The sequence below is a fragment of the Streptomyces sp. XH2 genome (assembly GCF_049725035.1).
Lineage (GTDB): Bacteria > Actinomycetota > Actinomycetes > Streptomycetales > Streptomycetaceae > Streptomyces > Streptomyces roseoverticillatus.
On record NZ_JBMMMZ010000013.1, the window covers coordinates 176317 to 230455 of the forward strand.

General features: G+C 71.7%; 57 protein-coding genes and 3 pseudogenes (2 of these 60 running past the window's edge). 33 read left to right on the forward strand and 27 right to left on the reverse strand.

The features are described 5' to 3' along the window. On the reverse strand, window positions 1-325 hold the 5' end (the start) of the coding sequence (gene coaA / locus ACOTKD_RS26345; RefSeq protein ID WP_424891464.1) for a type I pantothenate kinase. Its footprint begins 668 nt before the window's first position; 325 of the gene's 993 nt are visible here — the first part of the coding sequence; it begins with the start codon at window positions 323-325; its stop codon lies beyond the left edge, outside the window. Between the two features lie 218 nt (window positions 326-543). Here coaA and ACOTKD_RS26350 point away from each other — a divergent pair, with 218 nt between their 5' ends. The 3 genes from ACOTKD_RS26350 (at window position 544) to ACOTKD_RS26360 (ending at window position 3067) form a co-directional block, all read left to right on the forward strand. Further along, window positions 544-783: a hypothetical protein gene (locus ACOTKD_RS26350; protein ID WP_424891465.1), complete on the forward strand. Its 240-nt coding sequence runs from the start codon at window positions 544-546 to the stop codon at window positions 781-783. 71 nt (window positions 784-854) lie between these two features. Further along, window positions 855-2702: a glutamine--fructose-6-phosphate transaminase (isomerizing) gene (gene glmS, locus ACOTKD_RS26355; RefSeq protein WP_424891467.1), complete on the forward strand. Its 1848-nt coding sequence runs from the start codon at window positions 855-857 to the stop codon at window positions 2700-2702. After that, entirely contained in the window at window positions 2699-3067 is a 369-nt protein-coding gene (locus ACOTKD_RS26360; protein ID WP_424891468.1) for a holo-ACP synthase, read from the forward strand. Before glmS ends, ACOTKD_RS26360 begins: the two co-directional genes overlap by 4 nt. Window positions 3068-3081: 14 nt before the next feature. Here ACOTKD_RS26360 and ACOTKD_RS26365 read toward each other — a convergent pair whose 3' ends face one another. After that, complete coding sequence (locus ACOTKD_RS26365; protein ID WP_424891469.1) at window positions 3082-3897, reverse strand: helix-turn-helix transcriptional regulator; 816 nt, start codon at window positions 3895-3897, stop codon at window positions 3082-3084. A gap of 180 nt (window positions 3898-4077) precedes the next feature. Between ACOTKD_RS26365 and ACOTKD_RS26370 the strand changes: the two are divergent. Continuing rightward, a pseudogene (locus tag ACOTKD_RS26370) lies at window positions 4078-4242 on the forward strand (helix-turn-helix domain-containing protein); the annotation flags it as partial. 23 nt (window positions 4243-4265) lie between these two features. Here ACOTKD_RS26370 and ACOTKD_RS26375 read toward each other — a convergent pair. The 4 genes from ACOTKD_RS26375 to ACOTKD_RS26390 form a co-directional block, all read right to left on the reverse strand. Further along, window positions 4266-4652 carry a hypothetical protein gene (locus ACOTKD_RS26375; RefSeq protein ID WP_424891601.1) on the reverse strand — a complete coding sequence of 129 codons (387 nt, stop codon included), beginning with the start codon at window positions 4650-4652 and terminating at the stop codon, window positions 4266-4268. Beyond that, window positions 4652-4876, reverse strand: a complete 225-nt coding sequence (locus ACOTKD_RS26380; RefSeq protein WP_424891470.1) for a hypothetical protein — start codon at window positions 4874-4876, stop codon at window positions 4652-4654. Before ACOTKD_RS26380 ends, ACOTKD_RS26375 begins: the two co-directional genes overlap by 1 nt. A 276-nt stretch (window positions 4877-5152) precedes the next feature. Beyond that, window positions 5153-5695 (reverse strand): hypothetical protein, encoded by a 543-nt coding sequence (locus ACOTKD_RS26385; protein WP_424891471.1) that lies wholly within the window; start codon window positions 5693-5695, stop codon window positions 5153-5155. 70 nt (window positions 5696-5765) lie between these two features. Then, window positions 5766-5999: a chaplin gene (locus ACOTKD_RS26390; protein WP_424891472.1), complete on the reverse strand. Its 234-nt coding sequence runs from the start codon at window positions 5997-5999 to the stop codon at window positions 5766-5768. Between the two features lie 112 nt (window positions 6000-6111). Here ACOTKD_RS26390 and ACOTKD_RS26395 point away from each other — a divergent pair, with 112 nt between their 5' ends. The 3 genes from ACOTKD_RS26395 (at window position 6112) to ACOTKD_RS26405 (ending at window position 9477) form a co-directional block, all read left to right on the forward strand. After that, the gene (locus tag ACOTKD_RS26395; protein ID WP_424891473.1) at window positions 6112-7362 is read left to right on the forward strand and encodes a threonine synthase; all 1251 of its coding nucleotides are present in this window, start codon (window positions 6112-6114) and stop codon (window positions 7360-7362) included. 73 nt (window positions 7363-7435) lie between these two features. After that, window positions 7436-8395 carry a MerR family transcriptional regulator gene (locus ACOTKD_RS26400; RefSeq protein ID WP_424891474.1) on the forward strand — a complete coding sequence of 320 codons (960 nt, stop codon included), beginning with the start codon at window positions 7436-7438 and terminating at the stop codon, window positions 8393-8395. Window positions 8396-8589: 194 nt separating this feature from the next. Beyond that, the gene (locus ACOTKD_RS26405) at window positions 8590-9477 is read left to right on the forward strand and encodes a thermonuclease family protein (RefSeq protein ID WP_424891475.1); all 888 of its coding nucleotides are present in this window, start codon (window positions 8590-8592) and stop codon (window positions 9475-9477) included. Window positions 9478-9604: 127 nt separating this feature from the next. Here ACOTKD_RS26405 and ACOTKD_RS26410 read toward each other — a convergent pair. Then, window positions 9605-9814: pseudogene (locus tag ACOTKD_RS26410) on the reverse strand (SDR family NAD(P)-dependent oxidoreductase); the annotation flags it as partial. Between the two features lie 133 nt (window positions 9815-9947). On the opposite strand from ACOTKD_RS26410, the gene ACOTKD_RS26415 reads away from it, so the two are divergent. Then, entirely contained in the window at window positions 9948-13259 is a 3312-nt protein-coding gene (locus ACOTKD_RS26415) for an NACHT domain-containing protein (RefSeq protein WP_424891476.1), read from the forward strand. Here ACOTKD_RS26415 and ACOTKD_RS26420 read toward each other — a convergent pair. Next, window positions 13243-14700: an NAD(P)H-hydrate dehydratase gene (locus ACOTKD_RS26420; RefSeq protein ID WP_424891477.1), complete on the reverse strand. Its 1458-nt coding sequence runs from the start codon at window positions 14698-14700 to the stop codon at window positions 13243-13245. The two genes, ACOTKD_RS26415 and ACOTKD_RS26420, sit on opposite strands and share 17 nt — an antisense overlap. A gap of 134 nt (window positions 14701-14834) precedes the next feature. Between ACOTKD_RS26420 and alr the strand changes: the two genes are divergently transcribed. From alr to ACOTKD_RS26440, 4 genes are all read left to right on the forward strand, one after another. After that, window positions 14835-16025 (forward strand): alanine racemase, encoded by a 1191-nt coding sequence (gene alr, locus ACOTKD_RS26425; RefSeq protein WP_424891478.1) that lies wholly within the window; start codon window positions 14835-14837, stop codon window positions 16023-16025. A 105-nt stretch (window positions 16026-16130) separates the two neighbouring features. Further along, window positions 16131-17402, forward strand: coding sequence for an alpha/beta fold hydrolase (locus tag ACOTKD_RS26430; RefSeq protein ID WP_424891479.1), 1272 nt, complete (start codon window positions 16131-16133; stop codon window positions 17400-17402). A gap of 108 nt (window positions 17403-17510) precedes the next feature. Continuing rightward, window positions 17511-18053, forward strand: coding sequence for a tRNA (adenosine(37)-N6)-threonylcarbamoyltransferase complex ATPase subunit type 1 TsaE (tsaE, locus tag ACOTKD_RS26435; RefSeq protein ID WP_424891592.1), 543 nt, complete (start codon window positions 17511-17513; stop codon window positions 18051-18053). A 141-nt stretch (window positions 18054-18194) separates the two neighbouring features. Continuing rightward, on the forward strand, window positions 18195-18395 hold the full coding sequence (locus ACOTKD_RS26440; protein ID WP_424891480.1) for a hypothetical protein: 201 nt from the start codon (window positions 18195-18197) through the stop codon (window positions 18393-18395). Between the two features lie 162 nt (window positions 18396-18557). Here the strand turns inward: ACOTKD_RS26440 and ACOTKD_RS26445 are convergent, their stop codons facing one another. Continuing rightward, window positions 18558-19172, reverse strand: coding sequence for a hypothetical protein (locus ACOTKD_RS26445; protein ID WP_424891481.1), 615 nt, complete (start codon window positions 19170-19172; stop codon window positions 18558-18560). Between the two features lie 239 nt (window positions 19173-19411). Between ACOTKD_RS26445 and tsaB the strand changes: the two genes are divergently transcribed. From tsaB to ACOTKD_RS26465, 4 genes are read left to right on the forward strand one after another with little or no spacing between them, the layout of a single operon-like run. Next, window positions 19412-20080, forward strand: coding sequence for a tRNA (adenosine(37)-N6)-threonylcarbamoyltransferase complex dimerization subunit type 1 TsaB (gene tsaB, locus ACOTKD_RS26450; protein ID WP_424891482.1), 669 nt, complete (start codon window positions 19412-19414; stop codon window positions 20078-20080). Between the two features lie 23 nt (window positions 20081-20103). Next, on the forward strand, window positions 20104-20619 hold the full coding sequence (rimI, locus tag ACOTKD_RS26455; RefSeq protein ID WP_424891593.1) for a ribosomal protein S18-alanine N-acetyltransferase: 516 nt from the start codon (window positions 20104-20106) through the stop codon (window positions 20617-20619). Further along, window positions 20603-21736 (forward strand): tRNA (adenosine(37)-N6)-threonylcarbamoyltransferase complex transferase subunit TsaD, encoded by a 1134-nt coding sequence (gene tsaD, locus ACOTKD_RS26460; RefSeq protein ID WP_424891483.1) that lies wholly within the window; start codon window positions 20603-20605, stop codon window positions 21734-21736. The genes rimI and tsaD overlap by 17 nt, the downstream gene beginning before the upstream one ends. A gap of 56 nt (window positions 21737-21792) precedes the next feature. Continuing rightward, on the forward strand, window positions 21793-22347 hold the full coding sequence (locus tag ACOTKD_RS26465; RefSeq protein WP_424891484.1) for a hypothetical protein: 555 nt from the start codon (window positions 21793-21795) through the stop codon (window positions 22345-22347). On the opposite strand, the gene ACOTKD_RS26470 is transcribed toward ACOTKD_RS26465, so the two are convergent. The 6 genes from ACOTKD_RS26470 to ACOTKD_RS26495 are packed head-to-tail and all read right to left on the reverse strand — an operon-like array spanning window position 22328 to window position 26587. Beyond that, entirely contained in the window at window positions 22328-22990 is a 663-nt protein-coding gene (locus ACOTKD_RS26470) for a contact-dependent growth inhibition system immunity protein (RefSeq protein WP_424891485.1), read from the reverse strand. The two genes, ACOTKD_RS26465 and ACOTKD_RS26470, sit on opposite strands and share 20 nt — an antisense overlap. A 13-nt stretch (window positions 22991-23003) precedes the next feature. Then, the gene (locus ACOTKD_RS26475; protein WP_424891486.1) at window positions 23004-23303 is read right to left on the reverse strand and encodes an RNase A-like domain-containing protein; all 300 of its coding nucleotides are present in this window, start codon (window positions 23301-23303) and stop codon (window positions 23004-23006) included. Window positions 23304-23334: 31 nt separating this feature from the next. Further along, window positions 23335-24054, reverse strand: coding sequence for a hypothetical protein (locus ACOTKD_RS26480; protein ID WP_424891487.1), 720 nt, complete (start codon window positions 24052-24054; stop codon window positions 23335-23337). Between the two features lie 6 nt (window positions 24055-24060). Continuing rightward, window positions 24061-25863, reverse strand: coding sequence for an RNase A-like domain-containing protein (locus ACOTKD_RS26485; protein WP_424891488.1), 1803 nt, complete (start codon window positions 25861-25863; stop codon window positions 24061-24063). Continuing rightward, a complete protein-coding gene (locus tag ACOTKD_RS26490) occupies window positions 25863-26165 on the reverse strand; it encodes a WXG100 family type VII secretion target (protein ID WP_424891489.1) in 303 nt (100 codons plus the stop codon). Before ACOTKD_RS26490 ends, ACOTKD_RS26485 begins: the two co-directional genes overlap by 1 nt. 26 nt (window positions 26166-26191) lie before the next feature. Then, a complete protein-coding gene (locus ACOTKD_RS26495; protein WP_424891490.1) occupies window positions 26192-26587 on the reverse strand; it encodes a WXG100 family type VII secretion target in 396 nt (131 codons plus the stop codon). 165 nt (window positions 26588-26752) lie between these two features. Between ACOTKD_RS26495 and ACOTKD_RS26500 the strand changes: the two genes are divergently transcribed. After that, window positions 26753-27118: a hypothetical protein gene (locus ACOTKD_RS26500; RefSeq protein WP_424891491.1), complete on the forward strand. Its 366-nt coding sequence runs from the start codon at window positions 26753-26755 to the stop codon at window positions 27116-27118. A gap of 32 nt (window positions 27119-27150) precedes the next feature. Here ACOTKD_RS26500 and ACOTKD_RS26505 read toward each other — a convergent pair whose 3' ends face one another. Both ACOTKD_RS26505 and ACOTKD_RS26510 read right to left on the reverse strand, forming a co-directional pair. Next, window positions 27151-27306: a hypothetical protein gene (locus ACOTKD_RS26505; protein ID WP_424891492.1), complete on the reverse strand. Its 156-nt coding sequence runs from the start codon at window positions 27304-27306 to the stop codon at window positions 27151-27153. After that, entirely contained in the window at window positions 27303-27521 is a 219-nt protein-coding gene (locus tag ACOTKD_RS26510; protein WP_424891493.1) for a hypothetical protein, read from the reverse strand. Before ACOTKD_RS26510 ends, ACOTKD_RS26505 begins: the two co-directional genes overlap by 4 nt. A gap of 123 nt (window positions 27522-27644) precedes the next feature. Here ACOTKD_RS26510 and ACOTKD_RS26515 point away from each other — a divergent pair, with 123 nt between their 5' ends. The 4 genes from ACOTKD_RS26515 to ACOTKD_RS26530 all read left to right on the forward strand — a co-directional run bounded on the left by ACOTKD_RS26515 (window position 27645) and on the right by ACOTKD_RS26530 (window position 30379). After that, window positions 27645-28421: a helix-turn-helix domain-containing protein gene (locus ACOTKD_RS26515; protein ID WP_424891494.1), complete on the forward strand. Its 777-nt coding sequence runs from the start codon at window positions 27645-27647 to the stop codon at window positions 28419-28421. Then, window positions 28418-28651, forward strand: coding sequence for a DUF397 domain-containing protein (locus ACOTKD_RS26520; RefSeq protein WP_424891495.1), 234 nt, complete (start codon window positions 28418-28420; stop codon window positions 28649-28651). Before ACOTKD_RS26515 ends, ACOTKD_RS26520 begins: the two co-directional genes overlap by 4 nt. 199 nt (window positions 28652-28850) lie before the next feature. Next, on the forward strand, window positions 28851-29744 hold the full coding sequence (locus tag ACOTKD_RS26525) for a hypothetical protein (RefSeq protein ID WP_424891496.1): 894 nt from the start codon (window positions 28851-28853) through the stop codon (window positions 29742-29744). Between the two features lie 56 nt (window positions 29745-29800). After that, the gene (locus ACOTKD_RS26530) at window positions 29801-30379 is read left to right on the forward strand and encodes a Uma2 family endonuclease (protein ID WP_424891497.1); all 579 of its coding nucleotides are present in this window, start codon (window positions 29801-29803) and stop codon (window positions 30377-30379) included. On the opposite strand, the gene ACOTKD_RS26535 is transcribed toward ACOTKD_RS26530, so the two are convergent. The 3 genes from ACOTKD_RS26535 to ACOTKD_RS26545 all read right to left on the reverse strand — a co-directional run bounded on the left by ACOTKD_RS26535 (window position 30360) and on the right by ACOTKD_RS26545 (window position 32503). After that, window positions 30360-30785 carry a hypothetical protein gene (locus tag ACOTKD_RS26535; RefSeq protein ID WP_424891498.1) on the reverse strand — a complete coding sequence of 142 codons (426 nt, stop codon included), beginning with the start codon at window positions 30783-30785 and terminating at the stop codon, window positions 30360-30362. The two genes, ACOTKD_RS26530 and ACOTKD_RS26535, sit on opposite strands and share 20 nt — an antisense overlap. Window positions 30786-30906: 121 nt before the next feature. Continuing rightward, window positions 30907-31221: a hypothetical protein gene (locus ACOTKD_RS26540; protein WP_302861688.1), complete on the reverse strand. Its 315-nt coding sequence runs from the start codon at window positions 31219-31221 to the stop codon at window positions 30907-30909. A gap of 76 nt (window positions 31222-31297) precedes the next feature. Next, window positions 31298-32503 (reverse strand): class I SAM-dependent methyltransferase, encoded by a 1206-nt coding sequence (locus ACOTKD_RS26545; protein WP_424891499.1) that lies wholly within the window; start codon window positions 32501-32503, stop codon window positions 31298-31300. Window positions 32504-32578: 75 nt separating this feature from the next. Here ACOTKD_RS26545 and ACOTKD_RS26550 point away from each other — a divergent pair, with 75 nt between their 5' ends. The 3 genes from ACOTKD_RS26550 (at window position 32579) to groL (ending at window position 35823) form a co-directional block, all read left to right on the forward strand. Next, window positions 32579-33478 carry a polysaccharide deacetylase family protein gene (locus ACOTKD_RS26550; protein ID WP_424891500.1) on the forward strand — a complete coding sequence of 300 codons (900 nt, stop codon included), beginning with the start codon at window positions 32579-32581 and terminating at the stop codon, window positions 33476-33478. 318 nt (window positions 33479-33796) lie between these two features. Further along, the gene (gene groES / locus ACOTKD_RS26555; RefSeq protein ID WP_106681245.1) at window positions 33797-34105 is read left to right on the forward strand and encodes a co-chaperone GroES; all 309 of its coding nucleotides are present in this window, start codon (window positions 33797-33799) and stop codon (window positions 34103-34105) included. A 95-nt stretch (window positions 34106-34200) separates the two neighbouring features. Then, a complete protein-coding gene (groL, locus tag ACOTKD_RS26560) occupies window positions 34201-35823 on the forward strand; it encodes a chaperonin GroEL (protein WP_424891501.1) in 1623 nt (540 codons plus the stop codon). A gap of 98 nt (window positions 35824-35921) precedes the next feature. On the opposite strand, the gene ACOTKD_RS26565 is transcribed toward groL, so the two are convergent. From ACOTKD_RS26565 to ACOTKD_RS26575, 3 genes are all read right to left on the reverse strand, one after another. After that, window positions 35922-36620 (reverse strand): ester cyclase, encoded by a 699-nt coding sequence (locus ACOTKD_RS26565; protein ID WP_424891502.1) that lies wholly within the window; start codon window positions 36618-36620, stop codon window positions 35922-35924. A 76-nt stretch (window positions 36621-36696) separates the two neighbouring features. Continuing rightward, window positions 36697-37470 (reverse strand): SDR family NAD(P)-dependent oxidoreductase, encoded by a 774-nt coding sequence (locus ACOTKD_RS26570; protein WP_424891503.1) that lies wholly within the window; start codon window positions 37468-37470, stop codon window positions 36697-36699. Window positions 37471-37628: 158 nt separating this feature from the next. Beyond that, entirely contained in the window at window positions 37629-38303 is a 675-nt protein-coding gene (locus ACOTKD_RS26575; protein ID WP_424891504.1) for an MOSC domain-containing protein, read from the reverse strand. An 80-nt stretch (window positions 38304-38383) separates the two neighbouring features. Here ACOTKD_RS26575 and ACOTKD_RS26580 point away from each other — a divergent pair, with 80 nt between their 5' ends. Beyond that, on the forward strand, window positions 38384-39295 hold the full coding sequence (locus ACOTKD_RS26580) for a LysR family transcriptional regulator (RefSeq protein ID WP_424891505.1): 912 nt from the start codon (window positions 38384-38386) through the stop codon (window positions 39293-39295). A 129-nt stretch (window positions 39296-39424) separates the two neighbouring features. Here ACOTKD_RS26580 and ACOTKD_RS26585 read toward each other — a convergent pair whose 3' ends face one another. Further along, entirely contained in the window at window positions 39425-39730 is a 306-nt protein-coding gene (locus ACOTKD_RS26585) for a WhiB family transcriptional regulator (protein ID WP_030368345.1), read from the reverse strand. Between the two features lie 400 nt (window positions 39731-40130). Here ACOTKD_RS26585 and ACOTKD_RS26590 point away from each other — a divergent pair, with 400 nt between their 5' ends. From ACOTKD_RS26590 to ACOTKD_RS26605, 4 genes are all read left to right on the forward strand, one after another. Then, the gene (locus ACOTKD_RS26590; protein WP_003948568.1) at window positions 40131-40742 is read left to right on the forward strand and encodes a response regulator transcription factor; all 612 of its coding nucleotides are present in this window, start codon (window positions 40131-40133) and stop codon (window positions 40740-40742) included. A gap of 368 nt (window positions 40743-41110) precedes the next feature. Then, window positions 41111-41713, forward strand: coding sequence for a sigma-70 family RNA polymerase sigma factor (locus ACOTKD_RS26595; RefSeq protein WP_030368344.1), 603 nt, complete (start codon window positions 41111-41113; stop codon window positions 41711-41713). 157 nt (window positions 41714-41870) lie between these two features. After that, complete coding sequence (guaB, locus tag ACOTKD_RS26600; protein WP_424891506.1) at window positions 41871-43373, forward strand: IMP dehydrogenase; 1503 nt, start codon at window positions 41871-41873, stop codon at window positions 43371-43373. A gap of 129 nt (window positions 43374-43502) precedes the next feature. Then, on the forward strand, window positions 43503-44630 hold the full coding sequence (locus ACOTKD_RS26605) for a GuaB3 family IMP dehydrogenase-related protein (RefSeq protein ID WP_030368342.1): 1128 nt from the start codon (window positions 43503-43505) through the stop codon (window positions 44628-44630). Between the two features lie 80 nt (window positions 44631-44710). On the opposite strand, the gene ACOTKD_RS26610 is transcribed toward ACOTKD_RS26605, so the two are convergent. Then, complete coding sequence (locus ACOTKD_RS26610; RefSeq protein WP_424891507.1) at window positions 44711-45304, reverse strand: hypothetical protein; 594 nt, start codon at window positions 45302-45304, stop codon at window positions 44711-44713. Window positions 45305-45466: 162 nt separating this feature from the next. Here ACOTKD_RS26610 and ACOTKD_RS26615 point away from each other — a divergent pair, with 162 nt between their 5' ends. Next, complete coding sequence (locus ACOTKD_RS26615) at window positions 45467-46618, forward strand: rod shape-determining protein (RefSeq protein ID WP_106681712.1); 1152 nt, start codon at window positions 45467-45469, stop codon at window positions 46616-46618. 141 nt (window positions 46619-46759) lie between these two features. On the opposite strand, the gene ACOTKD_RS26620 is transcribed toward ACOTKD_RS26615, so the two are convergent. Continuing rightward, complete coding sequence (locus ACOTKD_RS26620) at window positions 46760-48031, reverse strand: nucleotide sugar dehydrogenase (protein WP_424891508.1); 1272 nt, start codon at window positions 48029-48031, stop codon at window positions 46760-46762. Window positions 48032-48261: 230 nt separating this feature from the next. Here ACOTKD_RS26620 and ACOTKD_RS26625 point away from each other — a divergent pair, with 230 nt between their 5' ends. The 3 genes and pseudogenes from ACOTKD_RS26625 to ACOTKD_RS26635 form a co-directional block, all read left to right on the forward strand. Next, the gene (locus ACOTKD_RS26625) at window positions 48262-49968 is read left to right on the forward strand and encodes a glycerol-3-phosphate dehydrogenase/oxidase (protein ID WP_424891509.1); all 1707 of its coding nucleotides are present in this window, start codon (window positions 48262-48264) and stop codon (window positions 49966-49968) included. A gap of 351 nt (window positions 49969-50319) precedes the next feature. Then, window positions 50320-52269, forward strand: a complete 1950-nt coding sequence (locus ACOTKD_RS26630) for a protein kinase domain-containing protein (protein WP_424891510.1) — start codon at window positions 50320-50322, stop codon at window positions 52267-52269. Window positions 52270-52668: 399 nt separating this feature from the next. Next, window positions 52669-52849 (forward strand): annotated as a pseudogene (locus ACOTKD_RS26635) (hypothetical protein); the annotation flags it as partial. Between the two features lie 133 nt (window positions 52850-52982). Here the strand turns inward: ACOTKD_RS26635 and ACOTKD_RS26640 are convergent. Further along, a protein-coding gene (locus ACOTKD_RS26640) for a (Fe-S)-binding protein (protein ID WP_424891511.1) crosses the window boundary here: on the reverse strand, window positions 52983-54139 show its end. Its footprint extends 1177 nt past the window's final position; only the last 1157 of its 2334 coding nucleotides appear in the window; its start codon lies beyond the right edge, outside the window; its stop codon occupies window positions 52983-52985.

Sequence of the window (54139 nt, forward strand, 5' to 3'; positions counted from 1 at the left end):
TGCCCGCGACCCCTATGACGAAGGGCGTGCCGGGCTGGGAGTGGGAGCCGTGCCCGTCGCCCACGTCGCCCAGGAAGGTGTTCAGCGTGGCGCGCAGCCCGCTGGTGGCCTCCACGTACAGGTGCAGGAGCCGGGACAGCGGCAGGTAGACCTCGCGGACCTCGTCCAGGTCGACGACGTCCCCCAGGCCGCGCAGCCGCTCGACCTCCTCGGCGGTCAGCGGCAGCGGGGTGTCCTCGCGCAGGGCGCTCCACTCGGCGCGGGTCAGGTCCACATACGGGGACGAGTCGGCGCGGCGGCGCTGCTGCTCTGTGGTGGTCGGCACGGGCCCATTGTGCGCGGCCGGGGCGCGGTGCTCACTTCCGGGTGGCGGGAGCGGGCGTTCTCGTGGGGTTTGGGCGCCTCGTACGGGCGGTAACCGGCCCGCCTCGTTGGGTGAACTTTCATCCAACCCTGTACCTACTGACCGGTCAGGCACTACGTTCCGCTCGCAGGCCGCACCGCACCTGCCCCCCACGCGGCCGCATCACGCTAGGGACGGCCGTGTTCGCTCTCCGAAACCACCCCCGCAGCCTCCGCCGGCGCTCCGCCGAGGCCGACCGGGAGGCCCTCGCCGCGCGCGTCTGCGCCGAGCTGGCCGACGACCTGCCCGACGAGGACCTCACCCAGGACCTGGACGACTGCCTCGACCGCTACGAGCTCGGCAGCAAGCCGCGCTGCGAGGAGGTCGAGTACCTGGAGATGGTGCAGGACGCGATCGACAGGATCGAGAGGGGCCGCTGAGGCGCGGCGGGTGACGGTGGTTGCGCCGTTGCCGCCACGCGCGGGGCCGCCCGGGCCGTAACCTGCTCCGCATGTGCGGAATCGTTGGCTATGTGGGAGGGCAGTCCGCCCTCGATGTCGTATTGGCGGGGCTGCGGCGGCTGGAGTACCGCGGCTATGACTCGGCCGGGGTCGCGGTGCTGGCCGACGGCGGGCTCGCCGCAGCGAAGAAGGCGGGCAAGCTCGCCAACCTGGAGAAGGAGCTGTCCGACCGGCCGCTGCCGTCCGGCCCGACCGGCATCGGCCACACCCGCTGGGCCACGCACGGCGCGCCCAACGACGCCAACGCCCACCCCCACCTGGACAACCCGGGCCGCGTCGCCGTCGTCCACAACGGCATCATCGAGAACTTCGCCGCGCTGCGGGCCGAGCTGGCCGAGCGGGGCCACGCGCTCGGCTCGGAGACCGACACCGAGGTCGTCGCCCACCTGCTGTCCGAGTCCTTCTCCTCCTGCGGCGACCTCGCCGAGTCGATGCGGCAGGTCTGCCGCCGCCTGGAGGGCGCGTTCACGCTGGTCGCGGTGCACGCGGACGAGCCCGACGTGGTCGTCGGCGCGCGCCGCAACTCCCCGCTCGTCGTCGGTCTCGGCGACGGCGAGTCCTTCCTCGCCTCCGACGTCGCCGCGTTCATCGAGCACACCCGCGAGGCCGTCGAGCTGGGCCAGGACCAGGTCGTCGAGCTGCGCCGCGACGGCGTGACCGTCACCGGCTTCGACGGGGCGCCCGCGGACGTCCGCCCGTACCACGTCGACTGGGACGCCTCGGCCGCCGAGAAGGGCGGCTACGACTACTTCATGCTCAAGGAGATCGCCGAGCAGCCGAAGGCCGTCGCGGACACCCTGCTGGGCCGGATCGACGCCGCGGGGACGCTGGCGCTGGACGAGGTGCGGATCCCGGCGTCCGTGCTGCGCGAGGCCGACAAGATCGTCATCGTGGCGTGCGGCACGGCGTACCACGCGGGGATGATCGCCAAGTACGCGATCGAGCACTGGACCCGGATCCCCTGCGAGACCGAGCTGGCCAGCGAGTTCCGCTACCGGGACCCGATCCTGGACCAGCGCACGCTGGTGATCGCCATCAGCCAGTCCGGCGAGACGATGGACACCCTGATGGCGCTGCGGCACGCACGGGAGCAGGGCGCGAAGGTCCTCGCCATCTGCAACACCAACGGCTCGACGATCCCGCGCGAGTCGGACGCGGTCCTGTACACGCACGCCGGCCCGGAGGTGGCCGTCGCGTCGACGAAGGCGTTCCTCACACAGCTGGTGGCCTGCTACCTCGTGGCGCTGTACCTGGGGCAGGTGCGCGGCACCAAGTGGGGCGACGAGGTCGTCTCCGTGATCCGCGAGCTGTCGCAGATCGCCGGGCAGGTGGAGGAGGTCCTGAAGACCATGGAGCCGGTCCGCGAACTGGCCCGCTCCCTGGCGGACAAGAACACGGTCCTGTTCCTCGGCCGGCACGTGGGCTATCCCGTGGCCCTGGAGGGCGCGCTGAAGCTCAAGGAGCTCGCGTACATGCACGCGGAGGGCTTCGCGGCGGGCGAGCTCAAGCACGGGCCGATCGCGCTGATCGAGAAGGACCTGCCGGTGGTGGTGGTCGTGCCGTCGCCGCGGGGCAGGTCCGTCCTCCACGACAAGATCGTGTCGAACATCCAGGAGATCCGGGCGCGCGGCGCGCGGACGATCGTGATCGCCGAGCGGGGCGACGAGGCGGTGCGCCCGTACGCCGACCACCTCGTCGAGATCCCGCGGACGCCGGTGCTGCTGCAGCCGCTGGTGGCCACGGTGCCGCTGCAGGTCTTCGCGTGCGAGCTGGCGACGGCCCGCGGCAACGAGGTCGACCAGCCGCGCAACCTCGCGAAGTCGGTGACCGTCGAATGATCGTGGGAGTCGGCATCGACGTCGCCGAGATCGACCGCTTCGACGCCGCCCTGAGGCGTACGCCCGGGATGGCGGCGCGGCTGTTCGTGGAGCGGGAGCTGTACCTGCCGAGCGGGGAGCGGCGCGGCATCGCGTCCCTCGCGGTCCGCTTCGCCGCGAAGGAGGCCCTGGCCAAGGCGCTGGGTGCGCCGGGGAACCTGCTGTGGACGGACGCGGAAGTGACGACGGAGGCGAGCGGTCAGCCGCGGCTGGTGGTGTCGGGGACGGTCGCGGCGCGGGCCGAGGAGCTCGGCGTGACGTCGTGGCACGTGTCGCTGAGCCATGACGCGGGGGTCGCTTCCGCGGTGGTGATCGCGGAGAAGTAGCGGAGAAGCGGCGGTTACGCGCTCAGGCCCGGCAGCTTGCCGGAGGTCTCGTCGTCCGCCGGCAGGCAGACGACGAGGCTGAGCCCCGGCGCGTCGGCGGCGTTGAGCTTCACGTAGTCGAAGGAGAGGCGCCCGAGGCGCGGGTGGTCGAACCCGCGCCGGGCGGGCCGGAAGTCGGCGACGTCGTGGGTGTCCCACCACGTGCGGAACTCCTCGCTCGCGGCGCGCAGTTCGCGGGTGAGCGCCTCGAAGCGCGGGTCCCCGGCGTGCCGGTCGGCGCCCGCGCGGTACTGCTCCAGCAGTGCGCGGGCCTGGGCGTCCCAGTCGGCGAGGAGGGCTCGCGCGCGGGGCTCCAGGAAGGTGAACCGGAGCAGGTTGCGATCGGCGGGCGCCCACGCGGCCGGGTCGCCGAGGAGCCCGGCTTCGGCGCGGTTCCAGGCGGCGAGGTCCCAGGTGGGCGTGACCAGGTACGCCGGGTGGGGGTCGAGCGCGTCGACGAGGCGCTGCAGCCCGGGAGTGGGCGCTGCCCCCGAAGGCGCGTCCGCGGGCGCGGGTGTCTCCTCCGCGAGGGCGAAGAGATGCCGCGTCTCGGCCGGTGAGAGCAGCAGCACGCGCGCGAGGCTGTGCAGCACCTGACGGCTGACGGTGATCTCGCGCGCCTGCTCCAGCCACGTGTACCAGGTGACACTGATCCCGGAGAGCCGCGCGACCTCCTCGCGGCGCAGACCGGGCGTACGGCGGCGGGGGCCGGGGAGGATGCCGGCGTCGCGCGGGGTGACGCGCTCGCGTCGCGACCGGAGGAAGTCGGCGAGGGCGCGGCGGCGGTCCATGGCTCCTCGGGGGTCCTCGGTTCCCCGGCGCGGTCCGGGGCGGCGGCGCCACCAGCATATTCGGCGCGCCAACGGCCCCCGGAACGGGGCTCTCCGTTCACCCGTCCCCCAGCGTAGGGCAGTTGGCCTGTCACAGGGCAGGAGTACGGTTTCCGTGTCACGTCAGAAACGGAGCCGCGTATGCCCCCGCACCTTGACGAACACACCGGCGCACGGATCGCCCGCGCGCGGAAGGTCCGCCGCCTGACCCGGCGCGAGTTGTCGGACCTGGCTCACGTCTCCTACAGCACCCTGACCAAGGCCGAGCAGGGTGCTCTGCCGGCAAGTCCTTCGGTCATCGGGGCGCTGGCCCGTGCGCGACCTGACGATTACTGCGTGACCCAGGAGCGGAGCCGGGCCGCTGTTGCGCGCAGGGTCAGTTCGTTTTCGAGGACGCCGGTGACCAGCGTGGCCATGCCGCCTGTAGGTGGCTTGACCGGCTCGCCGGACTCGCGCATGTAGCGGACGGCCAGAGCGCTGGCGACCAGGCCGTTGTAGTCCGCCAGGGGCCGCAGAGCGACGAACGTCTGGAGCAGGACCGCTGCGCGGACGGGGACCTCGACGTAGAAGGGCTCACCTGCGTGCAATTCGTAGGCGTGCCGGTAGACGGCGGTCGCGAGCGCGCCCCAGTCGTCGATGCCGAGCTCGCGCCCCGATTGCTGCTCGAACTGCTGGAGTGCGTCCTCGATCCAACGGGCGTCGACCCGTAGGAACATCAGCGGCTACCTGCCTCGAAGGTCTCTTCGAACTCGGCCAGAAGCTCGGTCATGTCGTCGACGAGGCCGGAGACGAATGAGTCGCGGACGGGGTCGACCTCGCTCTCGACAAGTCCCGAGACGTACGCCTGCACGGTTACGCCGTTGCGGTCGGCGCGGGCCTTGAGCAACTCGTGCGTACGCGGTTTGACTCTGACGTTCAGCTGCTTCAGTTCAGTCGCCATGGGGGCAGCATAGCAATTGCTAGCGCGTGAGGTGTGGGCTGCTCAGGGCCATGTTGCGGTTGACGCCCGTCCAGCGCCACGCTGGGGCGGGGATGGCGGCCCGGACGAGCTGGGCGGAGAGGGGCTGTACGCGATAGTCGTCCCGGCCTCGTGGCCGCCGTCCCGCCGGGCGCACCACTGCACCGAGGTCGCACGGGCCGAGCTGTGGACCGGCCGTACGGACGCGGCTTTCAGGAACCTGCAGCTTGCCCGGAAGGTGGCGCCGCAGCAGACGCGCTACCACCCGACGGTGCGGGAGACGTTCGCGGGGCTGGAGTCGGCGCGGCGGCGGATGCCCGAGACGTTCAGCAAATACGGGGCCTGGTTGGGTAGGTGACGGGGCGTAGGGGCACGCCTTTGCCGCGCTGGTTGCAGGGTTGCCCGGGGCTGCTGCCGGGGTTGACGGTGAACTCGCCGCGGCGGCCTGACGCGCTGCGGGGCGCGGCTGCGTAGTTTCCAGGCGTGGGAAATCCAGCAACCCGGCAACGGGGGACGCCGGCGCCCGGGTTCGGTGAATGCCGAGCGCATCTGCTTGCCGTTCACGGCCAGGACGACGCCGAGCAGCAGCACCCCGCACGCGGCCTGTTCCGCCTTCAGCCACGCCGGGAACGTGCCGGGCAGAGCGACGATGGCGGCGATCGCCACCGCCATGGCCGCCGAGGACAGGCGCAGCCGGAGGTGCGAGCGGCTGTGGCCGCGGGCCGTCCGGGCGGCGAAGGAGGCCATGAGCAGCGACGCGGCGACGACGATGCCCGCCCGGACCCGGACTGCACCGGTCACGACCCCAGGGCCCCGGGGGACTGCGCCGGGTCATCCGTAAGGGGATCCACCATGGGCATCGGGGCCGGGGCTAGTCGGAGACGCAGACGTTTCCGGAGGCCTCGTTGAGCAGGCCGACGATCTGGATGGGGAAGGAACACAGCGTCACGGGCACGCGGATGGGGATCTGGATCGTGTTGCCCGAGATGACGCCGGGGGACTTGGCGGCGCCGCCGACCGCGACGCTGTCGGCGGTGGCCGCGCCCGAGGCGGCGAGGAGCGTGGCGGTGGCGGCCGCGGTGGCGGCTTTGGCGGAGGGGGTCATGGGAGCTCCCGGGGATGGGGGGTTGTGGCGCGGAAAGTCTCCCGCATAACTCTCCCTTTTTGTCTCATTTGTCGCGTGTGCCGTTCGGACCCCGAACCTAGACTCGCCGCCCATGACGGCAGGAGACTCTCTGGCCACGGTCCAGCGGTCCATGGGCGACCCGTCCCTGGTGCACCCGCTGTGGCCTCCGCTCACGCAGGGCTGCCCCTCGACGAGTACGGCCGAACTGGCCTACCCCGTAGAGGTGGACTACGCCTACGACCAGGCCGACCCCGGCCTCTTCGCCCCCGCGGCAGCCGCCGCCCGCAGCACCGGGCTCGACCGCTGGGCGCCGCTGCTCCCACCCCTCGGAACGCCCGGCCTCGGGGAGGGACACACGCCCCTGGTCCCCGTGGCGGACGGGGTGTACGTCAAGGACGAGTCCCGGAACCCCACCTGGAGCCACAAGGACCGGCTCAACCGCTGCGCGGTCTCCGCCGCCGCGGGCGTCGGCGCGCCCGGCGTCGTCGTCGCCTCGTCGGGCAACCACGGCGCGTCCGCCGCGGCCTACGCGGCCCGCGCCGGGCTGCGGTGCGTCGTGCTGGCACCGGCGGCGTTGCCGGCGGCGGCCGACGCGTTCCTCCACGCCTACGGGGCGGTCGTCCTGCCCGTGCCGCAGGAGGCGCGGTGGCCGCTGATGCGGCGGATCAGCGAACGGCTGGGACTCCATCCGGTCAGCAACCTCACGGTCACCCACACCGGGCACCCCTTCGGCCCCGAGGGCTACAAGACCATCGCCTACGAGATCTTCACCGAGATCGGCGTGCCGGCGGCCGTGTTCGTCCCCACCGGCTACGGCGAGTGCCTCTTCGGGGTCTGGAAGGGCTTCGCCGAACTGCGCCGGCTCGGCCTGAGCGCGACGGTGCCGAGGATGTTCGCCTGCGAGCCGGCGGCCGGCGGGCCGCTGGCCGCCGCGGTGCGGCAGGGGCTGCCGGCGGCGCGCGTGACCTGCGGGCCGACCGACGCCTACTCGATCGCCTGCCCGGTCGGGGGCTACCGCGGGGTACGGGCGGTCCGGGAGAGCGGCGGCGGGGCTCTGCTCGTCACGGACCGGCAGATGCGGGAGGCCCGGGAGGAGCTGGCCCGCCAGGGGATCTGGGCCGAACTGTCCGGCGCGGCCTCCCTCGCCGGCCTGCGCTCCCTGCCGGCCGGGGGCGCCGGCGAGGGGCCCGTCGTCTGCGTCTCCACCTCCAGCGGCTTCAAGGACCGCACGGCCGGCGCCACGGCCTCCGGGGCCTCCGGGGTCTCCGGGGTCTCCGAGGTGATCGAACCGACGTGGGAGGAGGCGTACCGTCGGCTGCGGGCAGCCGGGCTGGAGGGCTGACGCGCCGGGTCCGGCGGACTCCGGGGAATCCGGTGTTGACTCTCCAGCGACCGGAGACTCCAAGGTGAGGGACATGGACGACGACACCTCGTACTCCTCGGGCTCCCTGCACTCGATCGGGGAGCTGGCCCGGCTGACCGGGCTGACGGTCAGGACGATCCGGTTCTGGTCCGACACGGGTGTGGTGCCGCCGACCGACCGCACACCCGCGGGCTACCGCCTCTACGGCCCCGACGCGCTCGCGCGTCTCGGTCTCGTGCGGACGCTGCGCGATCTCGGGGTGGGGCTGCCCGTCATCCGGCAGGTGCTGGAGCGGGAGATCACCGTCGCCGAGGTCGCGGCCGTCCACGCCGAGGCCCTGGACGTGCAGATCCGCACCTTGCGGTTGCGTCAGGCCGTGCTGCGGGCGGTGGCCGGGCGCGGGTCGACACCGGAGGAGATGGAACTCATGCACAAGCTCGCGACCCTGTCGGACCGGGAACGGCGCCGGCTGATCAACGAATTCATCGACAGCGCCTTCGAGGGCCTGGACGTCGACCCCGACTTCCTCGCCTCGATGCGGGGCGGCATGCCCGAACTCCCGGAGAACCCCTCGCAGGAGCAGCTCGACGCCTGGGTGGAGCTCGCGGAGCTCGTCCAGGACGAGGGGTTCCGGGCCGGGATCCGGCGGGCGGCCGAGGACCAGACGCGCGTGTGGAAGGAGTCCGGGCGGCCCGACGGCGAGCGGACGAAGCGGGCCGCGCAGGTGATCAAGGAGAGGTCGGAGGCCGCGCGGCGGGCCGGGGTCGCGCCGGACGGCCCGGAGGCCCTGCCGTACGTCGACGAGCTCGCCGCCGTCCTCGCGGAGGTCTCGGGCCGCGAGGACGGGCCGGAGTTCCGGGCCTGGCTGCTGGAGCGGCTGGAGACGGGCAACGACCCGCGCTACGGCAGGTACTGGCGGCTCGTGGCCGTGATCAACGGCTGGACGCTGCCGGACATGGAGCCGGCGACGGAGTGGTTCACGGCCGCACTGCGGGCGGCGGTGCGCGCGTAGGCGGACGGTCCGGGAGGCCGGTCCGGGGGCCGGTCTGGTCTGTGGACCCTGAGCGGGCGGGAGACCGTCCCGCCCGCTCGGCCCATCCGTGCTGACGCTCCCCGGCCGGCGGGCGTGGAATGGCTGACGGTCATACCGGTATGTACCGTGCGTAACAAGTGAACACCTACGGTGATGCCGGGATGGGAGTCGTCATGTCCATGCTGCTGATCAGGGGGAAGTTCAGGGTGGAGGGGGGCGCCAAACCGGACGGCGACACCCTCCCGTTCATCCCGGACGACGTGGCCGACTGGAAGCTCGTGCCCGGGGACAGGCGGATCGTGCCCAAGGCCGACGGCCGCGCGAGCATCCGGCTCGAAGGAATCGACGCCCTGGAGACCCACTACGGCGAGAAGCCGCCGCACATCGAGCACCAGCCGCGGGGGCTCGCCCACGAGGCCGCGGACGAACTGCTGAAGTTCCTCGGCTTCGACACCGTCCTCCGGGCCGACGACGAGACCGTGGCCACCACGCCGGACGTCGTGCCCGGCTGGATCCTCACCCGGGGTGCCGACGCGTTCGGCCGCTGCGTGGCCTTCGTGGGCAAGGGCACCCCGCCCGTGTACAGCGGCTACTGGACCGACGTCGACGAGGACCTGCTGAAGCGGACCGCCAACCACCACCTGCTCCTGCTCGGCCTGGCCTACCCGACCTTCTACTCGGGCCTGCCCGTGTACCTGCGCGAGTTCCTCACCGACGCCTCGGAGAAGGCGAGGGCGTCCGCGAAGGGGGTGTGGGCGGTCGACAAGACCCTTGACGGGGTGAAGATCGCCGGAATGACCTCGCTCACGGACGACAAGACCGGCGCGGTGATCCTTCCGAAGCTGTTCCGCCGTCTGAAGGACTACCTGGACTTCATGGGCGCCGACTCGTCGCTGTCCTGCTTCCGCGCCTTCCTGGCCGGGGCCTCGGACGACGAGTACCGCCTCCTCCCGGATTCCGGGAAGCTCCACAGGGGTTTGCAGGACATCGTCGAGGTCACCGCCGACAACACCGTGAAGATGACCCGCCCGGCCAGGGAGATCGTCTTCAAGGAGAAGTGAGCGGGAGCCCGTCGGTGCCGGCACCGGCATCGGTGCCGGTGCCGTTCTCGGCAAGGGCCTCGCGTCCGTCCCCTCGGACGGTGAGGCCCTCGTCCCCTCAGGCCGTGAATCCTCCGTCCACCTCGATCGCCCGGGCCGCCAGGTACGGCGCGCGGACGTTCACCGCGACCGTCCGGTCGAACTCCTCCGCCCCCAGCTCCTCGACGGGCCCCACGGGGAACAGGCCCACGTTGTTCACCAGGATGTCGAGCCGGCCGAACGCCGCGGCCGCCCGGTCCACCGCGCCGGTGACGGCGCCGGCGTCGCCGCTGTCGGCCCGCACGGCCAGGGCCCGGCGCCACCGTCTCCACTTCCACGGAACCCCCTCTCATCACAGCAGTCCTGACGTATCGTCGGTTGGCGGAAACGCGGTCGTACGGGAGCGGAACCGCGGTCGTACGGGAGTCGTAAGGGGATCGGACGGGATACGGGTGCACCCGGCGAAGGAACGCATTGCAGCGGTCTTCGGACGCAGTCAGGGCAGCGGCTACCTCCTCGCCCCGAACCTCGTCCTGACGGCCGCACACGTGATCGGCGACTGCGCGCACCCGCGCGCGATCGTCCCCGGCGGAACCGGCCAGGTGCGCTGCAGGGTGGTGTGGGCGCGCGACGACAACCGGCGGTGCGACGTCGCCCTGCTCGTCGGCGAGCGCGACCTCGTCCCCGGGGACGTCGCCGCGGCCTTCGCGCCCCTCGTCTGGGGCCGCGCCTACGACCTGCGGGTCTGGTCCGGCGCCCAGGCCGTCGGCTTCCCGCACGTCCAGCGGGACGCGGCCGGCGAGCTCGACACCGAGCAGGTCGTCGGCTCCCTCAAACCCGGCAGCAACCTGCTCAGCGGCCGGCACGCCCTCGACAGCGAGCACGGCCCCCCGCTCCCGCCCGCCGACGGCGGCTCGCCCTGGGCCGGCATGTCCGGCGCCGCCGTCTTCGTGGAAGGCCTGCTCGCGGGCGTCGTCTGCGCCGACCCGCAGGGCTGGCGGCACGGCCGCCTCACGGTCACCCCGTCGGCCACGCTCTGGCAGGACTTCGCCTTCCTCAGCGCGTGCCTGCTCGAAGGGCACAAGCCCGAGTCCCGCTCCCTCGCCTCCCCGCGCCGGCTGGAGATCGAGGAGTTCGAACGCCGCCTGCGCGCCTACGTCGTCGAGAAGTCCGGCGAACTGACGATCATCGGCCTGACCCTCTCCGACGGCGAGGGCGAGACCTGGCCCCTGGACGCCGCGTACCTGAGTCTCGAACTCACCGGCGGCGGCGCGCAGAGCAGCGGTTACGCCGAGGCGCGCGGCCCGGACGAGTGGGCCGCCGAGAACTCCACGCCCTCCCCGAAACGCGCCGAGGAAGCCCTCGCCGGCCGCCGCCGCGTCCTCCTGCGCGGCGCCGCCGGCTCCGGCAAGACGACGCTGCTGCAGTGGCTCGCCACCCTCACCGCCCGCGGCGACCTGCCGCCCGGCCTCGGCCACCTCAGCGGCTGCATGCCGCTCACGCTGCCCCTCCGCACGCTCATCCGCCGCGGCGAACTCCCGCAGCCCGAGGAGTTCCTGGCCACGGCCGCCGGCCCGCTCGCCGGCCTGCCCGCCGCGCAGGGCTGGGTGACCCGCCGGCTCACCGAGGGCACGGCCCTGCTGCTGATCGACGGCGTGGACGAGGTCCCCGAGGCCGACCGCCGCCGCACCCTCGCCTGGGTCAAGGACCTCCTCGCCGCCTACCCCGACGCCCGCTACGTCATCACCACCCGCCCCTCCGCCGTACGGGAAGGCTGGCTCGCCGACGCCGGCTTCGCCGAACTGGAACTGCTCCCCATGAGCCGCGGCGACGTCATCTCCTTCATCGGCCGCTGGCACGACGCCGCGGGCGCCCGCCACCACGAACCGCTGCGCGCCTTCCGCGACGCCCTCACCACCGCCGTCGTCACCAAGCGCGACCTCGGCATGCTCGCCACCAACCCCCTGATGTGCGCCCTGATCTGCGCCCTCAACCGCTCCCGCAAGGGCTATCTCCCGCACGGCCGCATGGAGCTCTACCGCGCCGCCCTGGAGCTTCTGCTCGTACGGCGTGACCGCGAGCGCGGCGTGATGACCGGGGCGGACGGGCCGGAGCTGGAGCACGCCCAGCAGGTCGCCCTGCTGCAGAAGATCGCCTACTGGCTGATCCGCAACGGCCGTTCGGTCATCGAGTGGCACAAGGCCGTCGAGATCCTCGACCGGGCCCTCCCCGCCATGCCGGCCGTGGCCGCCCGGGGCGGCGCCGAGGACATCCTGCGCCATCTGGTGTTGCGCAGCGGCCTGCTGCGCCGCCCCACGACCGAGACCCTCGACTTCATCCACCGCACCTTCCAGGACTACCTGGGCGCCCGGGCCGCCGTGGACGACTGGGACTTCGACGTCCTCGTCAACCACGCCCACGACGCGCAGTGGGAGGACGTGCTGCGGATGGCGGTCGGGCACGCTCCGCCCCGCGCCCGCGCGGAGCTGCTGCGGATGCTGCTGGAGCGGGGCGACAAGGAGGCGGGTCATCGTGCCCGTCTCCATTTGCTGGCCGCTGCCTGCCTCGAACACGCGACGGAGGTGGACTGGGAGGTCCGCGCGCGGGTGGAGAAGGCCGCCGGGGAGCTGGTGCCTCCGCGGGATCTGGAATCGGCGAAGGAGCTGGCGGCGGCGGGGCAGGTGGTGCTGGACCTCCTCCCCGGCCCGGAGGGCCTCACGGACGAGGTCGCGCACGCGGTGGTGGTCGCGGCGACGACGGTGGCGGACGAGAAGGCGGTGCCACTGCTTTCGCGGTACGTGGATCACCCGCATCAGCAGGTGCGGGCGCAGCTCGCGTGGGCCTGGGACCGGTTCGGGACCGAGTCCTACGCGGAGGCGGTGATCGGACGGCTGGCGTACGAGGACGGGCTCGACTTCGTGGTGAAGACCGAGGAGCACCTCGCCGCGCTCAAGCGGCTCGGAGGGCGGCCGCGGGTGCAGCTACGGGACTGGCCGGCCGGCGGCGATCTGTCGGACCTGGCCACGCCGGTGCTCGAACACGTCACGTTCTGGGGGCACGGCGAGACCGTGGACCTGCGGGTGTTGCGCGGGTGCCCGCCGCTGCGGGGTTTGCGCGCGGTCGACTTCGGGCGCCTCCTCCACCTGGATGCGCTGGACACGACGGCCCTGCGGAGTCTGCACGTGTGGCTGGCCGAGTACTTCGACGGCCTCGATGCGCTGCGGCGCATGCCGCGGTTGCGCGAACTGACGCTGTCGGGGCGGATCTCGATGGACGGGTTGCGCTCCCGGGAGCTTCCGCTGCCCTCCGGGCTCCGCTGTCTGAACCTCGGGGCGGGCCCCTCTCTCCTCTCGCTGTTCTCGGGGCTGGAGAGGCTTACCGGCCTGGAGGAACTGGCGTTCCGGGCGTCCGGTGGCTACCGCGAGCACCTCGCCCTGGAATCCCTTCCGGCCCTGCGGTCCCTGCGGGTCTGGGGCGAGGACTTGAGGACCCTTGCGGAGGCGGCCCCCGTACCGCAGGTGCAGGAGCTCAACCTCACCGAGGCGTTCGGCCTCGCCGGGCTGGGCGACGTGCACCGCGCCTACCCCGGCCTCAAGGACCTCCGCCTCATCGACCCCATGATCAAGGACGACGACCCTCTCGACCTGGCCCCCCTCGCCGGCCTGGGGCCGCTGAAGATCCTCGTCCGCCACCCCGGCCCCGTCATCAACCAGGAAGCCCTCGCGGACGGCTGCGAACTGACCCTCCTCACCGACCGGAGGTGAGCATTCCCCTCCACACCCCCCGCAGCTCCTCCGCCACCCCCACCGCCGTAACCGGCGCGTCCCCCAGTTCCCGCGCCGCCAGCCCGTGCAGATACGCCCCCACCGATGCCGCGTCCCGCCCCGACAGCCCCGCTGCCAGCAGTGACCCCGTCAAGCCGGACAGCACGTCGCCGCTCCCGGCCGTCGCCAGCCAGGGCGTTCCCGTGGGGTTGACCCGCACCGTGTGGTGCCCCCGTGCGCCCGGGGCCGCTGCGATCAAGGTGGTGGAGCCCTTCAGGAGGGCCGTGGCGCCGAAGCGTTCGGCCAGGGCGCGGACCGCCGCCAGCCGTCCCGACTCGACCCGTTCGCGCGAGACGCCCAGCAGTGCGGCCGCCTCACCCGCGTGGGGGGTCAGCACGGTCTCCGCGGTCCGGCCCCGTACCGCGTCCGGCGACATCAGCCGCAGGCCGTCCGCGTCCACGAGCACGGGGACGTCCGAGGCCAGGACGTCCTCCAGCGCCTGCCGGGCGTCCGTGCCGTCGCCGAGGCCGGGGCCGACGACCCACGCCTGGACGCGGCCCGCCTTCGACGGGGGGCCGGCCGAGACGAGGGTCTCGGGGAAGCGGGCGATCACGGCGTCCGCGGCGGGGCCCGCGTAGCGGACCGCGCCCGCGCCGCCGTGCAGGGCGCCCGCGACGGCGAGGACGGCCGCGCCGGGGTAGCGGGCCGAGCCCGCGACGACGCCGACGACGCCCCGCCGGTACTTGTCGCTCTCCGCCTCCGGCCGCGGCAGCAGCGCCGCGACGTCCGCGTGCTGCAGGGCTTCGACGTCCGGCCGGGACGGCAGCTCCAGGCCGATGCCGACGAGCCGCAGCGCGCCCGCGTGCTCGCGCGCCGGGTCGATGAGGAGCCCGGGCTTGTACGAGCCGAAGGTGACGGTCGCGTCGGCGCGCACCGCCGTGCCCCGTACCTCGCCGGTGTCGGCGTCGACGCCGCTCGGCAGGTCGACGGAGACGATCACCGCGCCGCTGTCGGACGCGGCCCGGGCGAGCTGGGCCGCGTCGGGGCGCAGGCCGCCCTTGCCGCCGATGCCGACGATCCCGTCGACGACGAGGTCCGCGCTGCGGACGGCCCGGTCCGCGGCCTCGGCGGAGGCGACGCGTCCGCCGGCGGCGAGCAGGGCGGCGAGCCCCTCGGAGTGCGCCCGCTCGGGGTTCAGGAGCGCCGCGGTCACCCCGGCGCCGCGCCGGGCGAGCCGGGCGCCGGCGAAGAGGGCGTCGCCGCCGTTGTCGCCGCTGCCGACGAGCAGGGCGATCCGCGCCCCGTACACGCGCCGGAGCAGGCCGGCGCAGGCGGCGGCGAGCCCGGCGGCGGCGCGCTGCATCAGGGCGCCGTGGGGGAGCTGGGCCATGAGCGCGCGCTCGGCGGCCCGTACGGTCTCGACGCTGTAGGCAGTCCTCATGCCCTCAGTCTCACAACGGTGCGCCGTTCACGCCCCCGAAACGGCACCCGGGGCGCCCCGGAAAAGCCCCCCGAAATGACAGCCTGAGCCCCACCCCCCACCCCCTCCCCGGCCGTCCTGAGAGACTGACGTGGATGAACGAGACTCCGCTCCGCGCCCGCGAGACCCCGATGCGCGCCCGTGCCCTGGTCGACCTGGCCGCGCTGCGGGCCAACGTACGCACGCTCAAGGCCCGCGCGCCCCGGTCGCAGCTGATGGCCGTGGTCAAGGCGAACGCCTACGGCCACGGCGCGGTGCAGTGCGCCCGCGCGGCGCGCGAGGCCGGCGCCGAGTGGGTCGGCACGGCGACGCCGGACGAGGCGCTGGCGCTGCGCGCGGCGGGTGACACGGGCCGGCTGATGTGCTGGCTGTGGACGCCGGGCGGGCCGTGGCGCGAGGCCGTCGAGGCGGACGTCGACGTGTCGGTGAGCGGGGTGTGGGCGCTCGCGGAGCTCTGCGAGGCCGTACGGGCCGCGGGCCGTCCCGCCCGCGTCCAGCTGAAGATCGACACCGGTCTGGGGCGCAACGGCTGCCAGCCCGACGACTGGCCGGAACTGATCGCCACGGCGCGCGAGGCGGAGGACGCGGGCCTGGTGAAGGTGACCGGCATCTGGTCGCACTTCGCGTGCGCCGACGAGCCGGGCCACCCGTCCATCCGGGCCCAGCTGCGGGTCTTCCAGGACGCGGTGGCGTACGCGGAGCGGCAGGGCGTCGAGCCCGAGGTGCGGCACATAGCCAACTCGCCGGCGACCCTGACGATCCCCGAGGCGCACTTCGACCTGGTCCGGACGGGCATCGCGATGTACGGGGTGTCGCCGAGCCCCGAGGTCGGCACGCCGCAGGACTTCGGCCTGAAGCCGGTGATGACCCTGTCGGCGTACCTGGCGTCGGTGAAGCGGGTGCCGGGCGGCCACGGCGTCTCCTACGGGCACCACTACGTCACCCCCGGCCCCACGACCCTCGCCCTCGTTCCCGTGGGCTACGCGGACGGCATCCCGCGCGCGGGCTCGGGCACGGGCCCGGTGCTGGTGGGCGGCAAGTGGCGGACGGTGGCGGGCCGGGTGGCCATGGACCAGTTCGTGGTCGACCTGGGCGGCGACACGGCGCGCGTGGGCGACGAGGCGGTGCTGTTCGGGCCGGGCGACCGGGGCGAGCCGACCGCCGAGGACTGGGCGCGTGCCACGGGCACGATCGCCTACGAGGTCGTCACGCGCATCTCCCATCGGGTGCCGCGCGTCTACGTCGGTGAGAACGTGGACGAGAACGCGGACGGATACACCGGGTAAGTCCGGGTAGGTCCGGCAGGGCGCCGGACACCGATACGGACAGGCGCACGAGCACGACGAGTACGCGGACGTGGACATGCCGGAACGGGGACACGGGGGCGCGCGATGAGCAGGGACAGCGGGAGCGCGGGCACAGCGGCGGCCGAGGCCGCCGGGGCGATCGAGGCGATCGTCGGGAGCGGCGCGGCGCAGGGCGCGGGCGGCGGCTGGCGGCGCGGTGCGGGGGTCGCGGGCGCGGCGCTGGGCGTCCTGGCCGCGGGAGCCGCGGTCGGCGTGGCGGTCGAGCGGCTGACGGTCGGGCGCGGCATGCGCCGCAAGGCGCGGCTGGCCCTGGACTCGGCGGGCCCGTACGGGACGCTGCGGGGGACGCCGGGCACGGTGGTCGCCGAGGACGGCACGCGGCTGTACTACGAGGTGGACGAGCCGGGCGAGGAGGCGCCCGCCGCCGGCTCCGCCTCCCGGAGGCTGTTCGGCGGCCGGCGCGCGCCCGCCGCCCCGCCCCTCACGGTCGTCTTCAGCCACGGCTACTGCCTCAGCCAGGACTCCTGGCACTTCCAGCGCGCCGCGCTGCGGGCCGCCGGCGTCCGCGCGGTCTTCTGGGACCAGCGCAGCCACGGCCGCTCCGAGCGCAGCCGTACGGAGGCGGTCTCCATCGACCTCTTCGGCCGCGATCTCAGGGCCGTCATCGACGCCGCCGCCCCCGAGGGGCCGCTGCTGCTCGTGGGGCACTCGATGGGCGGCATGACGACGATGGCGCTGGCCGCGCAGCACCCCGGCCTGATCGCCGAGCGCGTCGTCGGCACGGCCTTCCTCGGCACGTCCTCGGGCGGGCTCGCGGAGAACACGTACGGGCTGCCGGCCGCCGGGATGAGCCTGGTGCGGCGGCTCGTCCTGCCGGGCGCGTTCAAGCTGATGGCGACCCGGCCCGAGCTGGTCGAGAAGGGCCGGCGGGCCACCGCCGACCTGTTCGCGGGCGTGCTCCGCTGGTACTCCTTCGGCTCGAAGGACGTGGACCCGGCGGTCGTGCGCTTCGCGGAACGGCTGATCGAGGCCACGCCGGTCGACGTCGTCGCGGCGTTCTACCCGGTCTTCGCCGAGCACGAGAAGCGGGAGGCGCTGTGCGCCTTCGAGCACCTGCCGGTGGTCGTCGTGGCCGGCGACAAGGACCTGCTCACGCCGAGCGAGCACAGCGAGGCCATCGCGGAGGCCCTGCCCGACGCCCGGCTCGTCCTCCTGGAGGACACCGGCCACCTGGTGATGCTGGAGCGGCCCGAGGTCGTCATCGCCCAGCTGGGTGACCTGCTCGCCGCGGCGGCGGACGGCGGGGCGCTGGAGCGCGGGCAGCGCGCGGCGGCGGGGGCGCGCGGCCGCGCCTGAAACGCGCCGGGGCGCGTGCGGGCCTACGCGCCGGGGCGGCCCGGCCCCGTACCATCGGCGGATATGAGCGCCCAGCCTGAGACGACCGCCGCCGCCCCGGAGACCCCGATGCCTGCCGAGACGCCTGCCGAGACCAGCGCAGAGCTCACGGTCAGCACCGCCGACGCCATGCGGGACCTGGGCCGCCGGCTGGCCGGCCTGCTGCGCCCCGGCGACCTGGTGCTGCTCACGGGCGAGCTCGGCGCGGGCAAGACGACCCTGACCCGCGGCCTGGGCGAGGGCCTCGGCGTCCGCGGCGCGGTCACCTCCCCGACGTTCGTCATCGCCCGCGTCCACCCGCACCTCTCCGGCGGCCCGGCCCTCGTCCACGTCGACGCGTACCGGCTCTCCGGCGGCCTGGACGAGATGGAGGACCTGGACCTCGACGTCTCCCTCCCCGAGTCCGTGGTCGTCGTGGAGTGGGGCGACGGCAAGGTCGAGGAGCTCTCCGACGACCGGCTGCACGTCGTCATCCACCGGGCGGTCGGCGCGAGCGCCGCGGACGCGGCGGACGTGGCCCACGCGGCGGAGGACACGGACGACGTGCGGAGCGTGCGGGTGACCGGCGTGGGGGCGCGCTGGGCGGGCGCGGACCTGTCGCAGCTCGGCTGAGGGCGCGCTGCCGCACGCCGCTGTACGTTCCGACAAGCCGTCGGCAAGATGTTGCATCGGCGGCTGCGGGCGTGGTCACATGGTAGGCAGAGACACGGTTAGGTCTACCTAACCTTGCCCAGATGCCCCCCAGGAGGCACCATGCCGGCACCAGAGCAGCCGCAGCCGCCGACCGAGCTCCGCTCGGAGCCCTCGGAGGAGAGGCCTCCGTCGATCCCGGCCCCGACCGCGGTCCCGACCTCGATGCGTGACCTGCTGGCTTCCTGCGCGGCGGCGGACGCGGTGTCGAAACCGCCGCGGTCACCGGAGGCACAGGGAGACGGCGAGCAGGACGCCGCGTAAGACGGCGAGCACGGCGCCGCGCAGAGACGAGCAGGACGCCGCTTGAATCTCAGCCCGTCTGGGGGCACCTCCCAGCGGTAGCTGGGGGAGATTGAGGACGACGCGCGTCAGGGCGGAGGGGGGCGGGGCGCAGCCCCGGACCGGGTCGCGCAGGGGGAACCCCTAAGCGACCACGACGACCTTCGTGCCGTTGACGGCGAAGTCCCACATCGCCCGCCCGTCCGCAGGACTCTCCCGCACCGCACCCGTCTTCTTGGTGCCCGAAGCGGGATCCGGCAGCGACCCGTCCACCGCCGCGCTGAAGCCGAAGACGACGCCCGCCGCGTTCTGGTGGAACCGCACCACGTGCTCGATGGCCTTGCCGTCCGAACCGGTGCCCGTGGCGTCCCGGGAGGTCACCTTGTAGGGGCCCGGCTGCGGGTTCACCGCGCTGGGCGCGACCTCGAAGCTGTGGGTCGCCTTGCCGTCCGCGCCGACCAGCCACACCCGCTTCTGCCCGAGCGCGTAGACGACCCGCTGCCCCGTGCCGGAGCCCGCGGGAACGTCGGGGACGGCCTTCTCCTGTCCCTGGCCGCCGTCCTTGCCGGAGCCGCCGCCGGAGCCGTCGTCGCCCGGCGCGCCGTCCTTGCCCTTGTCCTTGGCCTCGCCGGAGGCGCTCGCGTGCGAGGCCTGCGGCTTGTCGGGCGCGGCCTCGGCCTGGAAGGCGAGGAATCCGACTCCCGCGAGGGCCGCCGCGGTGAGCGCGGCCACGATGACCCCCGAGCTGCTGCGTGCCACGGCTGCGAACCCTTCTCTTCCTGCGTACGCATCCCGCGCACGTATCTCTTCGTGCGTACATACGCATACGGCGTTGCCGTGACCGTAGCACCCGCGGCCACCCGTTCCGCGCCGCCGAAGCGGCGCTCGCGCCACGCCGCCGGAGCCGCGCGCGCACCACGCCGCCGGAGCCGCCCGCACGGGCACGCCGCACCGCCGCCCCCCGGCGAGCCGCGGGCCGCGCGCCGTAGGCTGTCAGTGTGCTGCTGCTCGCTCTTGATACCGCCACGCCCGCCGTCACCGTAGCCCTCCACGACGGCGACAAAGTCGTCGCCGAAGCGCGTCAGGTCGACGCGCGCAGGCACGGTGAGCTGCTGCTTCCCTCCGTCGACCGGGTGCTCCGCGAAGCGGGCCACAAGCTGGACGCCGTCACGGACATCGTGGTGGGCGTCGGCCCCGGCCCGTACACCGGCCTGCGGGTCGGCATCGTCACCGCCGCCACCTTCGGTGCCGCGCTCGGCGTGCCCGTCCGCGGCCTGTGCTCGCTCGACGGCATCGCGTACGCGGCCGGGCAGGCGGGCCTGGAGGGCGAGTTCGTCGTGGCGACGGACGCCCGCCGCAAGGAGGTCTACTGGGCGCGGTACGCGGACGCCCGTACCCGCGTCACCGAGCCCGCCGTGGACCGTCCGGCGGACCTCACCGAGAAGCTGGCCGGCCTGACGGTGGTCGGCGCGGGCGCCGTGCTCTACCCCGACGCCTTCACCGACGTACGGGCCGACCTGCCCGAGCACCAGTCGGCCGGGGCCCTGGCGTCCCTCGCCGCGGAGCGCCTGCGCACGGGCGGCGAGTTCCTCCCGGACCAGCCGCTCTACCTGCGCCGCCCCGACGCCCAGGTGCCCGCCAACTACAAGGTGGTCACCCCCAAGTGACCACGAACGTGCGTGTCCGCGAGATGCGCTGGTGGGACATCGGGCCGGTGCTGGAGCTTGAGCGCGCGCTCTTCCCGGACGACGCCTGGTCCAAGGGGCTGTTCTGGTCGGAGCTGGCGCACGCGCGCGGCCCGGGCGCGACGCGCCGCTACGTGGTCGCCGAAGAGGCTGCCGGAGCTGCCGAAGAGGCTTCCGGCAGCGCGGGCGGCCGTGTCGTCGGCTACGCCGGCCTGGCCGCGATCGACGGCACCGGCGACGTCCAGACCATCGCCGTCGCCCAGGAGCACTGGAGCACCGGCCTCGGCTCCCGGCTCCTGCGCGAGCTCCTGACCGCCGCGACCGACTTCGAGTGCCGCGAGGTGCTCCTCGAAGTGCGGGTCGACAACACCCGGGCCCAGCGCCTGTACGAACGCTTCGGCTTCGAAGGGGTCGGCGTGCGCCGCGGCTACTACCAGCCCGGCAACGTCGACGCCCTCGTGATGCGCCTCTCCGATCCCCTCTCCGCAGTGCAAGGAATGACCCATGGCTCGCAAGGCTGACGAACCCCTCGTCCTCGGCATCGAGACCTCGTGCGACGAGACCGGCGTCGGCATCGTCCGCGGGCACACGCTGCTCGCCGACGCGGTCGCCTCCAGCGTCGACGAGCACGCGCGCTTCGGCGGCGTCGTCCCCGAGGTGGCGAGCCGCGCCCACCTGGAGGCGATGGTCCCGACCATCCAGCGCGCGCTGGACGAGGCCGGTGTCTCCGCGAAGGACCTCGACGGCATCGCGGTCACGGCGGGCCCCGGGCTCGCGGGCGCGCTGCTCGTCGGCGTCTCGGCGGCGAAGGCGTACGCGTACGCGCTGGGCAAGCCGCTCTACGGAGTGAACCACCTGGCCTCCCACATCTGCGTCGACCAGCTGGAGCACGGCCCGCTGCCCGAGCCGACGATGGCCCTGCTGGTCAGCGGCGGCCACTCCTCCCTGCTGCTCGCCCCCGACATCACCTCCGACGTCCGCCCGCTCGGCTCGACCATCGACGACGCGGCCGGCGAGGCCTTCGACAAGGTCGCCCGCGTCCTGAACCTCGGCTTCCCCGGCGGCCCGGTCATCGACCGCTACGCCCGCGAGGGCAACCCGGACGCCATCCGCTTCCCCCGCGGCCTCACCGGCTCCCGCGACCCCCTCTACGACTTCTCCTTCTCCGGCCTGAAGACGGCCGTGGCCCGCTGGATAGAGGCCAAGCGGGCGGCGGGCGAGGAGGTGCCGGTCGCGGACGTCGCCGCGTCGTTCCAGGAGGCCGTCGTGGACGTCCTCACGCGCAAGGCCGTCCGCGCCTGCAAGGACGAGGGCGTCGACCACCTCATGATCGGCGGCGGCGTCGCGGCGAACACGCGCCTGCGGGCGATGGCGCAGCGCCGCTGCGAGGACGCGGGCATCACGCTGCGCGTGCCGCGGCCCAAGCTGTGCACGGACAACGGGGCGATGGTCGCGGCGCTGGGCGCGGAGATGGTGGCGCGGGGGCGTGCGGCGTCGTCGTGGGAGCTGTCGGCGGACAGCTCGCTGCCGGTGACGGAGACGCATGTGCCGGCGGAGGAGGACCACGGCGGGCACTCCCACTCGCACGACCACGACCACGTCCACGAGATGAGCAAGAAGAACCTGTACGAGTCGTGAGCCTTCCCCCACCACCGCCGCCATGGCACCTGAGCACGTGGCCGGACAGAGAAGCCGTGCTGGCGGACCGGGAGAGGGCGCTGGACGCCCTCATAGGGAAGATGCTGTCGCCGGGCCGCCTGCTGCTGGGGTGGCTGCTGACGGTCGTGGTCATGCTGGGCTGGACGTTCGCGGTCCTGGGCCTGAAGTCCGCGACCGAGGGCGGGATCTCCTACGTCTACGCGGCGGCGTACCTGATCCTGGCGGCGGGGGCACTGGTCCCGGCACTGCTGGGCATCCGCGCGGGGCTCCGGACGGGGAAGGAAGCCCGGCGGCGGCTTCGCCTGTGGACGGCCCTGGACCGTGACGCGGTGCGTGACGCGGGCTTCGGGGCGGACGGCCGCGTGTGGTTCTGGCTGCTGATGTCACTGCTGCCGTGCGCGGGTGCGGTGGCGGCCGGGGCCGCGTTCGTCACGGAGGTCCTGACGGCGGCCGACGCCCCGAAGGACGGCTCGGCCCTGGCCTACGCGTGGGGCCTGACGGCGCCCTTGGCGGCAGCGGGCGCGTACGGCCTGGCCACCGCCCTGACCCACCGCCGCTGGTTCCGCTCCCTCAGCGGCGGGGCGCGCTGAGCCGCTCGGCGACGAGCACCAGCCAGCCGCTCGGGGAGTACGGTGCCGGGGGGTCCACCTCCATGCCGAGTTCGGCGACGGCGAGGGCGTAGTCGCCCTCGTCCAGGGGCAGGGCCAGCAGTTCCTGCAGCTCTCCGGCGAGACGCGCCACGAGGGCGGGGTCGGTGCTGTCGGCGTAGTCGTTGAGGGCGGCGTCGTGGTCCTCGAACTCCTCCGGCATGTCCTGCGAGTACCACCCGCCGAGGAACTGCGCGGTCTCCGGGAAGCGCGCGTGCCATTCCCAGTGGGTCTGCGGGGCGCCGGGCGGCGGCACGTCACCGGACTCGACGCTCTGCTTGAGGTGGGCCGCCACGGTGCGGAGCCACTCCTGGATCTCGGCGTCCTCCAGACCGACGTCCGGGATGGGGTAGAACTCGCCGAGGCGGAGGCGCAGCCGGCCGGGAGGGTTCTCGGCGTAGGCGCGCACCTGCTCCTCGGCGATGGGGATGGCCCAGGGGCGGGTGTGCCAGGTGTGGCGCAGGTAGGCGTCGAGGGCGGCACTCCTGTGCTCGGGGGTGTCGTCGGCGGCCTGCCCGAGATAAGCGCGGAGGACCTGATCCAGCTCGCCGTACTTGCGGTCGTGTTCGAGCGGCTTGAGGGACATGCGGACGTGGCCTCTACAGGTAGATCGGGAAGGTGGCGTGCACGGTGAAGCCGTGGGGACGCGAGGGGTCCCGCTTGAGGACCACGCGCGCGGCGCGCACGTCGACGGCCTCGCGCCCGGCGAGCATCATCGCCTGCAGCAGCACGCGCCCGACGGGCTCCTCACGCGAAGGCCAGGCCGCCTCGATGGCCAGCCGCTGCCGGGTGCCCTGCGCGAGCCACTGGTGGATGGCCTGTTCGTTGCGGGTCACGACTTGCTGGGTGCACCACTGGGCGGTCTGGCGGTCGGGATAGGTGGCGGCTCGGGTCCGCACGGCACTCCTTTGCTCGTTGCTGGTCGGGGGGTCAGGGCAGGGTGAGGGACTCGCCGGACGGGTGGTGCTCACGCATGTGATTGATGCATTCCTGGGCGAACATGGGCAGGAACTCCAGCCAGGGCATGTAGCCGCTTCCCATGTTGAGGCGGGTGAGGAACCTGTCGAGGGAGTCCTCGTCGGTGAAGAGGGTGAGGGCTTCGTAGCACTCGGCGACGACGCCCGGGAGCCTCCAGACGCAATGCGGATGCACGTCGTTGATCCACATGCGGACGCCTTCGTCCTCGGACGTGCCCTCCATCTCACCTTCGTAGGCGAGGCCGTCCTGGCCGAAGTAGATGGTCAGCACCTGCCGGAGGCGGGGAAAGCGGTAGCGCAGTTCGGACAGGCCGGGACGTGTGGTGAACATTTTTGTCTTGTGCCAGTTCTCCACGTACGTGGCGATGTCCCGCAGCGCAGCGGGCGTCCGCTCCCGGGTGACAGCCACGGGAATCCTTTTCAGGGCGTGCGGCATCTCCGCTTCGTCGCTCAGGTGCACGGCAAAGAGGTCGGCAGCCATCCGCAGCTGATGAGCGACTTCGTAGAGCGTCCTGCCGTTCCCCTCCCCGGCGACGTACAGGGCGCGAAGCATCGGCGCCAGACCGCGTTGCCACTCGGCCTCGTCGTCCGGCACCCCCTCGAGCTCGTACGCGGACAGCAGGGTCCGGGCTCCCTCAAACCTGAAGTACTCGATGTAGTCCATGGTGGTCAAAGGAACTCACCCTCCGTTCTTTTCGCTCTTGACAGGCATGGACGTCATGACGGTGAAAGGGGGATCCGTGTCCTTGTTGTAGAGGAGGTCAGCCCTGACTCCAGTGACATCCTCGGCCTTATCGGAGGGGAATTCTGAATTTTTCATCTCGTGCCTGTCGATGCTGCGGCCGCTCGTTCCGTAGGGGGTCGTGTCGACACCGATCTCCAGCTTCTTCGGGCGGTTGCTGTCATCCAGGGCGAGCCATTCCTTGATCTTGTCGGAATTTTTATCGATGGTGTACCGGGTCAGCTGCTGTGCCGATTCGATGTCGTGGAAGCTGGAGGCGTTTCCGATCTTCGGCTGGCCGTAGGGCCACTCCGTACCCGGTCGCGGCGGCTTCTTGAGGTCGTCCCGCAGCCGCTGCGCCAGCTGGTCGTCGTCGAGCCCCACGTGCTTGCTCAGCGTATGGGAGTTCTCCATCCACTCGGTGTCCGCGAGGTCGACGCGAAAGACGCCGCGGTCCGTGTCGCCCGGCTGGGTCCACGTGTGCGTGTTCTTGAACTCCGTGAGAGAGCGCGCGCCGAAACCCTCGGCCCGGGCCTCCTCGGCCCGGAAGGAGGGGGCGCTGAGGTGGGCCTCGTCCAGCGCGGGCATCAGACCGTCGAGGGTCTTGGAGATGCCGTGGACGGTCTCGTTGTACGTGTCGACGGCCGCGTTCACGCCGTCGTAGTCCATGTGCTTGCGGAAGGACAGGACGGCCTTCGCCGTCAGGTCGACGGCCAGTGTCGGTGGGGTGAGCTTGAGCAGGTCGTCCCACGACGGCGTGAAGAAATCTTTGATCATGTCCTTGACCATGGCCTTGCCCGCCTTGATGGCCGCCGCTTCCGAGACGTCCGTCAGCTTGGTCGCGGCGTCCACCAGGTCCGTGCACGCCTTCGCCACGGCCTTGGCCGTGTCGTCGAGGACCGTGAGGATCGGACGGCGGTCCTTCGGGTCGAGGCCGGGGTTGGTGCGCCAGTCGTGGCCCTGGCCGTAGCGGGTGCCGCCCCAGGCCGTGGTCCCCCAGATGCTCTGGCAGAACATCCGCATCGCGCTCTGCCAGTCGTTGTTGTGGGTGTCCGTGATGGTGCCGATGTGCCCCGCGAAGGCGTCACCCGCCTTGAGGGCGGCCCGGCCGGCTTCCTTCCAGTGGCCGGCGATCTCCTTCAGTTCGTCCTCGAAGGCGTGCGCACCGGGCGTGACCTCGTACATCTTGCCGAGCCGGAGGGCCTTGTCGATGACCTCTTCGACGCAGTCGGCGAGGAAATCCGGGATGTGACCGATTCCGCGGATGATGGCGTTGTTGGAATCGGCGTTCGTGCCCCGCCATTTGAGATCGGGAACGGTTCCGTACTGCGGTTCCTTGTTGATGACGGCCGGAAGCTGTCTGCGCGGCGGCGGGCCGTACATCTTCTTGTTGCTGAACCAGTCCGCCGCCGTGTAGTTGTTCGCGGTCACCGTCAGGCCGACCGCCACGCCCCCGACGCTCACCACGCTCTTGGCCCAGACTTCGAGGAAGCGCTTCGCCACTTTCGCGTACGAGGCGGCGAACGCGTCCGGGCCGCTGCCGCGGCCGGCGAGCTGTGCTTTCCCGCCGAGCTTGTCCACGAGGTGCTTCGCACTGCCGTCGTAGGTGAACTGGTCGTCCCTGACCAGGAGCGAGGTGTAGTAGATGTGCTGGGGTTTGACGTCGAAGCCACCGCCGCTGTTGGGCGGGGGCGTCTTGAGCGCCTCGCGCTCCTTCTTGCGTTCGGCTTCGCTGGGGAGCTTGTCGGAGCCGTCGGCCATCAGGCTGCTCCCCAGCCGTTCAGGACCGCCTTGTGCGCGGCCGCGTAATTGATGTGCCCGGTGACGACCACCTCATGGAGCCAGCGCTGGGCACCCTCCATGTCCTGCATGGACCGGTCCCACTTGTCGAGGGTTTCGACGAACATGTCACGGGCTTCTCCTTCCCAGGTCAGCACGACCTTCTCGGTCCGCCCGTAAAGGTCCTCCAGCTTTTCGTTCAGGTCTTTGAGAACTGCCTCCAGCTCGCTCGACAGCTCGTGCATCTTGCTGAAGGTGACTGATATCGAGTCGTCTGCCGTCACTTTCTTCCCCCTATTGCCAGGCCCGGTCAGTACTGGTCGAGGGTGCTGCGCGGTGCGCCGCCCTGTGGCGGAGGGGTGGCATGAGCGGCGTCGAAGGGACCGCGTGCGTCGGTCATCGACTTCTGGATCCGCTGGAACCGGTGCAGGATCTCCAGATCCTGTTCACTGAAGCCGTCCCGGCTCAGCTCCACAGCCTCCTTGATGAGGACCAGTGCTTTCGCGATCCGTGCCGCGTCCTGGTTGACGCTCTTCTGCAGCTGCTTGTACGCGGAAGCGGCATCGCTCTGCCAGCCGGTGCCGACGGAACCGACCAGCTCGTTGAGATGCCTGATCTTCCGTTCGAGGTGCTTCACCATCGAGCCGAGATCGCGGACGAGATCCGACAGTTCCTTGTGTCCTGCGGCGAGCCTGTCGTTGCCCACGTTCCGTCACACCCTTCCCCCTGTGCCGAATGCCGCGCATCACCCACATCGGGCATGATCGCGCCACGATTGACTGACGCCTGGAGCGCCCGTCCGGTTCTGCCGGGGCTGCCGCTGCCTGACTTACTCTGGAGCTCCGGACGGCATGGCGGGGAGGAGCCGGGCATGGATTGGCTCTGGTGGGTGCTGATCTTCTTCGGTGTGGGCGGCTTCACCAAGGTCGCCGACACCGCCCGTATGGCCTTGCGCACCCGCCACGAGCGAAAGCTGGAGCTCCTGGAGACGGAGCGCGCCGAGCGAGCGGCCCTGGAGGCCGCCGCCAAGCCGCCCCAGCCCATATGCGGCTGCACGCACCATCTGGCCAAGCACGACAAGCAGGGCAAGTGCCACGAGTCGGTGGAGACTCCGGTCGCCTGGGACGCGGAGAAGAAGCCGACGTCGTACGAGCTGCGGCAGTGTAACTGCCAGCAGTACGTGGGGCCGCAGCCGCTGACGACGTTCTACGCGGAGGATCTGACGGATCTGGCGTGACGACCTGGTGGATCGGGGGCAGGCTGCGGGGGTCACCGGGGCTCGGCTTCCGGGGCCCCGGCGTCCGCAACGCGGCCCAGCTCCGCGACGGCGGTGTGGGCCGCGTCCGGGGACTCGGCCGCGGCGACCGCCGCGCGGAGGTCGTCCGGGGTGTGCCCGGACGGCTCCTCCGGCGCGGCGGCGCTCACACGAGCCTCCGCCTGCGGTTCGCCTCGATGACGCGGGAACGCAGGTAGACGCGGAGGGACGTCACCTCGGCCGCCTCGGCCGGGCAGTCCCATGCGTCGCCCCCGCCCGGCGGGCGCAGGTGCAGCAAATCACCTGTGGACGTGATGACTTGACCGACCTCGTCGGTCCGCGTGTCGATGACGTACGCCCCGAGAGGCGGAATTTCCTTGTTCACGCTACCTAGGGTTATGGGCCGTCGTTAGCCTCGGGAGAAACCTTCGTGGTACGAGGCGCGTGGGTACCGTTGATCTTCACGGGAGGGTGGGGCGCGGTGACGAGTATGGGCTCTCAACCGCCGATGACCTGGCGACTTTGCGGAAACCAGGCGAAGCTCTGGCGGACGCGGGCGGGGGTCACGCGGGAGGAGTTGGCACGGGAGGCCAACTATGAGTTCGAGACCGTGAAATCGATGGAACAGGGTCGGCGGAGGCCGACGGAGCGGTTCCTGCGAGTGACCGACGAAATGTGCGGAGCGCACGGCCACTTGATTGCCATGCTGGACTATCTGGGCCCGGAGCCGGTGGTGAACCGGGGAGAGGACTTCTTTCGGTACGAGGCGGAGGCGATCTCACACAGCTCGTACGAGCCGATGCTCGTCCCGGGGCTGCTGCAGACCGAGGAGACGGTGCGGACGCTGCTCAACATGGCGTGGCCGCCGCAGGACGACGAGGTGATCGAGGAGCGGGTCGCGGTGCGGCTGGGACGCCAACCTCTGCTGGACAAGAGGTCCGTGGCGTTCGTCTTCGTGATCGGTGAGCTGCCCCTGCGCCACCCTGTCGGCAGCATGGACGCCCACAAGCGTCAGCTGAGGCACTTGCTGGAAGCCGGGCAGTGGCGCAACGTGGTGATTCAGGTGATGCCTGCCGAGCGTTGCCCCGTCGCCGATTCCTTCGTGGTTCTGGAGCTGCCCAGCAGGCAGCGCATCGCCTACCAGGAATCCAACGGTGTGGGTTCGCTGGACGCGGATCTCGAGAGGGTGAGCATCTTCGCTCAGCGCCATGCCGAGGTGGGCCGGTTGGCCATGGACCCCAGTGAGTCGACACGTTTCATCGAGAAGCTACTGGAGGAGCTGTGAGTGGTATAGGTGGCTGGCGGAAGTCCAGCTACTCCGACGTTGCTGGCAATAACTGCGTTGAAGTGGGGGCGGCAGGGGGCACCGTGCGGGTTCGGGACTCCAAGCGAATGCGCGGCGCCCAACTGTGCTTCCCCGCAAGCGCGTGGGCGGCCTTCGTGGCGTACGCGTGCGCTTCGGGATCCGGGCGCCGAGTTCCGAGCTCTCTTTCCATGGAATGGGTGGGGAGATAACCCACCCACCCTCCCTCCGCGCGTATCGCGCGAGGGAGGGGCCAACCGCCCCGCATACCACACGAGTTCACTTTCGGCGACCGGGTTGCGACGAACCGTCACGGCCCTCTAGCGTTCGCAGCAACAAATCGGCCCCGGCAGGTGCGCCAACACCTATCCGGGGCCTGACCATCAAGATCGAGTGATAGGCAGCGATCTCATGGCTGAGGCCAACTCTAGCGCCGACGCGTGTGCCGTAACCGCCCACCCTCAGGCCAAGCCCGGCTACGGCAAACGAAGCGCCCCCGACCAGCACTGCCGCACCGCCAAAGACTTCGCGCACCTCCCGCCCCGGGAGGCGTCGATCGCCGCATTCATCGACCGCCTGCCCGAAGGCGCGGCCATGGATGCGAAAACCCTTGCGGCTCACCTTCCCTCGTACGGCCAGGCGGCCTGCCTCACCGCGCTCCGGCGCCTGTCGGCCGCGGGCCATCTCCGCAGGGTGAGGGAGCGGATCAAGGATGACGGCGGCAGCACGCACTGGGTGACGCGTACGTACTTCTCGCGCACGGCGCGGGACGACGTCTGGTGGGCGGACCTCCACGCGGGCAACGTGCCCAAGCCGCCAGGTCAACCGCAGTCGTCGTCGCAACCGGCGGCAAAACCGTCCCGCTCGCAGGCGTACGAGGCGCTCGCGCTGGCCGGCCGCATGGACCCGCGCATGACGCTGTCCGCCAAGGACTGCGCCGCGCTGGAGCCCCTCGCAGAGGAATGGCTGGCGAGGGGCTCGACCCCGGCGCACGTCGCGCGGGAACTCACCGCCGGCCTGCCGCCGGAGGTCCACCACGGGGCGGCGCTGGCGCGCCGTCGCCTGCAGGACAAGCTCCCGCCGGAGCGGCCGACGCAGCCGCCGCCGGGGCGGACCCTCCGCATCCTGGAGTGCACCGTCTGCCGCCTTCCGGGCCGCCCGGAGGCCCTCCCGGGCGGCCTCTGCCGCGACTGCCGCGGCGAACCGGCCCCGTACGTCCCCCAGGCCATTCCGCCGACGGAAATCCAGCGCCGAGCCGATGCCATCCGCGTAAACCTCCGCACCCTCGAAAGGAGCACCAGGTGAGTGTTCAGGAGCTGCCTCACGTCATAGAGGCACCATGGAGGGGAGGAGGCGACGCCATGACCCCTACGCACGCCCGTCGGCCGCAGATGCTCGTCGAGGACTTCGAGCAGATTGCCCGTTCGGCGCCGGAAACCGTGACGCTGGAACTCATCAACGGGAAGCTGGAGGTCAAGCCTGTGCCGGACGGGGATCACGGGGAGATCTATATGTGGCTGCTTGAGCAGTGCATGCAGCAGCGACCCGACCTGCGGCTCTACCCGGACCGGGGCCTGAAGACCGAGAGCTACCGCCAGGGGCGCGCGCGGCCCGACGGTGCCCTTGCGCCACGAAGGCACTTCGCCGGTTGCGGAGAGTGGGCCGATCCCGCCGCCGTTCTGATGACGGTCGAGATCACGTCGTACGACTCGGACACCGATCTGCGTGACCGCAAAGAGAAGCGCGACGGCTACGCGGGAGCGGGCATCCCGATCTACCTTCTTGTCGACCGCGACGACTCGGCTGTCGTCGTCTACAGCGAGCCGCGCGACGGCAAATACCGGACTCACAGGTCGTATCCCTACGGGGACGTGGTCAAGATCCCCGACCCTGTAGGGGTCACGCTGGAGACAGAAGAGCTCAAGGGCTTTGCCAACTGACCCGGCCGGGGGCCGCCGTCGGCCCCCGGAGCGCATTCCCCGGCACCGGCACCGGCACCGCCGCCTGCGAAGGCACCCCGCATTCGGCCACGAGCGCCCGCAACTCCTCCGCCGCGCCTGCCCGCTGGTCCGGCGGAAGGCCCTCCAGGAGCGTCTCGATGCGGTCCTGCCAGACGGCCTCCTGGCGGTCCCGTATCCGTATGACCTCCCCGGACGCCGCCGCGGCCTCCAGCGCGACCGCCGTGCGGTCGAGCCGCTCCAGCTCCACGCGTTCGCGCGCCTCGTCGCCGCGGCCGAACCAGCGGGCGACCCGCCGCCGGAGCTCGCTCCACGCGTCCGTACCCGCCGACCGCACGACCGCCGTGCCGCCCGCCGCGGCCACCGCCGCCAGTGCCTCGCTCAGCATCCTGCCCCGCCCCTCGCCGCAGCCCGCCCCGTGCCCGGACGCGACGCACGCTAGCGCCGAACCGGCCACCGCAACGCCCGTTCAGCAGGAAATACGACCGATCGCCGACTAACCGCCGAGCTCAGTCGGATTCGCGCGCGAGTTCGAGCGCGAGGGTCTGCAGGATCTCCTCCGTCGGTGCTTCGGGCGCGGTCTCGTCGTACGCGTCCGCGACCGCCTCGAAGGCCAGCATCAAGCCGCTGATCAGCGCGCTCATCGGATCGGAGAGCTGGTTCAGCACGGCGAGCCCGACCTCTCGCGCCTCCGCGCCGACCGGCACCATGAACTCGTCGGGGATGACCTCGCCGAGCAGGCTGGAGACGTAGTCCGTCCCGACGCCGCCGCGCAGGGCGGTGAGCGCCGCGATGGCCTTGAGCTTGATCTCGTTCTCGGTCATGGGGCGAGCGTAGGAGTTAAAGCCGTGTCAGCCGCTGACCGTGAACGTGGTGTTCGCCGTTGTCGCTGATGCGGGGTCAAGCCCGGGCGGGGTGCCCCAGCAGCATGCTGGGGGAACCGTTGACGCGCGTGAGTACGATCAGACAAGAGTTCACCCCTTCGAGTTTCAGCTTCTTGCGGAGCTCCTCCGGCTCGATCGCCGAGCCGCGCTTCTTCACGGTCACGACCCCCACCTTCCGCTCCCGCAGCAGCGCCTTCAGCTTCTTCAGGTTGAAGGGCAGCACGTCGGTGATCTCGTACGCCGACGCGTAGTCCGTGGCCCGCAGCTCGTCGCTCGTCACGTACGCGATGGTCTCGTCGATCAGGCCGCTGTCGCCCAGCTCCGCCGCCACGTCCGCCACCAGGTGCGCGCGGATCACCGCGCCGTCCGGCTCGTACAGATACCGCCCGACCGGCCGTACCGCCGGGTCGGGAAGTCCCGCCCCCACCAGCGAGTGCCCGCCCGGGAGCAGGGTGGCCCGGCGCGCGCCCGGGGCCGTGCCGAACCACAGCACGGCCTCCTTCACGTCGCCGCCGTCCGAGATCCACTCGGCCTCCGCGTCGTCCGGGACGGCCTCGTGCGGCACCCCGGGGGCGATCTTGAGCGCCGCGTGCGGAGCCTTCCGCGCCGCTTCGATCGCCCACGACAGCGGCGGGGAGTACGCCTCGGGGTCGAAGATGCGGCCGCGGCCGCCCCGCCGCGCCGGGTCGACGAACACCGCGTCGTAGCCCGAGGTGTCCACGTCGGCCACGTCCGCGCAGCGCACCTCGATGAGATCCGCCAGCCCCAGCGCCTGCGCGTTCGCGCGCGCGACCTCGCAGGTCAGCGGGTCGCGGTCGACGGCGAGGACGCGGATGCCCAGCCGGGCCAGCGCGATCGCGTCGCCGCCGATGCCGCAGCACAGGTCCGCGACCGAGCCGATGCCGAGCGCGGCGAAGCGGGCCGCGCGGTAGTCCGCCACGGAGCGGCGCGTCGACTGCTCCACGCCGTTGGGCGTGAAGAACATCCGGTACGCGTCCTCCGCGCCGAACTTCGCCACCGCCCGCTGCCGCAGCCGGGCCATGCCGAGCGCCGCCGAGACGAGCTCCGCGGGGTGGTCGCGGCGCAGCCGGGTCGCCGTGGCCAGCTCCTTGGCGGGGTCGTGGTCGCGCAGCTCGGCGAGCAGGCCCCGGCCCTCCTCCGTGAGGAGGGCGGTGAAGGCGGTGACGGCCGCGGTTGCGTTCGGTTCGTTCTGTGCTGGCACCCGGCCATTCTTGCCCAGCCCACTGACAGGCCGCCGCCGCTGCCCATCTCGAACGCATGCACAACAATCGGAGGTGTGAGCTCCTCTATATCCGGCCCGCGACCCGCCCGCACATCCGCCCGTGCTGTCGTCGCCGGCGCGCTCCTGCTGCCTCTCCTCCTCGCCGGCTGCTCCGGTTCGTCCGGCGGGAACGGCGGGAATGGCGGCAAGAAGGCGTCCGGCGCTCCCTCTCCCCGTACGGAATCGACGGCCCCGGCCTCGCCCTCGGCCGCCCCCGACGCCGCCGCCTACCGCCGCTGGGGCCTCGACAAGCCCCTCGCCGCGCCCCCGGCCCCGCCCTCCGCCAAGCTGACGGACGCAACGAAGCCCGGCGCCGCGCCGAAGGTCATCCGGCGCGTTCCCACCAGCGACAAGGTCGTCTTCCTGACCTTCGACGACGGTGCGGAGAAGGACCCGGAGTTCGTGAAGATGGCCAAGGACCTCAAGCTGCCCTTCACGATGTTCCTCACCGACGACATCGCCCGTGCGGGGACCGGCTACGGCTACTTCGAGCAACTGCGCGGCGAGGGGAACCGCAACACCATCAACAACCACACCCTCTCCCACCCCAACCTGCGCACCCTCTCCGCCGACGCCCAGCGCCGCGAGATCTGCGGGCAGCAGGATGTCCTGGAGAAGCGGTACGGCGGCAAGCCGCCCCTGTTCCGTCCGCCCTACGGCAATTACAACGACGCCACCCTCGCCGCGGCCGGCGGCTGCGGGGTCAAGGCGCTGCTGCTGTGGGAGGTGACGATGCAGATCAACGACATGCGCTACGCGGAGGGCGACAAACTGCGTCCCGGCGACATCGTCCTCGCCCACTTCCGCGGGCCCTCGGAGCTCAAGGGCACGACGATGACCAAGATGGTCGCCAACATGCTGCGCAGCATCGAGCGGCAGGGGTTCACCGTGGCGCGTCTGGAGGATTACGTATAGCCGCGCGCGGGTAGCGGCACGCGGGAAGAACGGGAAGATCCGCGTGCCGGCGCTCCGGCGGCTCGTGCCCGCGATCCCCGTACCCGCACGGGTCGCGGTCCCGTACCCGCACGGGTGAACTGCGAGCTCGCCGCACGGCGAATTGGCACTCCGCTTGACCGAGTGCTAACCGCGTCATAGTCTCGGCTCCGTTGGCACTCTCCACCCGGGAGTGCCAAACACAGCGACGGGCAGAATCCGGCACCCGCGACGACGGATCCTCCTGGTCGCCACCTCAGACAGATAACCCCGTGAATCTCCGAAGGGGGAGGTCGGATCGTGACGACCGCCAGCTCCAAGGTTGCCATCAAGCCGCTCGAGGACCGCATCGTGGTCCAGCCGCTCGACGCCGAGCAGACCACGGCCTCTGGCCTGGTCATCCCGGACACCGCCAAGGAGAAGCCCCAGGAGGGCGTCGTCCTGGCCGTGGGCCCGGGCCGCTTCGAGGACGGTCAGCGTCTTCCGCTCGACGTGAACGTCGGCGACGTCGTGCTCTACAGCAAGTACGGCGGCACCGAGGTGAAGTACAACGGTGACGAGTACCTCGTCCTCTCGGCTCGCGACGTGCTCGCGATCATCGAGAAGTAATTCACCCCGTTTGATGTGATCTGCGCCCTGGTTCCCGTGTGTGTATGCCGCCGGGGTCCGGGGCGCGGTTCGTTTGAGAGGACTTGAAGCAAGCCATGGCGAAGATCCTGAAGTTCGACGAGGACGCCCGTCGCGCCCTCGAGCGCGGTGTCAACAAGCTGGCCGACACGGTCAAGGTGACGATCGGCCCCAAGGGCCGCAACGTCGTCATCGACAAGAAGTTCGGCGCCCCGACCATCACCAACGACGGCGTCACCATCGCCCGTGAGGTCGAGATCGAGGACCCGTACGAGAACCTGGGCGCCCAGCTCGTCAAGGAGGTGGCGACCAAGACCAACGACATCGCGGGTGACGGCACCACCACCGCGACCGTCCTGGCCCAGGCGCTGGTCCGCGAGGGTCTGCGCAACGTCGCCGCCGGCGCCTCCCCGGCCGCCCTGAAGAAGGGCATCGACGCCGCGGTCAAGGCCGTCTCCGACGAGCTGCTCGCGACCGCCCGCCCGATCGACGACAAGGCCGACATCGCCGCCGTCGCCGCCCTGTCCGCCCAGGACAAGCAGGTCGGCGAGCTCATCGCCGAGGCGATGGACAAGGTCGGCAAGGACGGTGTCATCACCGTCGAGGAGTCCAACACCTTCGGCCTGGAGCTGGACTTCACCGAGGGCATGGCCTTCGACAAGGGTTACCTGTCGCCCTACATGGTCACCGACCAGGAGCGCATGGAGGCCGTCCTCGAGGACCCGTACATCCTCATCCACCAGGGCAAGATCTCCTCGATCCAGGACCTGCTGCCCCTGCTGGAGAAGATCATCCAGGGCGGCTCCTCCAAGCCGCTGCTGATCATCGCCGAGGACGTCGAGGGCGAGGCCCTCTCCACCCTCGTCGTCAACAAGATCCGCGGCACCTTCAACGCCGTGGCCGTCAAGGCCCCGGGCTTCGGCGACCGCCGCAAGGCGATGCTGGGCGACATGGCCACCCTGACCGGCGGCACCGTCGTCGCCGAGGAGGTCGGCCTCAAGCTCGACCAGGTCGGCCTGGACGTGCTGGGCTCCGCCCGCCGCGTGACCATCACCAAGGACGACACCACGATCGTGGACGGCGGCGGCAACGCCGGGGACGTCCAGGGCCGCGTCGCCCAGATCAAGGCCGAGATCGAGGCCACGGACTCCGACTGGGACCGCGAGAAGCTCCAGGAGCGCCTCGCCAAGCTCGCCGGTGGCGTCTGCGTCATCCGCGTGGGTGCGGCCACCGAGGTCGAGCTCAAGGAGAAGAAGCACCGTCTGGAGGACGCCATCTCCGCGACCCGCGCCGCGGTCGAGGAGGGCATCGTCTCCGGTGGTGGCTCCGCGCTCGTCCACGCCGTCAAGGTGCTCGAGGGCAACCTCGGCAAGGAGGGCGACGAGGCCACCGGTGTCGCCGTCGTCCGCCGCGCCGTCGTCGAGCCGCTGCGCTGGATCGCCGAGAACGCCGGCCTCGAGGGCTACGTCATCACCTCCAAGGTCGCCGAGCTCGACAAGGGCCAGGGCTTCAACGCCGCCACCGGCGAGTACGGCGACCTGGTGAAGGCCGGCGTCATCGACCCGGTCAAGGTCACCCGCTCCGCCCTGGAGAACGCCGCCTCCATCGCCTCCCTGCTGCTCACGACCGAGACCCTGGTCGTCGAGAAGAAGGAAGAGGAGGAGGCCGAGGCCGGTCACGGCCACGGTCACTCGCACTGACCCCTGAGGCACTGACCTCACGCCGCACAGCGGCCGCAGTCCGGAGCCCGGCACCCCTGGTGGGTGCCGGGCTCCGGCCGTTCACGGGTGCCTGTGGTTCACACCGGCCCCGACTCCAGCTGCCGCTTCAGCCCCAGCATGTCGTAGATCCACCAGCCCTCGGCGATCTTCCCGTCCTGGAAGCGGAAGGTGGTGGTGCCCTCCATGGTCACTTCCTGCCCGGTGGGCTGGTGACCCATGAAGTCGCCCTGATGCGTGCCGCGCCAGGTCCAGCGCGTGGCGACCTCGTCGCCCTCGGCGAGCTGGGAGTGGAGGGTGAAGCCGAAGTCGAACGCGTCCCGCCAGCCCTCGACGTCGGAGCGCATGGCGTCCAGGCCGACGACGGTGGGCTCCTCCTTGCCGATGTCGTGGTCGCGGTAGCCGGCGGTGAAGAGCTCGTCCATCAGGCCGAGGTCGCCGTCCCGCGCCACTTCCTCGAAGAAGCGGCGGGCGGTGGTCTTGTTGAGCTGCTCGTCGCGGAGCACGTCGAGGTTGGTGAAGCTGGGCATCCCGTCGCAGAGCGCGACCATCTCGGCGAAGATCCGGTCGGTCTCGGGGAGCTGCGAGTTGCGCATCGCGTCCTCGTAGGAGGGGAACTCCACGATCTCCACGTAGTGGCCGTCCTGCGCGCGGTCCTTGCCCACGATCGAGTGCGTGGCGGTGCGCTTCCCCTCGGTCGCGGCGACCCAGTCGTCCATCAGCCGGTTCATGTCGTCGTACCGGCTCGTCCTGCAGTCGATGATCTGTACGAAAGTCATGGCGCCTCCCGGGTGATATGTCCAGGTTAGTCCTGAAGAGATCACCCGGGAGGGCGAGGGCGCGTGGCGCCTGGGCCTACTTCGGCCCGTACTTGCGGCCCGTCGTCGACGACGCCCGCGACACCACCCTGCGCGGTGCCAGCTTCATCAGTCCGGTCATGGCCTTGTACCGCGGGTCGGGCACCGAGAGCGTCTTGCCCTGCGACAGGTCCCGCAGCGCCGCCGTCACCACCTTGTCGGCGTCCAGCCACAGCCAGCCCGGCACGTTGTCCGTGCCCATCCCGGCCCGCTGGTGGAACTCCGTCCGGACGAAGCCGGGGCACAGCGCCATCAGCCGCACCCCGCTCCCGGCCAGGTCGCGCGCGGCGCCCTGGGTGAACTGCACGACCCAGGACTTGCTCGCGCCGTACGTGCCGCGCGGGACGAACGCGGCCACCGACGCCACATTGATCACCGCGCCGCGCTTGCGCTCGCGCATCCCCTCGGCCGCCGCGGACGTCAGCCGCAGCACCGCCTCGCAGTGCACCTTGAGCATCTTGAGCTCGTCGGCGAGGGACACCTCCAGATAGCCGCCCTTGTTGCCGAACCCGGCGTTGTTGACCAGCAGGTGCACCGGGCGCTCGCGGTCGCGCAGCCGCGCCTCGACCGCCTCGATGCCCTCGTCCTGGGAGAGGTCCGCCGGGAGGACCTCCACCTCCACGCCGTGCCGGTCGTGGAGCTCGGTCGCGTGCCGGCCGAGCCGCTCCTCGTCGCGGGCCACGAGAACGAGGTCGTGCCCGTCGCCCGCCAGGCGGCGCGCGAACGCGGCGCCGATCCCGGCCGTCGCCCCTGTGATCAAAACAGTCGTCATACCGGCACCGTAGAGCCCGGCGGACGCCCATGCCGATCCCGTACGGCGTTTTGACGGCTTGTCGGGCGCTGATTGACGGTCACCGGGCGGCGGACGGAGACCTTCAGAGCGCGGGCCGGGCGGCGCCGGCCCTCACCGGGCGGCCGTCCGGGGTGCCGTCAGAGGCTCGCCTGATACGCCAGGACCTTCTTGCGCGTCTCGGGGTGAAGGGCGTCCCCGGCTGCCAGAACGCGGGGGAGCAGCGTCCGCTCGACGGTGTTCGCACGGAAGAGGAAGGACACCGTCACCTCGTGGTCCGGGCGGTGGACGACGGTGACCGCGTCCCCCGCGCGGATCTCGCCCGGCTCTATCACCCGAAGGTAGGCGCCGGGGGCCGCCTCCTGGGTGAACCGCTTGAGCCAGCCCGCCTCTCCCAGCCAGTCGGCGAACGTGCGGCAGGGGATGCGGGGAGCGCTCACCTCCAGCACCAGATCGGGGCCTATGCGCCAACGCTCACCTATGCGCGCGCCATTGACATCGACCCCGCTGGTGGTGAGGTTCTCGCCGAAGGAGCCGTTGGGCAGCGGGCGGCCGAGCTCCTGCTCCCAGCGGTCGAGGTCCTCGCGCGCGAACGCGTACACCGCCTGGTCGTCCCCGCCGTGGTGGCGCAGGCTGACGATCGTGTCCCCCGCCAGGCCGCTGCCGCCGATGCCCTTGGGGCCCGGAGCCGCCACGGCGACCGGACCGCGGACCGGTCGCTTGTCGATCCCGGTGGCCAGACCGGCCTCGAAGCCGGGCACGCCCGGGATGTCCGCCGTACCGGCACGGCCCACGTTCACGGAGAGCAGCTGCATGCACTGAGGGTAATCGGATGCCACCCAAAGGCACCAGTGATTATTTCGCGATGCCTCCAAGGTGGCCTTATGCTCGCCCTATGATCGAGGCTCGTCATCTGAGGGTGCTGCGCGCGGTGGCCCTGACCGGTTCGTTCTCGGCCGCTGCCCGGGAGCTGGGCTGCACCCAGCCCGCCGTCAGCCAGCAGATGAAGGCGCTGGAGCAGTCCACGGGCACGCCGCTGCTGGTGCGCACGGGCCGCGAGATGCGCCTCACCCAGGCCGGTACGGCCCTCGTCCGGCACGCCTCCGGAATCCTGGCCGGGCTGACCGCGGCCGAGGAGGAGATCGCGGCCATCGCCGGGCTGCGGGCGGGCCGCGTGCGGCTCGTGTCCTTCCCCAGCGGCAGCTCGACGCTCGTGCCGGGCGCGCTCGCGCAGATGCGGGCGGCGCACCCGGGCACCGAGATCTCCCTGGTCGAGGCCGAGCCGCCGCGCTCGGTGGAGATGCTGCGCGACGGCGAGTGCGAGATCGCGCTGGCCTTCCGCTACCCGGACGTCCGCGGCTCGGACCCGGCCGCGGGCGCGGAATGGGAGGACCTCGTCGTCCGCCCGCTGCTGACCGACCGCCTCATCGGCGTCGTCCCGGAGGGTCACCGGCTGGCCGGGGCGGACCGGATCGGCATCACCGACCTCGCCGAGGAGCCCTGGATCGCGGGCTGCCCGCGCTGCCGGCGGCATCTGGTGGAGGTCTGCGAGAGCGCGGGCTTCACTCCGCGCATCGACTTCGCGACCGACGACTATCCGGCCGTGTTCGGCCTGGTCGGCGCGGGGCTGGGCGTCGCGGTCATGCCGGAGCTGGCGCTGGAGTCCGTACGTCCCAAGGGAGCCCGGACGGTTCCCGTGGAGCCCGTCGTGCACCGGGAGATCGTCGCCCTGACGCTGCCGGACCTGGCGCGGGTGCCGGCGGTGGACGCGATGCTGGACAAGCTGGCGGGCACGGCGGAGCGCTGAGGCGCGCCTGCGCGGCGGCGGGCCGAGCGGCTGCCCGCGTGGCGACCGGGTGCCGGGTTTCAGGGCGCGCCGCCGGGACGGCCGGGCGCTACGGGGCGCTACCTCCGTGAGTCGTGTCCGCGGCGGGGCTTACGAGCCGGCCGCGGCGATGGCTCTGTGTCGCGCGCGGCCCATCAGCTCCTCGCGCTCGTCCTCGGTGAGGCCGCCCCACACGCCGTAGGGCTCCCTTACGGCCAGCGCGTGCGCCGCGCATTCCGCGCGGACCGGGCAGCGCATGCACACCTCTTTCGCCGAGGTCTCGCGTGCGCTGCGGGCGGCGCCGCGCTCGCCCTCCGGGTGGAAGAACAGCGAGCTGTCGACCCCGCGGCAGGCTGCCAGGAGCTGCCAGTCCCACAGGTCGGCGTTGGGACCGGGAAGCCGGGAGAAATCTGCCATTGCCATCCCCTCGAAGCGAACGGTCTGCCGTGCGGATGTAAATATGACTGATTGCGAATCTAGTCATAGACACCAGCAAATGGGAAGAAAAACTCCTCCTCATGGGCAAATGGGGCATAGTGCAGCCGTGACGCGGGCGGGGCGGGGTTGTGACAGGGGTGGCGCGGCGGGCGCCCCCAATGCGCCCTGCTCCGTGTCCGCGCCCTCACGTAGAGTGCCGAACGTGCTCGACCGACCCCGTAACTCTTTCGGGTGACCGTCGTTGAGAGGGCGGAGGCGGTTGACGGATGAAGCAGTCGGGCAGGTGTCCGACCCGGCGCCAGAGTCGTCGATCGCACAGGTGACGATCAGTACCAGCCTGGAGGCTCAAGGTGACGCGCATCAGCTGCGGAGGACGGTCATGACATCCGTCCTCGTCTGCGACGATTCCCCGCTTGCCCGTGAGGCGCTCCGCCGTGCGGTGGCGACCGTGCCCGGTGTCGAGCGTGTGACGACGGCAGCCAACGGCGAGGAAGTCCTCCGCCGCTGGGGAGCCGATCGTTCGGACCTGATTCTGATGGACGTACGCATGCCCGGACTCGGCGGTGTCGAGACCGTCCGCCGGCTGCTGTCGGCGGACCCCGGGGCCCGCATCATCATGCTCACCGTCGCCGAGGACCTCGACGGTGTCGCGCTCGCGGTCGCCGCCGGAGCGCGCGGGTACCTGCACAAGGACGCCTCGCGCGCCGAGCTGCGGGCCACCGTGACGCAGGCCCTCGCCGACCCGACCTGGCGGCTCGCCCCGCGCCGGCTGCGCTCGGCCGAGATGGGCGCCGCCCCCACGCTCACTGCGCGCGAGATCCAGGTGCTCGAAGGCATGAGCCACGGCCGCTCGAACGCGGAGATCGGGCGGGAGCTCTTCCTCTCGGAGGACACCGTCAAGACGCACGCCAGGCGCCTCTTCAAGAAGTTGGGTGCCTCGGACCGGGCGCACGCCGTGGCGCTCGGCTTCCGCTGGGGCCTGGTCCGCTAGGGCGCGGCGTGGCGCGCAGCGTCGTGAGGTCGCGGTGCGCGCCACCCCCGTGGGCGATCCGCACCGCGGCCCCACCGCTCGGCGCCCGACGCCGAAACTCCGAGGGATGCCGCATCCTTGGAGTGTGACTCCTCCCCGGCAGGAGCCGAGGCTTCGTGCCCGGCCCCAAGAGACCTCATGACGGAAAAGCCTTGCCCCGTGCCGTGCGGCGCGGGCACAAGCTATCGGTGGAGTCGTGAGTGCTGGGGCGGGCATACCCGAAAGGGGAGGCGCTAGACGTGAGTGCGAGGACACCGACGCGTAACGGTTCTGCGGGCAACCACGAGGGTGGTGCCGAGGAAGCTGCCACGCCGAGGCACCATGGACCGATGCGCGAAGACGACACCAAGGGGCCTCCGGCGGCGGCCGCCCCGGGAGAGATCGGCGCCCTCGTCGCCCGCGCTGTCGAGGGTGACCGGCGGGCCACCCACGATCTGCTCGCCCTGGTGCACCCGCTCGCGCTGCGCTACTGCCGCACCCGGCTGTCGCGCCTGCCGGGTGATGCCCGTCACTTCGTGGACGACCTCGCGCAGGAGGTCTGCCTCGCCGTTCTGTGCGCTCTGCCTCGCTACCGCGACACGGGGCGCCCCTTCGAGGCCTTCGTCGTGGCCATCGCGGCGCACAAGGTCGCCGACCTCCAGCGGGCCGCCATGCGCCACCCCGGCAGCACGGCCGTGCCCTCCGACGAGATGCCCGAGCAGCCGGACGATTCGCTCGGGCCGGAGGAGCGGGCCCTGCTCAGCAGCGATGCCGAGTGGGCCAAGAAGCTCCTCGCCAGCCTTCCGGAGAACCAGCGCGAGCTGGTCCTGCTGCGCGTCGCCATCGGCATGACCGCCGAGGAGACGGGCCAGATGCTGGGCATGTCGCCGGGTGCGGTGCGTGTCGCGCAGCACCGGGCGCTCAGCAGGCTGCGCGCGCTGGCCGAGCAGTAGGACCGCCCAGGGGCCCCGCCGCCCCTCCTCGTACGAATCTCCCCCTCTTCGTAGAAATCTCCAAGTGACGCGATCCTCAGACGTCGTGGAATGGGACACGTGTGACGGCCGTTAGCATGGGAGTCCGCGCTGGGGCAAGACCATTTGGGAAGGTGTCATGACTGACAACGTCGACGGAATGCCCGGGAAATTCGCGATGCTCGGTCTGACTTACGACGACGTCCTGCTGCTGCCGGGCGCTTCGGAGGTCCTGCCGAACGCCGTCGACACCTCCTCCCGGGTCTCGCGCAACGTCCGGGTGAACATCCCGCTGATGTCGGCGGCGATGGACAAGGTCACCGAGGCGCGCATGGCCATCGCCATGGCCCGCCAGGGCGGCGTGGGCGTCCTGCACCGCAATCTCTCCATCGAGGACCAGGCCAACCAGGTCGACCTGGTCAAGCGCTCCGAGTCCGGCATGGTCACCGACCCGATCACGGTCCGCCCGGACGCCACCCTCGCCGACGCGGACGCCCTCTGTGCGCGCTTCCGCATCAGCGGCGTGCCGGTCACCGACCCGGCCGGCAAGCTCCTGGGCATCGTCACCAACCGCGACATGGCCTTCGAGCTCGACCGCAGCCGCCAGGTGCGCGAGGTCATGACGCCGATGCCGCTGGTCACGGGCAAGGTCGGGATCTCCGGCGAGGACGCCATCGAGCTGCTCCGCCGCCACAAGATCGAGAAGCTGCCGCTGGTCGACGACTCCGGCGTGCTCAAGGGCCTCATCACGGTCAAGGACTTCGTCAAGGCCGAGCAGTACCCGAACGCCGCCAAGGACGCCGAGGGCCGCCTCATCGTCGGTGCCGCCGTGGGCGTCGGCGACGAGGCCTACGAGCGTGCCCAGCGGCTCGTCGAGGCCGGTGCCGACTTCCTGGTCGTCGACAGCGCCCACGGCCACAGCCGCGGCATCCTCGACATGATCGCCAAGGTCAAGTCCAACATCAGCGTCGACGTCGTCGGCGGCAACGTCGCCACCCGCGACGGCGCCCAGGCGCTCATCGACGCCGGTGTCGACGGCGTCAAGGTCGGCGTCGGCCCGGGCTCGATCTGCACCACCCGCGTCGTCGCCGGCATCGGCGTCCCGCAGGTCACCGCGATCTACGAGGCCGCGCAGGCGTGCCACGCCGCGGGCGTGCCGCTGATCGGCGACGGCGGCCTGCAGTACTCGGGCGACATCGCCAAGGCGATCGCCGCCGGTGCCGACGCGGTGATGCTCGGCTCGCTGCTCGCGGGCTGCGAGGAGTCGCCGGGCGAGATGGTCTTCATCAACGGCAAGCAGTTCAAGTCCTACCGCGGCATGGGCTCGCTGGGCGCCATGCAGTCGCGCGGCCAGGCGCGCTCCTTCTCCAAGGACCGCTACTTCCAGGACAACGTCCTCTCCGAGGACAAGCTCGTCCCCGAGGGCATCGAGGGCCAGGTGCCCTACCGCGGCCCGCTGGGCTCCGTGGCCCACCAGCTCATCGGCGGCCTGCGCGCCTCCATGGGCTACGTCGGCTCCGCCGGCATCCAGGAGCTCAAGGACAAGGGCACCTTCGTCCGCATCACGTCGGCGGGCCTGAAGGAGAGCCACCCGCACGACATCCAGATGACGGTGGAGGCGCCGAACTACTCCCGCCGGTAGTCCGTACTCCTCCCGCCGGTAGTAGTACGCGTTTCAAGCATTCTGTGGAGCCCGCGACCGCTCAGGCCGCGGGCTCCGCCGCGTCGGGGATACTGGATGCGGCAGGACGTAGAAGGAAAGGCCACACACGTGACTGAGATCGAGATCGGGCGCGGCAAGCGCGGCCGCCGGGCGTACGCATTCGACGACATCGCCGTCGTCCCGAGTCGCCGTACCCGCGACCCGAAGGAGGTCTCGATCGCCTGGCAGATCGACGCCTACCGCTTCGAGCTGCCGTTCCTGGCCGCCCCGATGGACTCGGTCGTCTCGCCCGAGACCGCCATCCGCATCGGCGAGCTGGGCGGCCTGGGCGTCCTCAACCTCGAGGGCCTGTGGACCCGCTACGAGGACCCGGAGCCGCTGCTCGCCGAGATCGCCGAGCTGGACGAGACCGCGGCGACCAAGCGCCTGCAGGAGATCTACGCCGCCCCGATCAAGGAAGAGCTGATCGGGCAGCGCATCAAGGAGGTCCGCGACTCCGGTGTCGTGACCGCCGCCGCGCTCTCCCCGCAGCGCACCGCGCAGTTCTCCAAGGCCGTCGTCGACGCCGGCGTGGACATCTTCGTGATCCGCGGCACCACCGTCTCCGCCGAGCACGTCTCCGGCGCCGCCGAGCCGCTGAACCTCAAGCAGTTCATCTACGAGCTCGACGTGCCGGTCATCGTCGGCGGCTGCGCCACGTACACCGCCGCCCTGCACCTGATGCGCACGGGCGCGGCCGGTGTCCTCGTGGGCTTCGGCGGCGGCGCCGCGCACACCACCCGCAACGTCCTGGGCATCCAGGTCCCGATGGCGACCGCCGTGGCCGACGTGGCCGCCGCCCGCCGCGACTACATGGACGAGTCCGGCGGCCGCTACGTGCACGTCATCGCCGACGGCGGCGTGGGCTGGTCCGGCGACCTGCCCAAGGCCATCGCCTGCGGTGCCGACGCCGTCATGATGGGCTCCCCGCTCGCCCGCGCCACCGACGCGCCGGGCCGGGGCTTCCACTGGGGCATGGAGGCCGTCCACGAGGACGTGCCGCGCGGCAAGCGCATGAACCTGGGCACGGTCGGCTCCACCGAGGAGATTCTCACCGGTCCCTCGCACACCCCGGACGGCTCGATGAACATGTTCGGCGCGCTGCGCCGTGCCATGGCCACCACGGGCTACAGCGACCTCAAGGAGTTCCAGCGGGTCGAGGTGACGGTCGCGCCGTCGCAGCACGACAAGCGCTGACGCGGAGCAGTTCACCGGAAAGGGCCCGGACCGCGACGGCGGTCCGGGCCCTTCGGCGTGCCGGGGCGGGGGCGCGGCCGTCAGCCGCCGAGCTTGCGGGCGGTCTGGAAGGCGCCCACGGCGCCGAGTATGAAGAAGACCGCGTCGATCGGCTCCAGGTATTCCTTCCACGCCTTGTTCAGCGAGTCGAAGTGCTCGGTGAAGACCTGGCTGACCGGGATGTTGGCGATGTCGCTCAGCTCCAGGGCGATGCCGAAGATCTGGCCGAGGTAGACGCCGAGCAGGCCGAGGAGCGCGCCCACCACCGGCAGCGCGCCGTTGCGCCCGCCGGCCTTGCCGAGGGCGGCGCCGATCAGGGCGCCCGTACCGATGGCGAGGTAGCCGATCTGGCCGCCGTCGGAGGCCTTGAGGATCCCGCCGTAGATTCCGGCGCCGACGAGCATGGCCACGATGCCGAGGACCACGGCGAGGGCGGGGTTGCCCCGGCGGACGGGCGGGGGCGGCGGCGGGAAGCCGCCGGGGGCGCCGTACGGCGGCGGGGGCTGCTGGCCGTAGCCGTAGGGCTGCTGGGGCTGGTGCGGCGGGTACGGCTGCGGCGGGTAGGGCTGCTGCGGCTGCTGGCCGTAGGGGTTGTGCTGGGGCGGCTGCTGCGGCTGCTGCCAGGGCTGGCTCATGGCGATGTCCCCCGAATGTCCTCGGTGTTGAGTAAGGGCCAAGTAATGACCAAGTAAGGGCCAAAAGGTATCAGCGTGCTACGACAGCAGGCTGTTACCCACAGCGAGCGCATGGCTGTGAACGCCGTATAAAAGTTCGACCGTAAGGAATAATGGCAACTTATGGCGCAAAGCAAGTCGTTCAGCGGCAGGGACATGGGGATCGACCTCGGCACGGCGAACACCCTGGTGTACGTGCGCGGGAAGGGAGTGGTGCTCAACGAACCGTCAGTCGTCGCCGTGAACGCGGATGACGGCGGCGTGCTCTCGGTCGGCTCCGAGGCCAAGGAGACCATCGGCCGGACCCCCTCGAACATCGTCGCGGTCCGGCCGCTGCGCGACGGCGTCATAGCCGACTTCGAGATAGCCGAGCGCATGATGCGGCACTTCATCAAGAAGGTCATGGGCAACCGCTTCTTCGCCCGCCCGCGCGTCGTGGTCTGCGTGCCCTCCGGCATCACCGGCGTCGAGCGGCGCGCCGTCATCGAGGCCGCGTCGCGCGCGGGCGCCCGCCAGGTGCACCTCGTCGAGGAGCCCATGGCCGCGGCGATCGGCGCCGGGCTGCCCGTCAGCGAGCCGACCGGCTGCATGGTCGTCGACATCGGCGGCGGCACCACGGAGGTCGCCGTGATCTCCCTGGGCGGCATCGTCACCGCCCGCTCCGTCCGTACGGCCGGCGACGCGATGGACGCGGCGATCATCTCGTACGTGAAGAAGGAGTACTCCCTCGCGATCGGCGAACGCACCGCGGAGGAGATCAAGATGAACATCGGCTCCGCCGCCCCGACCGGCTACTGGTCCGCGGCCGGGCTGGCCGCCCTCGCCAAGCAGCTGGAGAAGGACACCGGCCTGGAGGAGGTCGGCGGGGACCCGGAGGAGACCCAGGGCCTCAAGCCGCCGGAGCGCTGCACCATCCGCGGCCGCGACCAGGTCAGCGGCCTGCCGAAGACGCGCGAGCTGACGGCCGACGAGATCCGGCACGCGCTGTCGGAGCCCGTCGACGCCATCGTCATGGCGGTCCGCCAGACCCTGGACGAGACCCCGCCGGAGCTGTCCGGCGACATCATGGACCGCGGCATCGTCCTCACGGGCGGCGGCGCGCTCCTGCGCGGCCTGGACGTGCGGCTGAGCAAGGAGCTCGACATCCCGGTCATCATCGCCGACGACCCGCTGGACTGCGTGGCGGTCGGCACGGGCCGCTGCGTCGAGGACTTCGCGTCCCTGAGGACGGTCCTGGACGCCCCGAACAGGGCACTGGGGCTGGGGAGGCTCTAGCCCTGATTGTTGGCCCGCTGCAGCCCTGATTTTTCAGCCCGCTTGAGTTCTCAAACATCAGCCCGGTGAAAAATCAGCCCGTCCGGCGTTTGAGGACAGCGCCGGTCAGGCGCTTACCTGACGCACGAGCGGGGCGCCGCCCTAGAGCCGGTGCCCCGCGCCAGCGGGAATCGCTCCGCGCGTGTCCAGCAGCAGCTGTGCCTTCACGGCAAGACCTTGCAGGTCGTACGTGCGGTGATGCTGCAGCAGCACCGTGAGGTCGGCCGCGGCCGCGGCCTCGTACACGCTGTCGGCCCGCGGCACCGGCCGCCCCATCACCCGCCACTGCGCCACGTGCGGGTCGTGGTAGCTGAGCTGGGCGCCCAGCTCCATCAGCCGTGAGGCGATCTCCCGCGCGGGCGCCCCCTGCTGGTCGGAGACGTCGGCCTTGTAGCTGACGCCCAGGAGCAGCACCCGCGCGCCGCGCGCCGACTTGCCGTGCTCGTTGAGGAGCGTGGCGCACCGCTGGGTGACGTACCGCGGCATGCGCCCGCTCACCTCCTGCGCGACCTCCACCATCCGCAGCGGGTAGCCGAGGCTGCGGCCCTTGTACGAGAGGTAGTTGGGGTCGATGGGGACACCGGGGCCGCCCACCCCGGGCCCCGGGCGGAAGGCCTGGAAGCCGAACGGCTTGGTCTCGGCGCAGCGCACGACGTCCCACAGGTCGACGCCGATGTCGTGGCAGAAGACGGCCATCTCGTTGACGAGGGCGATGTTGACGTACCGGTAGTTGGTCTCCAGGACGCGCACCGCCTCGGCCTCGCGCAGGCCGCGCGCGCGGACGACTTTCTCGCAGACCCGCCCGTAGAAGGCGGCGGCGGCCTCCGTGCAGGCGGGGGTGAGGCCGCCGATGACCTTGGGGATGCCGGCGTAGCTGTGGCGCTTGTTGCCGGGGTCGGCGCGGCTGGGGGAGTAGGCCAGGTGGAAGTCGTGGCCGGCGCGCAGCCCGGAGCCGGATTCGAGCAGGGGGCGCAGGAATTCCTCCGTGGCGCCGGGGTAGACGGGGGACTCCAGGAGCACGGTGGTGTGCGGTCGGAGGCGTACCGCGAGGGCGCGGGCGGCGGCTGCGATGGCGCTGAGGTCGAGGGCCCGGTCCTCGCCGAGCCGGGCGGGTGCGCAGATGACGGCGGTCCGCACCTTGCCGAGCTCGGCGTCGGCGGTGGTGGGGCGGAAGCCCGCGGCGAGCATCCGGCGGACCTCGGCGGCGGTGAGGCAGCCGTCGGCGCACTCGGGGGGCAGTCGGCCGGCGCGCAGCTCGGCGACGGTGTGCGGGTCGGGGTCGTAGCCGATGGTGTCGATGCCGGCGGCGGTCGCGGCCTGGGCGAGGGGGAGTCCGAGGTGGCCGAGTCCGATGACGGCGAGATCTGCGGGCATGGCGAGGCGGTCCTTCCCGGGGAGCCGGGGGTCTTCGGCACGCGTACGAGTTACATCAGGTTAAGCGGATATATGACTGTTATTCGGGATCAACGCGGCCCGGGCTCGCTCCCATGCGCCACCGGCGCGGCCAAACCGGCGGATCTGGGGCAGCATCGAAGGAGCGGTAAGGGAGCAGCAGGGAAGCGCGGGGACCAGCGGAGCAACCGGCGGCCGAAACGGAGGCAGCGGTGAGGACAGCGACACTCGGGCCGGACGAGCGCGGTGCGGCGCTCGCCCGGATGGCGGAGCGGGAACTGGACGTCCTGGTCGTGGGCGGCGGCGTGGTCGGTGCGGGAACCGCGCTCGACGCGGCCACCCGGGGGCTGACGACCGGCCTGGTCGAGGCGCGCGACTGGGCCGCGGGCACCTCCAGCCGCTCCAGCAAGCTCATCCACGGCGGCCTGCGGTATCTGGAGATGCTCGACTTCGCCCTCGTCAGAGAGGCCCTCAAGGAGCGCGGGCTGCTGCTGGGGCGGCTCGCCCCGCACCTGGTCAAGCCCGTCCCCTTCCTCTACCCGCTGCAGCACCGCGGCTGGGAGCGCCTCTACGCGGGCACGGGCGTGGCGCTCTACGACGCGATGTCGGTCTCCTCGGGCCACGGCCGGGGCCTGCCCACGCACCGTCACCTCACCCGCAAGCGGGCGCTGCGCGTCGCCCCCTGCCTGAAGAAGGACGCCCTGGTCGGTGCGCTGCAGTACTACGACGCGCAGATGGACGACGCCCGCTACGTCACCACCATCGTGCGCACCGCCGCCGCCTACGGTGCCGACGTCGCCAACCGGGCGCGGGTGACGGGTTTCCTGCGCGAGGGCGAGCGGGTGGTCGGCGCACGGGTGCGCGACCTGGAGCAGGGCGGCGAGTTCGAGATCAGGGCCCGGCAGATCGTCAACGCCACGGGCGTGTGGACGGACGACACCCAGAAGCTCATCGCCGAGCGCGGGCAGTTCCACGTACGGGCCTCGAAGGGCATCCACCTGGTGGTGCCCAAGGACCGCATCCACTCCACCACCGGGCTGATCCTGCGCACCGAGAAGAGCGTGCTCTTCGTGATCCCCTGGGGCAGGCACTGGATCGTCGGCACGACGGACACCGACTGGGACCTGGACAAGGCCCACCCCGCCGCCTCCAGCGCGGACATCGACTACCTGCTGGAGCACGTGAACGCCGTCCTGTCCGTGCCGCTGACCCGGGATGACGTGCAGGGGGTGTACGCGGGGCTGCGTCCCCTGCTGGCCGGCGAGTCGGACGCGACGAGCAAGCTCTCGCGCGAGCACACCGTGGCCCACCCCGTGCCGGGGCTGGTGGTCGTGGCGGGCGGGAAGTACACCACGTACCGGGTGATGGCCAAGGACGCCGTGGACGAGGCGGTGCACGCCCTCGACCGGCGCGTGGCCGAGTGCGTCACGGAGGACGTGCCGCTGGTCGGCGCCGAGGGCTACAAGGCCCTGTGGAACGGGCGCGCCAGGATCGCCCAGCGCACCGGCCTGCACGTCGCCCGCGTCGAGCACCTGCTCAACCGGTACGGCTCGATGGTGGACGAGGTGCTGGAGCTCGTCGCCGCCGACCCGTCCCTGGGCGACCCGCTCACCGGCGCCGAGGACTACCTGCGGGCCGAGGTCGTCTACGCCGCCTCGCACGAGGGCGCCCGTCACCTCGACGACGTCCTCACCCGCCGCACCCGGATCTCGATCGAGACGTTCGACCGCGGAACGCGCAGTGCCCGGGAGGCCGCCGAGCTGATGGCGCCGGTGCTGGGCTGGGACCGCTCCCAGGTCGAGAAGGAGGTCGAGCGCTATGAGAAGCGGGTGGAGGCGGAGCGCGAATCACAGCTGCAGCCCGATGACCTGACGGCCGATGCGGCACGGTTGGGCGCACCGGACGTGCAGCCGATCTGATCCTCTGATGCCCTGTTGGAACGGTTGTGCCCGGTGGGCTCTGATGAGCGTCATGTGACAGCTCCGACGCGCCGGGAACCGCCCTGTCCGAAACCGGGTCCTGTAAGGGCAACGGGCCCGTGCGGCACTCCCGGCCGCCGTCGTGCCCGGTGCTGCCGGGCCCTCGCGGCGCAGGTGGGCCGGGTCGGTGCGGCGGCGACCGGTGTGCGCTGCACGGAGGGCGAAGGGCGGCAGTGCGCCCGTATTGTCCCCGAGCTCGTGGACCCTGGCCTTCCGCCGGTCTGTGGATGAGAGACAATGGTGGCTCTGCCAGGGTCGGTTGGTCGCAGAGCTGATTGCCAGAGGGGACGCATGTCGGAGGCGGAGCAGACGCAGGGCACGGCAGGGCGCCTCCTGGCCGGGCGGTACCGCCTCGGGGACGTCCTCGGCCGCGGCGGCATGGGTACGGTCTGGCGGGCGAGCGACGAGACCCTCGGCCGCACGGTGGCCGTGAAGGAACTGCGGTTCCCGGCCAACATCGACGAGGACGAGAAGCGACGCCTCATCACGCGCACGCTGCGCGAGGCGAAGGCCATCGCCCGGATCCGCAGCGCGGGCGCCGTCACCGTCTACGACGTGGTGCACGAGGACGACCGCCCGTGGATCGTCATGGAGCTCATCGAGGGCCGTTCGCTCGCCGACGTCATCCGTGAGGACGGGCCGCTGAAGTGGCGCCGCGCCGCCGAGGTCGGCCTCGCCGTCCTCGACGTGCTCGGCGCGGCGCACCGCCAGGGCATCCTGCACCGCGACGTGAAGCCGTCCAACGTGCTCATCGCGGACGACGGCCGCGTGGTCCTCACCGACTTCGGCATCGCGCAGGTCGAGGGCGACCCGTCCGTGACCTCCACCGGCATGCTCGTCGGCGCCCCTTCGTACATCTCCCCCGAGCGCGCCCGCGGCCACAAGCCCGGCCCGCCGGCCGACCTGTGGTCCCTGGGCGGCCTGCTCTACGCGGCCGTCGAGGGCGTCCCCCCGTACGACAAGGGGTCGGCCATAGCGACCCTCACCGCCGTGATGACCGAGCCGCTCGGCCCGCCGAAGAACGCGGGCCCGCTGGCCGAGGTCATGTACGGGCTGCTCGCCAAGGACCCCGAGAAGCGGCTCGACGAGGCCGGCGCCCGCGCGCTGCTCACCGACGCGGTCAACGCCCCCGACGAGCGCCTGCCCCCCAAGCGGCAGCCCTCGTCCCCGGACCTGGACGCGACGCAGGCCATCGCCGTCCCGCCGATACCGGAAGCGGCCGTGCCCGCCGCTCCCGCCAGGCCCGCCCCCAAGTCCCCGGCCTCCCCGGTCTCCCCGGTCTCCTCGGCGAAGCGGCCGGGCGCCTCCGCGGGCCGGTCTTCGGACGTCCCACCGGCGCACGGCTCGCCCTCCGGCGCGAGGCCCGGCGTCCCGGGCGCGCCGCCGCGTCCCGGGGAGTCCACGAAGTCCACCACCCGTCAGTTCTCCGGCGGCGCCTCCGGCGGACCGGGTGCCGCGGGCGGCAGCCTGTTCGGCGCACGGCCGGGCGGCAGCGGGCGGACGCCGCTCCTGGAGGCCGTGCCGCGCCGGACGCTCGTCGTGGCCGCGGTCGTCGTGGTGCTGGCCGTGCTCGGCACGGTGCTCGCCTTCGCGCTGAGCGGGGACGACAGCAGCGACAAGGAAGGCAAGAAGCCGGGCAAGTCCGTCACGGGGCACTCGGCGTCCGCCGGAGCCTCCGGCAAGGCGGGCGGGGAGCCCCAGGTGATCAAGTCCCAGTCCGCCGCAGCCGTCTCCGGCGGCAAGGACCAGGGCAAGGACGCGGGCAAGGAAGCGGATGCTGCCGGATACCGGCACATCGAGAACGGCGAGTACCACTTCGGGATCTCCATCCCGCAGGGCTGGAAGCAGACCGGTACCGCCGGAGAGCACTCGGGCGCCATCTACAGCGCCTCCGGCGGCTTCCCACGCGTCCAGGTCGACTTCGGCGCCGAGCCGAAGGACGACGCGGTCAAGGCGTGGCGCGACGCCGAGTCCGGTGCCAAGAGCAGCATGCCCGGCTACAAGGGGCTCTCGATCCAGGACATCAGCGGCTGGGCGGGCCACGAGTACCCGACCGTCGCGGACTGGTCGTTCGAGCGCGACCAGAACGGCAAGCGCGTCCAGGTCCTCAACCGTGGCTTCAAGGTGGACGACGAGCACGGCTACGCCATCATGATCACGTGCGAGAAGGGCAAGTGGGGCGACGCCGACTGCCGGTCGCTGCGTGACACGGCCTTCAGGACGTTCTCGCCGGAGGACTGAGCGGTCTGAGGGCTGGGCCGTGCGAGGGCTGGGCCGCGCGAGGGCTGCGAGGGCTGAGCTGTGCGAGGGCTGGAATCGCCCGAGGGTCGAGTCGCGCGGGGACTGAGCCGAGTGAGTGCCTGCCTGCGAGGCTGAACCCCTTTTCGGCGATACGTACATCCGAAACCCGAGTGACCCGGGGGAGCGGATTTCACTCGACGGGCGGGTGTGACGGGGCGGACGTCACCCGGTCGATCCACTGAGCGACGTACTGAGCCGTACGCGCCCGAAGGGGTGGGTTCGGCACGTATCGTGAGGTGTCATGGACGGTGCGCAGCCGCAATAGGCGGCCGATTGACCGCTGTTGGCGGTTGTCCGGGCATTCGGGCGAGGTGTGGATCGCGCGCTTGGGGAGGCGTCGTGGACGACTACGCGGGTCGGATCCTGGCCGGCCGGTATCGCCTTCCGTTACCACCCTCGGACGTGTTCGAGCTCGTCGAGACCCGCGCCTTCGACACCTTGAGCGGGCAGGAAGTCCTCGTCCGGCAGATCCCGCTGCCGGAGGTGGTGGACGCGGAGGTGGTGGACGCCTCCGGCGGCTGCCCGGGCGGGGCCCCCCCCCCCCCCCCCCCCCCCCCGGCGCCGGGGGCGGGGGCGGGGGGCCCCCCCCCCCCCCCCGGGGCGCCCCGGGCGGGGGGGCGCGGCCCCCGGCCGTGCGTGCGCTTCGGAAGCGGCTACTTCACCGGCTCCGGAGCCGGCTTCGGGTCCGGCTTCGGCGCGTCCGCCGGCTCGCCGTCGCCCCCGTCGCCGTTGTCCTCGCCGCCGTCCTCCGGCGCCTCCGGCGTCTTCACCGACTCCAGCAGGAGCTGGGCGACGTCGACGACCTGGATGGACTCCTTGGGCTTGACGCCCGTGGCGGAGCCACTTTCAGCTGCAGCCTTCTTGCCGTTGACCGAGTCCGTCAGCATGACGAGGCAGAACGGGCAGGCGGTCGAGACGATGTCCGGGTTGAGGGACAGCGCCTCGTCGACGCGCTCGTTGTTGATGCGCTTGCCGATCCGCTCCTCCATCCACATGCGCGCACCACCCGCACCGCAGCAGAAGCCCCGCTCCTTGTGGCGGTGCATCTCCTCGTTGCGCAGGCCCGGCACCTTGGCGATGATCTCGCGCGGCGGCGTGTAGACCTTGTTGTGGCGGCCCAGGTAGCAGGGGTCGTGGTACGTGATGAGGCCCTCGACCGGGGTGACGGGGACGAGCTTGCCCTCGTCGATGAGGTGCTGCAGCAGCTGCGTGTGGTGGATGACCTCGTACTCGCCGCCGAGCTGCGGGTACTCGTTCGCGATCGTGTTGAAGCAGTGCGGGCAGGTCGCGACGATCTTCTTCTTCGCCTTCTCGACCTTGACGCCCTCATCGGCATCCTCACCGAACGCCATGTTCAGCATCTCGACGTTCTGCTGGCCGAGCTGCTGGAACAGGAACTCGTTGCCCAGGCGGCGGGCCGAGTCACCGGTGCAGTTCTCCTCGCCGCCCATGATCGCGAACTTCACGCCCGCCATGTGCAGCAGCTCCGCGAAGGCCTTCGTGGTCTTCTTGGCGCGGTCCTCCAGGGCGCCGGCGCAGCCGACCCAGTAGAGGTAGTCGACCTCGGTGAGGTCCTCGATGTCCTTGCCGACGACCGGGACCTCGAAGTCGACCTCCTTGGTCCACTGCAGGCGCTGCTTCTTCGCCAGGCCCCAGGGGTTGCCCTTCTTCTCCAGGTTCTTGAGCATCGTGCCGGCCTCCGAGGGGAAGCTGGACTCGATCATCACCTGGTAGCGGCGCATGTCGACGATGTGGTCGACGTGCTCGATGTCGACCGGGCACTGCTCGACGCAGGCGCCGCACGTGGTGC

Excerpts from the sequence above, each read along its gene's own strand:
- glmS (WP_424891467.1), top strand. The coding sequence starts at position 855 with ATGTGCGGAATCGTTGGCTATGTGGGAGGGCAGTCCGCCCTCGATGTC.
- ACOTKD_RS26360 (WP_424891468.1), top strand. The coding sequence starts at position 2,699 with ATGATCGTGGGAGTCGGCATCGACGTCGCCGAGATCGACCGCTTCGAC.
- ACOTKD_RS26365 (WP_424891469.1), bottom strand. The coding sequence starts at position 3,897 with ATGGACCGCCGCCGCGCCCTCGCCGACTTCCTCCGGTCGCGACGCGAG.
- ACOTKD_RS26375 (WP_424891601.1), bottom strand. The coding sequence starts at position 4,652 with ATGTTCCTACGGGTCGACGCCCGTTGGATCGAGGACGCACTCCAGCAG.
- ACOTKD_RS26380 (WP_424891470.1), bottom strand. The coding sequence starts at position 4,876 with ATGGCGACTGAACTGAAGCAGCTGAACGTCAGAGTCAAACCGCGTACG.
- ACOTKD_RS26390 (WP_424891472.1), bottom strand. The coding sequence starts at position 5,999 with ATGACCCCCTCCGCCAAAGCCGCCACCGCGGCCGCCACCGCCACGCTC.
- ACOTKD_RS26395 (WP_424891473.1), top strand. The coding sequence starts at position 6,112 with ATGACGGCAGGAGACTCTCTGGCCACGGTCCAGCGGTCCATGGGCGAC.
- ACOTKD_RS26400 (WP_424891474.1), top strand. The coding sequence starts at position 7,436 with ATGGACGACGACACCTCGTACTCCTCGGGCTCCCTGCACTCGATCGGG.
- ACOTKD_RS26405 (WP_424891475.1), top strand. The coding sequence starts at position 8,590 with ATGTCCATGCTGCTGATCAGGGGGAAGTTCAGGGTGGAGGGGGGCGCC.
- ACOTKD_RS26420 (WP_424891477.1), bottom strand. The coding sequence starts at position 14,700 with ATGAGGACTGCCTACAGCGTCGAGACCGTACGGGCCGCCGAGCGCGCG.
- alr (WP_424891478.1), top strand. The coding sequence starts at position 14,835 with ATGAACGAGACTCCGCTCCGCGCCCGCGAGACCCCGATGCGCGCCCGT.
- ACOTKD_RS26430 (WP_424891479.1), top strand. The coding sequence starts at position 16,131 with ATGAGCAGGGACAGCGGGAGCGCGGGCACAGCGGCGGCCGAGGCCGCC.
- tsaE (WP_424891592.1), top strand. The coding sequence starts at position 17,511 with ATGCCTGCCGAGACGCCTGCCGAGACCAGCGCAGAGCTCACGGTCAGC.
- ACOTKD_RS26440 (WP_424891480.1), top strand. The coding sequence starts at position 18,195 with ATGCCGGCACCAGAGCAGCCGCAGCCGCCGACCGAGCTCCGCTCGGAG.
- rimI (WP_424891593.1), top strand. The coding sequence starts at position 20,104 with ATGCGCTGGTGGGACATCGGGCCGGTGCTGGAGCTTGAGCGCGCGCTC.
- tsaD (WP_424891483.1), top strand. The coding sequence starts at position 20,603 with ATGGCTCGCAAGGCTGACGAACCCCTCGTCCTCGGCATCGAGACCTCG.
- ACOTKD_RS26470 (WP_424891485.1), bottom strand. The coding sequence starts at position 22,990 with ATGTCCCTCAAGCCGCTCGAACACGACCGCAAGTACGGCGAGCTGGAT.
- ACOTKD_RS26485 (WP_424891488.1), bottom strand. The coding sequence starts at position 25,863 with ATGGCCGACGGCTCCGACAAGCTCCCCAGCGAAGCCGAACGCAAGAAG.
- ACOTKD_RS26500 (WP_424891491.1), top strand. The coding sequence starts at position 26,753 with ATGGATTGGCTCTGGTGGGTGCTGATCTTCTTCGGTGTGGGCGGCTTC.
- ACOTKD_RS26515 (WP_424891494.1), top strand. The coding sequence starts at position 27,645 with ATGACCTGGCGACTTTGCGGAAACCAGGCGAAGCTCTGGCGGACGCGG.
- ACOTKD_RS26525 (WP_424891496.1), top strand. The coding sequence starts at position 28,851 with ATGGCTGAGGCCAACTCTAGCGCCGACGCGTGTGCCGTAACCGCCCAC.
- ACOTKD_RS26530 (WP_424891497.1), top strand. The coding sequence starts at position 29,801 with ATGACCCCTACGCACGCCCGTCGGCCGCAGATGCTCGTCGAGGACTTC.
- ACOTKD_RS26535 (WP_424891498.1), bottom strand. The coding sequence starts at position 30,785 with ATGCTGAGCGAGGCACTGGCGGCGGTGGCCGCGGCGGGCGGCACGGCG.
- ACOTKD_RS26540 (WP_302861688.1), bottom strand. The coding sequence starts at position 31,221 with ATGACCGAGAACGAGATCAAGCTCAAGGCCATCGCGGCGCTCACCGCC.
- groL (WP_424891501.1), top strand. The coding sequence starts at position 34,201 with ATGGCGAAGATCCTGAAGTTCGACGAGGACGCCCGTCGCGCCCTCGAG.
- ACOTKD_RS26565 (WP_424891502.1), bottom strand. The coding sequence starts at position 36,620 with ATGACTTTCGTACAGATCATCGACTGCAGGACGAGCCGGTACGACGAC.
- ACOTKD_RS26570 (WP_424891503.1), bottom strand. The coding sequence starts at position 37,470 with ATGACGACTGTTTTGATCACAGGGGCGACGGCCGGGATCGGCGCCGCG.
- ACOTKD_RS26575 (WP_424891504.1), bottom strand. The coding sequence starts at position 38,303 with ATGCAGCTGCTCTCCGTGAACGTGGGCCGTGCCGGTACGGCGGACATC.
- ACOTKD_RS26580 (WP_424891505.1), top strand. The coding sequence starts at position 38,384 with ATGATCGAGGCTCGTCATCTGAGGGTGCTGCGCGCGGTGGCCCTGACC.
- ACOTKD_RS26585 (WP_030368345.1), bottom strand. The coding sequence starts at position 39,730 with ATGGCAGATTTCTCCCGGCTTCCCGGTCCCAACGCCGACCTGTGGGAC.
- ACOTKD_RS26590 (WP_003948568.1), top strand. The coding sequence starts at position 40,131 with ATGACATCCGTCCTCGTCTGCGACGATTCCCCGCTTGCCCGTGAGGCG.
- ACOTKD_RS26595 (WP_030368344.1), top strand. The coding sequence starts at position 41,111 with ATGCGCGAAGACGACACCAAGGGGCCTCCGGCGGCGGCCGCCCCGGGA.
- guaB (WP_424891506.1), top strand. The coding sequence starts at position 41,871 with ATGACTGACAACGTCGACGGAATGCCCGGGAAATTCGCGATGCTCGGT.
- ACOTKD_RS26610 (WP_424891507.1), bottom strand. The coding sequence starts at position 45,304 with ATGAGCCAGCCCTGGCAGCAGCCGCAGCAGCCGCCCCAGCACAACCCC.
- ACOTKD_RS26615 (WP_106681712.1), top strand. The coding sequence starts at position 45,467 with ATGGCGCAAAGCAAGTCGTTCAGCGGCAGGGACATGGGGATCGACCTC.
- ACOTKD_RS26620 (WP_424891508.1), bottom strand. The coding sequence starts at position 48,031 with ATGCCCGCAGATCTCGCCGTCATCGGACTCGGCCACCTCGGACTCCCC.
- ACOTKD_RS26630 (WP_424891510.1), top strand. The coding sequence starts at position 50,320 with ATGTCGGAGGCGGAGCAGACGCAGGGCACGGCAGGGCGCCTCCTGGCC.